General features: G+C 58.9%; 53 protein-coding genes and 1 pseudogene (2 of these 54 running past the window's edge). 25 read left to right on the top strand and 29 right to left on the bottom strand.

Annotated elements, in window-relative coordinates; all coding sequences use genetic code 11:
* Together V6P94_RS04285 and V6P94_RS04280 are read left to right on the top strand one after the other, a co-directional pair.
* A protein-coding gene (locus V6P94_RS04285; RefSeq protein WP_133075139.1) for a DUF2868 domain-containing protein crosses the window boundary here: on the top strand, positions 1 to 278 show its final stretch. The gene continues 1,105 nt to the left of window position 1, outside the view; the window shows 278 of its 1,383 coding nt (coding positions 1,106-1,383); the start codon falls outside the window, past its left edge; it ends in the stop codon at positions 276 to 278.
* The gene (locus V6P94_RS04280) at positions 271 to 1,635 is read left to right on the top strand and encodes a GTPase/DUF3482 domain-containing protein (protein ID WP_133075138.1); all 1,365 of its coding nucleotides are present in this window, start codon (positions 271 to 273) and stop codon (positions 1,633 to 1,635) included. Before V6P94_RS04285 ends, V6P94_RS04280 begins: the two co-directional genes overlap by 8 nt.
* Positions 1,636 to 1,660: 25 nt before the next feature.
* Here the strand turns inward: V6P94_RS04280 and V6P94_RS04275 are convergent, their stop codons facing one another.
* From V6P94_RS04275 to V6P94_RS04245, 7 genes are all read right to left on the bottom strand, one after another.
* The gene (locus tag V6P94_RS04275) at positions 1,661 to 2,218 is read right to left on the bottom strand and encodes a phosphonate degradation HD-domain oxygenase (protein ID WP_133075137.1); all 558 of its coding nucleotides are present in this window, start codon (positions 2,216 to 2,218) and stop codon (positions 1,661 to 1,663) included.
* Complete coding sequence (locus tag V6P94_RS04270) at positions 2,218 to 3,345, bottom strand: TIGR03364 family FAD-dependent oxidoreductase (RefSeq protein ID WP_219262681.1); 1,128 nt, start codon at positions 3,343 to 3,345, stop codon at positions 2,218 to 2,220. The genes V6P94_RS04275 and V6P94_RS04270 overlap by 1 nt, the downstream gene beginning before the upstream one ends.
* 138 nt (positions 3,346 to 3,483) lie before the next feature.
* Positions 3,484 to 4,506 carry a putative 2-aminoethylphosphonate ABC transporter substrate-binding protein gene (locus V6P94_RS04265; RefSeq protein ID WP_133075135.1) on the bottom strand — a complete coding sequence of 341 codons (1,023 nt, stop codon included), beginning with the start codon at positions 4,504 to 4,506 and terminating at the stop codon, positions 3,484 to 3,486.
* Positions 4,507 to 4,553: 47 nt separating this feature from the next.
* Complete coding sequence (locus V6P94_RS04260) at positions 4,554 to 6,278, bottom strand: putative 2-aminoethylphosphonate ABC transporter permease subunit (protein ID WP_326398681.1); 1,725 nt, start codon at positions 6,276 to 6,278, stop codon at positions 4,554 to 4,556.
* A gap of 1 nt (position 6,279) precedes the next feature.
* Positions 6,280 to 7,356: a putative 2-aminoethylphosphonate ABC transporter ATP-binding protein gene (locus V6P94_RS04255; RefSeq protein WP_133075133.1), complete on the bottom strand. Its 1,077-nt coding sequence runs from the start codon at positions 7,354 to 7,356 to the stop codon at positions 6,280 to 6,282.
* Positions 7,357 to 7,556: 200 nt separating this feature from the next.
* Entirely contained in the window at positions 7,557 to 8,420 is an 864-nt protein-coding gene (locus V6P94_RS04250; RefSeq protein ID WP_133075132.1) for a LysR family transcriptional regulator, read from the bottom strand.
* Positions 8,421 to 8,436: 16 nt separating this feature from the next.
* Positions 8,437 to 10,677, bottom strand: coding sequence for a heavy metal translocating P-type ATPase (locus V6P94_RS04245; RefSeq protein WP_133075131.1), 2,241 nt, complete (start codon positions 10,675 to 10,677; stop codon positions 8,437 to 8,439).
* 86 nt (positions 10,678 to 10,763) lie between these two features.
* Between V6P94_RS04245 and cadR the strand changes: the two genes are divergently transcribed.
* Positions 10,764 to 11,213 (top strand): Cd(II)/Pb(II)-responsive transcriptional regulator, encoded by a 450-nt coding sequence (gene cadR, locus V6P94_RS04240; protein ID WP_133075130.1) that lies wholly within the window; start codon positions 10,764 to 10,766, stop codon positions 11,211 to 11,213.
* A 125-nt stretch (positions 11,214 to 11,338) separates the two neighbouring features.
* Here the strand turns inward: cadR and V6P94_RS04235 are convergent, their stop codons facing one another.
* From V6P94_RS04235 to V6P94_RS04225, 3 genes are read right to left on the bottom strand one after another with little or no spacing between them, the layout of a single operon-like run.
* A complete protein-coding gene (locus V6P94_RS04235; protein ID WP_133075129.1) occupies positions 11,339 to 12,310 on the bottom strand; it encodes a thymidylate synthase in 972 nt (323 codons plus the stop codon).
* A 50-nt stretch (positions 12,311 to 12,360) separates the two neighbouring features.
* Entirely contained in the window at positions 12,361 to 13,167 is an 807-nt protein-coding gene (lgt, locus tag V6P94_RS04230) for a prolipoprotein diacylglyceryl transferase (RefSeq protein WP_133075128.1), read from the bottom strand.
* A gap of 12 nt (positions 13,168 to 13,179) precedes the next feature.
* A complete protein-coding gene (locus V6P94_RS04225; RefSeq protein ID WP_133075127.1) occupies positions 13,180 to 13,962 on the bottom strand; it encodes a sulfite exporter TauE/SafE family protein in 783 nt (260 codons plus the stop codon).
* Between the two features lie 129 nt (positions 13,963 to 14,091).
* On the opposite strand from V6P94_RS04225, the gene V6P94_RS04220 reads away from it, so the two are divergent.
* Positions 14,092 to 14,838: an NRDE family protein gene (locus V6P94_RS04220; protein WP_133075126.1), complete on the top strand. Its 747-nt coding sequence runs from the start codon at positions 14,092 to 14,094 to the stop codon at positions 14,836 to 14,838.
* A gap of 111 nt (positions 14,839 to 14,949) precedes the next feature.
* On the opposite strand, the gene ptsP is transcribed toward V6P94_RS04220, so the two are convergent.
* Both ptsP and V6P94_RS04210 read right to left on the bottom strand, forming a co-directional pair.
* Entirely contained in the window at positions 14,950 to 17,229 is a 2,280-nt protein-coding gene (ptsP, locus tag V6P94_RS04215) for a phosphoenolpyruvate--protein phosphotransferase (protein ID WP_133075125.1), read from the bottom strand.
* Positions 17,230 to 17,250: 21 nt separating this feature from the next.
* Complete coding sequence (locus V6P94_RS04210) at positions 17,251 to 17,730, bottom strand: RNA pyrophosphohydrolase (protein ID WP_019828104.1); 480 nt, start codon at positions 17,728 to 17,730, stop codon at positions 17,251 to 17,253.
* A gap of 143 nt (positions 17,731 to 17,873) precedes the next feature.
* On the opposite strand from V6P94_RS04210, the gene V6P94_RS04205 reads away from it, so the two are divergent.
* On the top strand, positions 17,874 to 18,530 hold the full coding sequence (locus V6P94_RS04205; protein ID WP_133075124.1) for an HAD family phosphatase: 657 nt from the start codon (positions 17,874 to 17,876) through the stop codon (positions 18,528 to 18,530).
* Positions 18,531 to 18,582: 52 nt separating this feature from the next.
* On the opposite strand, the gene V6P94_RS04200 is transcribed toward V6P94_RS04205, so the two are convergent.
* Both V6P94_RS04200 and ilvA read right to left on the bottom strand, forming a co-directional pair.
* Positions 18,583 to 19,011 (bottom strand): DUF2269 family protein, encoded by a 429-nt coding sequence (locus V6P94_RS04200; protein WP_133075123.1) that lies wholly within the window; start codon positions 19,009 to 19,011, stop codon positions 18,583 to 18,585.
* Between the two features lie 39 nt (positions 19,012 to 19,050).
* Complete coding sequence (gene ilvA, locus V6P94_RS04195; RefSeq protein ID WP_133075122.1) at positions 19,051 to 20,565, bottom strand: threonine ammonia-lyase, biosynthetic; 1,515 nt, start codon at positions 20,563 to 20,565, stop codon at positions 19,051 to 19,053.
* 145 nt (positions 20,566 to 20,710) lie between these two features.
* On the opposite strand from ilvA, the gene rpiA reads away from it, so the two are divergent.
* Positions 20,711 to 21,382 (top strand): ribose-5-phosphate isomerase RpiA, encoded by a 672-nt coding sequence (gene rpiA, locus V6P94_RS04190; protein WP_133075121.1) that lies wholly within the window; start codon positions 20,711 to 20,713, stop codon positions 21,380 to 21,382.
* 123 nt (positions 21,383 to 21,505) lie between these two features.
* On the opposite strand, the gene V6P94_RS04185 is transcribed toward rpiA, so the two are convergent.
* Positions 21,506 to 22,414 carry an SdiA-regulated domain-containing protein gene (locus tag V6P94_RS04185; protein ID WP_338649036.1) on the bottom strand — a complete coding sequence of 303 codons (909 nt, stop codon included), beginning with the start codon at positions 22,412 to 22,414 and terminating at the stop codon, positions 21,506 to 21,508.
* 101 nt (positions 22,415 to 22,515) lie between these two features.
* A complete protein-coding gene (locus tag V6P94_RS04180; protein WP_326398692.1) occupies positions 22,516 to 23,448 on the bottom strand; it encodes an SdiA-regulated domain-containing protein in 933 nt (310 codons plus the stop codon).
* A gap of 562 nt (positions 23,449 to 24,010) precedes the next feature.
* On the opposite strand from V6P94_RS04180, the gene V6P94_RS04175 reads away from it, so the two are divergent.
* The 8 genes from V6P94_RS04175 (at position 24,011) to V6P94_RS04140 (ending at position 32,167) form a co-directional block, all read left to right on the top strand.
* Complete coding sequence (locus tag V6P94_RS04175; protein ID WP_326398694.1) at positions 24,011 to 24,775, top strand: hypothetical protein; 765 nt, start codon at positions 24,011 to 24,013, stop codon at positions 24,773 to 24,775.
* 219 nt (positions 24,776 to 24,994) lie between these two features.
* Positions 24,995 to 26,236: an SfnB family sulfur acquisition oxidoreductase gene (locus V6P94_RS04170; RefSeq protein ID WP_133075118.1), complete on the top strand. Its 1,242-nt coding sequence runs from the start codon at positions 24,995 to 24,997 to the stop codon at positions 26,234 to 26,236.
* Between the two features lie 14 nt (positions 26,237 to 26,250).
* On the top strand, positions 26,251 to 27,447 hold the full coding sequence (locus tag V6P94_RS04165; RefSeq protein WP_326398697.1) for an SfnB family sulfur acquisition oxidoreductase: 1,197 nt from the start codon (positions 26,251 to 26,253) through the stop codon (positions 27,445 to 27,447).
* Positions 27,447 to 28,811, top strand: a complete 1,365-nt coding sequence (locus V6P94_RS04160) for an LLM class flavin-dependent oxidoreductase (RefSeq protein ID WP_133075116.1) — start codon at positions 27,447 to 27,449, stop codon at positions 28,809 to 28,811. The genes V6P94_RS04165 and V6P94_RS04160 overlap by 1 nt, the downstream gene beginning before the upstream one ends.
* Positions 28,812 to 28,935: 124 nt before the next feature.
* Entirely contained in the window at positions 28,936 to 29,727 is a 792-nt protein-coding gene (locus V6P94_RS04155) for a MetQ/NlpA family ABC transporter substrate-binding protein (RefSeq protein WP_133075115.1), read from the top strand.
* A gap of 2 nt (positions 29,728 to 29,729) precedes the next feature.
* Complete coding sequence (locus V6P94_RS04150; RefSeq protein ID WP_133075114.1) at positions 29,730 to 30,851, top strand: ATP-binding cassette domain-containing protein; 1,122 nt, start codon at positions 29,730 to 29,732, stop codon at positions 30,849 to 30,851.
* Positions 30,841 to 31,485, top strand: coding sequence for a methionine ABC transporter permease (locus V6P94_RS04145; protein ID WP_019828117.1), 645 nt, complete (start codon positions 30,841 to 30,843; stop codon positions 31,483 to 31,485). Before V6P94_RS04150 ends, V6P94_RS04145 begins: the two co-directional genes overlap by 11 nt.
* A 40-nt stretch (positions 31,486 to 31,525) precedes the next feature.
* Positions 31,526 to 32,167 (top strand): bifunctional 2-polyprenyl-6-hydroxyphenol methylase/3-demethylubiquinol 3-O-methyltransferase UbiG, encoded by a 642-nt coding sequence (locus tag V6P94_RS04140; RefSeq protein WP_133075113.1) that lies wholly within the window; start codon positions 31,526 to 31,528, stop codon positions 32,165 to 32,167.
* Positions 32,168 to 32,187: 20 nt separating this feature from the next.
* Here V6P94_RS04140 and V6P94_RS04135 read toward each other — a convergent pair whose 3' ends face one another.
* The 4 genes from V6P94_RS04135 to V6P94_RS04120 form a co-directional block, all read right to left on the bottom strand.
* The gene (locus V6P94_RS04135; RefSeq protein WP_133075112.1) at positions 32,188 to 33,417 is read right to left on the bottom strand and encodes a nucleoside recognition domain-containing protein; all 1,230 of its coding nucleotides are present in this window, start codon (positions 33,415 to 33,417) and stop codon (positions 32,188 to 32,190) included.
* 104 nt (positions 33,418 to 33,521) lie between these two features.
* Positions 33,522 to 34,841 (bottom strand): glutamate/aspartate:proton symporter GltP, encoded by a 1,320-nt coding sequence (gene gltP / locus V6P94_RS04130; RefSeq protein ID WP_133075111.1) that lies wholly within the window; start codon positions 34,839 to 34,841, stop codon positions 33,522 to 33,524.
* A 613-nt stretch (positions 34,842 to 35,454) separates the two neighbouring features.
* Entirely contained in the window at positions 35,455 to 35,619 is a 165-nt protein-coding gene (locus tag V6P94_RS04125; RefSeq protein WP_019828122.1) for a DUF1328 domain-containing protein, read from the bottom strand.
* 85 nt (positions 35,620 to 35,704) lie between these two features.
* On the bottom strand, positions 35,705 to 35,989 hold the full coding sequence (locus V6P94_RS04120) for a hypothetical protein (protein ID WP_133075110.1): 285 nt from the start codon (positions 35,987 to 35,989) through the stop codon (positions 35,705 to 35,707).
* Positions 35,990 to 36,420: 431 nt separating this feature from the next.
* Here V6P94_RS04120 and algB point away from each other — a divergent pair, with 431 nt between their 5' ends.
* Positions 36,421 to 37,767: a sigma-54-dependent response regulator transcription factor AlgB gene (gene algB, locus V6P94_RS04115; protein WP_133075109.1), complete on the top strand. Its 1,347-nt coding sequence runs from the start codon at positions 36,421 to 36,423 to the stop codon at positions 37,765 to 37,767.
* A gap of 7 nt (positions 37,768 to 37,774) precedes the next feature.
* Positions 37,775 to 39,565 (top strand): KinB sensor domain-containing domain, encoded by a 1,791-nt coding sequence (locus V6P94_RS04110; protein ID WP_133075108.1) that lies wholly within the window; start codon positions 37,775 to 37,777, stop codon positions 39,563 to 39,565.
* A gap of 13 nt (positions 39,566 to 39,578) precedes the next feature.
* On the opposite strand, the gene V6P94_RS04105 is transcribed toward V6P94_RS04110, so the two are convergent.
* The 7 genes and pseudogenes from V6P94_RS04105 to V6P94_RS04075 all read right to left on the bottom strand — a co-directional run bounded on the left by V6P94_RS04105 (position 39,579) and on the right by V6P94_RS04075 (position 45,852).
* Positions 39,579 to 40,358 carry an N-acetylmuramoyl-L-alanine amidase gene (locus V6P94_RS04105; RefSeq protein WP_133075107.1) on the bottom strand — a complete coding sequence of 260 codons (780 nt, stop codon included), beginning with the start codon at positions 40,356 to 40,358 and terminating at the stop codon, positions 39,579 to 39,581.
* 123 nt (positions 40,359 to 40,481) lie between these two features.
* The gene (locus V6P94_RS04100; protein WP_133075106.1) at positions 40,482 to 40,883 is read right to left on the bottom strand and encodes a hypothetical protein; all 402 of its coding nucleotides are present in this window, start codon (positions 40,881 to 40,883) and stop codon (positions 40,482 to 40,484) included.
* A 285-nt stretch (positions 40,884 to 41,168) separates the two neighbouring features.
* Positions 41,169 to 43,199, bottom strand: a complete 2,031-nt coding sequence (locus V6P94_RS04095) for a diguanylate cyclase (RefSeq protein ID WP_338649035.1) — start codon at positions 43,197 to 43,199, stop codon at positions 41,169 to 41,171.
* Positions 43,196 to 44,074 (bottom strand): endonuclease/exonuclease/phosphatase family protein, encoded by an 879-nt coding sequence (locus tag V6P94_RS04090; protein WP_133075104.1) that lies wholly within the window; start codon positions 44,072 to 44,074, stop codon positions 43,196 to 43,198. Before V6P94_RS04090 ends, V6P94_RS04095 begins: the two co-directional genes overlap by 4 nt.
* Before the next feature lie 15 nt (positions 44,075 to 44,089).
* Positions 44,090 to 44,728, bottom strand: a complete 639-nt coding sequence (locus V6P94_RS04085; RefSeq protein ID WP_133075103.1) for a thiol:disulfide interchange protein DsbA/DsbL — start codon at positions 44,726 to 44,728, stop codon at positions 44,090 to 44,092.
* 200 nt (positions 44,729 to 44,928) lie between these two features.
* Entirely contained in the window at positions 44,929 to 45,549 is a 621-nt protein-coding gene (locus tag V6P94_RS04080) for a cytochrome c (protein WP_133075102.1), read from the bottom strand.
* Positions 45,550 to 45,595: 46 nt separating this feature from the next.
* Positions 45,596 to 45,852: pseudogene (locus tag V6P94_RS04075) on the bottom strand (c-type cytochrome).
* A 190-nt stretch (positions 45,853 to 46,042) separates the two neighbouring features.
* On the opposite strand from V6P94_RS04075, the gene yihA reads away from it, so the two are divergent.
* Entirely contained in the window at positions 46,043 to 46,693 is a 651-nt protein-coding gene (gene yihA, locus V6P94_RS04070; RefSeq protein WP_019828135.1) for a ribosome biogenesis GTP-binding protein YihA/YsxC, read from the top strand.
* 345 nt (positions 46,694 to 47,038) lie between these two features.
* On the opposite strand, the gene polA is transcribed toward yihA, so the two are convergent.
* Positions 47,039 to 49,804 (bottom strand): DNA polymerase I, encoded by a 2,766-nt coding sequence (polA, locus tag V6P94_RS04065; RefSeq protein WP_133075101.1) that lies wholly within the window; start codon positions 49,802 to 49,804, stop codon positions 47,039 to 47,041.
* Positions 49,805 to 49,878: 74 nt separating this feature from the next.
* Between polA and V6P94_RS04060 the strand changes: the two genes are divergently transcribed.
* The gene (locus V6P94_RS04060; protein WP_019828138.1) at positions 49,879 to 50,169 is read left to right on the top strand and encodes a DUF2782 domain-containing protein; all 291 of its coding nucleotides are present in this window, start codon (positions 49,879 to 49,881) and stop codon (positions 50,167 to 50,169) included.
* 56 nt (positions 50,170 to 50,225) lie between these two features.
* Positions 50,226 to 51,176, top strand: coding sequence for a homoserine kinase (locus V6P94_RS04055; protein ID WP_326398709.1), 951 nt, complete (start codon positions 50,226 to 50,228; stop codon positions 51,174 to 51,176).
* Between the two features lie 159 nt (positions 51,177 to 51,335).
* On the opposite strand, the gene V6P94_RS04050 is transcribed toward V6P94_RS04055, so the two are convergent.
* On the bottom strand, positions 51,336 to 52,256 hold the full coding sequence (locus V6P94_RS04050; RefSeq protein ID WP_133075099.1) for a zinc ABC transporter substrate-binding protein: 921 nt from the start codon (positions 52,254 to 52,256) through the stop codon (positions 51,336 to 51,338).
* 66 nt (positions 52,257 to 52,322) lie between these two features.
* On the opposite strand from V6P94_RS04050, the gene V6P94_RS04045 reads away from it, so the two are divergent.
* The 6 genes from V6P94_RS04045 to V6P94_RS04020 all read left to right on the top strand — a co-directional run.
* Positions 52,323 to 52,805: a Fur family transcriptional regulator gene (locus V6P94_RS04045; protein ID WP_133075098.1), complete on the top strand. Its 483-nt coding sequence runs from the start codon at positions 52,323 to 52,325 to the stop codon at positions 52,803 to 52,805.
* The gene (gene znuC, locus V6P94_RS04040) at positions 52,805 to 53,593 is read left to right on the top strand and encodes a zinc ABC transporter ATP-binding protein ZnuC (protein WP_133075097.1); all 789 of its coding nucleotides are present in this window, start codon (positions 52,805 to 52,807) and stop codon (positions 53,591 to 53,593) included. The genes V6P94_RS04045 and znuC overlap by 1 nt, the downstream gene beginning before the upstream one ends.
* Positions 53,586 to 54,374 (top strand): zinc ABC transporter permease subunit ZnuB, encoded by a 789-nt coding sequence (znuB, locus tag V6P94_RS04035; RefSeq protein ID WP_133075096.1) that lies wholly within the window; start codon positions 53,586 to 53,588, stop codon positions 54,372 to 54,374. Before znuC ends, znuB begins: the two co-directional genes overlap by 8 nt.
* 37 nt (positions 54,375 to 54,411) lie before the next feature.
* A complete protein-coding gene (locus V6P94_RS04030) occupies positions 54,412 to 55,128 on the top strand; it encodes a PA5502 family lipoprotein (RefSeq protein ID WP_133075095.1) in 717 nt (238 codons plus the stop codon).
* 213 nt (positions 55,129 to 55,341) lie between these two features.
* Complete coding sequence (locus tag V6P94_RS04025; protein ID WP_133075341.1) at positions 55,342 to 56,349, top strand: methionine ABC transporter ATP-binding protein; 1,008 nt, start codon at positions 55,342 to 55,344, stop codon at positions 56,347 to 56,349.
* Positions 56,349 to 56,805 carry the 5' portion of a methionine ABC transporter permease gene (locus V6P94_RS04020; protein WP_133075094.1) on the top strand. Its footprint extends 218 nt past the window's final position, so the window shows 457 of its 675 coding nt (coding positions 1-457); the start codon lies at positions 56,349 to 56,351; the stop codon falls past the right edge of the window. The genes V6P94_RS04025 and V6P94_RS04020 overlap by 1 nt, the downstream gene beginning before the upstream one ends.

Below are 56,805 nucleotides of genomic sequence, written 5' to 3'. Positions count from 1 at the left end.
AGTCCCGGCAAAAACTGCTCGAACAAATGACCCGCTTCCCTCCGGCCCGGCTTGCCATCGCTTGCGACCCGCGGCGCTCGCCGGACCGCGGCAGCCTGGCGCTGATCGGCGAACTGGCCCGCAGTGCCAGCGAGACCCGCGTGTGGCTGCTGCAAGCCCCGCCCGGCCAGGCGCTGGACGCCGACCGCCTGGGTGACTGGCACACTGCGCTGCAGCAACTGGGGCTGCCGTTCGCCGCCACTGCCCCCTTGAACTGGCTGGAGACAGGCCATGACTAAGCCACTGACGCTGGCCGTAGTCGGCCACACCAATGTCGGCAAAACCTCTTTGCTGCGCACCCTGACCCGGGATGTCGGCTTTGGCGAGGTGTCCCATCGTCCCAGTACCACGCGCCATGTCGAAGGTGCGCGATTGTCGGTAGACGGCGAGCCCCTGCTGGAGCTTTACGACACCCCGGGGCTTGAAGATGCCATCGCCCTGCTCGACTACCTTGAGCGTCTCGACCACCCCGGCGAACGCCTTGATGGCCCGGCGCGGGTGGCCCGGTTTCTTGAAGGCAGCGAGGCACGCCAGCGTTTTGAGCAGGAGGCCAAGGTACTGCGCCAACTGCTGGCATCGGACGCGGGGTTGTATGTGATCGACGCCCGTGAGCCGGTCCTGGCCAAGTACCGTGACGAACTCAGTGTGCTGGCCAGTTGCGGCAAGCCGCTGCTGCCGGTGCTCAATTTTGTCAGCAGCCCGCAGCACCGCGAGCCTGAATGGCGCGAAGCCCTGGCACGCCTTGGTTTGCATGCTCTGGTGCGGTTTGACAGCGTGGCCCCGCCCGAAGATGGCGAGCGCCGCTTGTATGAAAGCCTGGCCCTGCTGCTGGAACATTCACGGGAGGCGTTGCAGCGACTGATTACAGACCAGGAGGCTCAACGAGAAGCCCGCAAGCACAGTGCGCTGCGCTTGATCGCCGAGTTGCTGATCGACTGCGCCGCATGCCGTCGTAGCGTGATCAGCGAAAAAGCCGCCGAACAACAGGCCATCCAGCAACTGCGCGAAGCCATCCGCCAGCGTGAGCAGCGCTGCGTTGAAGCCATGCTCAAACTGTATGGCTTTCGTACCAGCGATGCGGCGGCCAGCGATTTGCCGTTGCTCGACGGGCGCTGGGGCGATGACTTGTTCAACCCCGAAACCCTCAAGCAACTGGGTGTGCGGGTCGGTAGCGGGATTGCTGCAGGCGCGGCGGCCGGGGCCGGTGTGGACTTGATGGTCGGAGGCCTGACCCTGGGTGCGGCCGCATTGGCCGGCGCCATTGCCGGTGGTGCGCTGCAGACCGCACGCAGCTATGGCAGCCGCTTGCTGGGCAAACTCAAGGGCCAGCGTGAATTGACCGTGGACGACAGCGTGTTGCGCCTGCTGGCCTTGCGCCAACGGCAATTGCTGCACGCCCTCAATGCCCGCGGGCATGCCGCTGTCGACAGCATCAAGGTCGCCACCCCACAGGACAAAACCTGGCGCGAAGGCAAATTGCCCGAAGCCCTGAACAAAGCCCGTGCGCACCCGCAATGGTCGTCTCTGAACCCCCATCCGAAGTTGAACCAGGCCGAGCGCCAGGAACAGATCGAGTGGCTGGCCACACACATCTGAAGACATTTTCTGTGGGAGCGGGTCTTTAACTGTTCAGCAGGCGGATGGCCTTGTCCTTCAGGATTTGCAGGTCAATGATGGGGACATGCTCTTGTTTGGCCTGCTCATCCCAGACCCGCATGCGCAGGCTCAACGCACACAGCGGATCTTGCTCGAATGCATCCGCCTCGGCCTCGCTCATCACCCCGCCCTGATACCCCAGCGTGCGAATGCTGGCCTCGCTCAGCAAGTCGTAGTACCCCGGCTGACGCAAGGTCAGGTAGCGCTTGGCCTGTACGTGGTATTCCACCAGCCTGGCCACCCGCTCGCTGAAACCTGCACGGCGCAAATAATTGGCGCCCACCCGCTCATGGCTGACCACGCCATAGCCCTCCATGTTCTTTGCATCATTGACGCAGAAGTGGCCAATATCGTGAAAGAACGCCGCCAATACCACTTCATCGTCACAGCCTTCGGCCAACGCTAACTGTGCGGCCTGGGACATATGCTCGATCTGGGACACCGGCTCGCCGATGTAATCGTCGGTGCCATATTGCCGATACAAGCCAAACACCTCTTCAACCACTTGCTGCGCAGCTGTCATCACATGTTCTCCAGCATCCGGGCGATATTGCCCTCGGCCATCGCCGGACCCACGCTCATGCCCACGCCGGTGTGCATCAGCGCCGCATTCAGCCCCGGTTCCACCTCCAGCCAGGTGAACGGCTTGGCCCCTTTTGCCCCATAGACACCCTGCCAACGCTCAACCACCCGGACTTCACAACCAAGGGTTTCCTCGCACAGCTGTAGCATCCAGTTATCAACCTGTTCACCGTTAAAGGGTGTTGGATCCCGGCTGTAATCGTGAGAATCGCCGACAATCAAGTCACCATAGGGCGTTGGGCTGATCAGCAGATGTATGCCGTGCTGATCCAGATGGGGGCTGGCTCGCAGGATTTCGTCCTGCACCGCCGCTGCTTGTGGCAAGTCGGCAAAGGCACCGTAATGCACACAGCTGAGCCCGGTCAGCAGGGCGTGCTGCAACTTCAAATCGACCTTGGGTCTCACACGCAGCATTTGCAGTCGGCAAATCTGCGGATTGAGCCGGGCCAGCGGCTCGGCCAGTAAAGTCAGGTAATCGTGCCCCGAACACACGATCACCTGCGAGCCCTTGAAACTGCCCGCCGTGGTGTGGACTTGACCGGGCTCGACCTCGCGTACCAGGGTCGAAAAATGAAACTCGACCCCCAGGTCACGCTGCAGATACGCAATCAATGCCGGGATCGCTTCCCGGGAATAGACCTGCTGATCGTCCAGACCGTGCAATGCAGCACGGTGATGGCTGAATTGACCGCCGTACAGCGCGTCCAGGTCTGCGCCGCGCAACAGTTCGGCACGATAGCCGAATTCGCTAGCGCGGCCTTGGCAAAAGGCGTCCAGCAGGTGCTCTTCGGCTTCGGTGCGGGCGAACAGGTATGAGCCATTACGCTTGAGCTCGAAACCGGCACGCTGCGCCCAGTCGGCCCAGACAGGGCGGCTGGCCCGGGCCAGATCAAGCATCACGCCGGGCGGTTGGCCGGTGACCAGGGCCTGGCCAAAGTTGCGCACCGAAGCGCCCAAGGGCGTAGCCGTACGCTCGAATACGCGCACCTTGAGCCCGCGTCTTGCAGCGGCGTAGGCGTGGGACAAGCCCAGAATGCCAGCGCCGACGATAAGGATTGGTTGAGTCATCACGATGTCCTGAAGGGCAACTTCACTTCCCTTGTGGGAGCGGACTTGCTCGCGATACAAACGCGCGGTGCGGCTGTCCAACCGCAGCGATCCAATCGCGGGCAAGCCCGCCCCCACAGGTCTTTTGTGGCTACAAAACTACTGCGCCGCTTTCTCGGACTTGCCGTCATAGCGTTTGCGCCACTCGGCCAGGATGCTGTCGCGGTTCTGCGAGGCCCAGGCGAAGTCGTTCTTGATCAGGCGCTGCTCGTAGTCGGCTGGCAGTTCGGTCTGTGGCTTGGCAATGCCGGGCTGGGCGAGTACGGCGAAGTTCTCTTTATAAAGCTCCATCGCTGCGGGGCTGGCGGAGAAGTCAGCCAGCTTCTTGGCGGCTTCTTCGTGGGGCGTCCCCTTGATCACGGCAGTGGCTTCGATTTCCCAACCCAGGCCTTCTTTTGGCAACACGATGTCCAGCGGGGCACCCTGGCGCTTGAGCTGTACCGCCGGATATTCAAACGAAATACCGATCGGGAATTCCCCCGAAGCGGCCAACTTGCAAGGCTTGGAGCCGGAGTGAACGTACTGGCCGATGTTCTGGTGCAGGTCGTCCATGTACTGCCAACCCTGCTTCTCGCCAAAGGTCTGCAACCACGCGCTCACGTCCAGAAAGCCGGTACCGGATGAAGCCGGGTTGGGCATGACGATCTTGCCCTTGTACTCGGGCTTGGTCAGGTCTTGCCAGCTCACCGGCTTGGTCAGGCCCTGTTTCTCGGCTTCGATGGTGTTGAAGCAAATGGTCGCAGCCCACACGTCCATCCCCACCCAGGCAGGCGGATTGGCAGCATCGCGGTAGTTGACGCCAATCTTGGCCAGATCCTTGGGCGCGTAGCTTTGCAGCATGCCTTGCTGATCCAGGATCGCCAGGCTGGACGCAGCCAGGCCCCATACGGCATCGGCTTGCGGGCGGGCTTTTTCAGCCAGCAGTTTGGCCGTGATGATGCCCGTGGAATCGCGCACCCACTTGATCTCAACGTCCGGGTTGGCCTTCTCGAAAGCCTGCTTATAGGTCTTGAGCTGCTCGGCTTCGAGGGCCGTGTATACGGTCAGCTCGGTTTTCGCAGCAAACGCATTGAAGCTAAAAGCGGTGAGGACAGCAGCGGCAAGGGCAAGTGGCTTGAACATGGTGCGGTTCCTTTACGGTTGTAGGGGCAGAGTTGTGTGGGCACGCATCATTGCGCAGGAGCGCCCTGGCGCCAGGCCTGGGAGCGGCTCAGCAAGCCGCGCGAAGCCCGGGCCAGCAGCAGGAACACACCCGCCGAGGTGAACAGGATCAGGGTCGACATGGCCGCCGCGCCGCCCACGTTGCCGGCGTCGTCCATGTTCAGCACCGCCACCGCTGCAAGGATGGTGTCGGGGCTGTAGAGGAAGATCGCCGCCGAAACGGTGGTCATCGCCGAGACAAACAGGTAGCGGATGATGTCCAGCAGCGCTGGCAGGCAGATCGGCACGGTGACGCGCCAGTAATGGCGGTACAGCGGCGCTTTCAGCGACAGCGCGGCCGCTTCGAATTCGCCGTCGAGCTGGCGCAGCGCAGTGGTGGCGGTCATTTGTGCGGTGGTCAAATAATGAGCAATGGTGCACACCACCAGCAGGGTCATGGTGCCGTAGAGCACGTGAAGCGGGTTGCCGGGCAAATTGAAAAAGAACACGTAGCCCAGGCCAAGCACCAGGCCGGGCACCGCCATCGGCACGAAGCTGAGCATGCGCAGGGCCAGGGTCAGTCCCTTCTGGCCCCTGGTTTTCTCCATCAGGTAGGCACCGGTGAAGATGACTGCACTGCCGATCAAGGCCGTGCACAGCGCCATCGTCACGCTGTTGCGATAGGCCAGCCAGCCGCCGCCGGCCGTGTCGCCGAACTGGTAGTGCTTGAGCGACAACGACAGGTTGTACGGCCAGAACGTGACCAGCGACGAGTACACGGCCATGCCGAACACCAGCAGCAGGATGGCGCAGATCAGCAGCACGATGGCCAGGTAGCAGCGGTCACGCACCTTGGAAGGCATGGGCTTGAACACTTGGGCGCGGCCGCTCATGGCATCGCCGTGCTGGCGGCGCAGCCAGGCATCGACCCCGAAGCTGAACAGCGCAGGCAGCAACAAGACCATGCCGATCAGGGCACCGCGACCGAATTGCTGCTGACCGACCACGGCCTTGTAGGCTTCCAGCGCCAGCACTTGATAGTCACCGCCCACCACCACAGGCACCCCGAAGTCAGTGATGGTCAGGGTGAACACCAGGCAGAACGCTGCGAACACCGCCTGCCGGGTGCCCGGCCAGGTGATGCTGCGAAAGGCTTTGAATGGCCCGGCACCCATGCTCGATGCCGCATCAAACAAACGTGCATCGGCCAGCGACAAGGCCGACAGCAAAATCATCAACGCGTGGGGGAAGGTATAAATCACTTCGCCGAGCACGATTCCCCAGAAGCCGTAGATGTTGTCCGAAATCAGCCCGCGCAACATGCCCTGATTACCGAACAGGTAGACCAGTGCAATGCCGGGCAACATCGACGGAGCCATCAGCGGCAACAGGGACATGCCGCGCCAGATGCGTTTGCCGGGGATCAGGGTGCGTTGCAGGGCGTAGGCAAACAGATAGGCCAGCGGCACGACAATGGCCGCTACGCTGAGCGCCACTTTGAGGCTATTGCCCACCAGCCAGTGGAAATTATCGCTGGTGACCAGCTCCCGAGCGGCAACCCAACCACCGCCCTGCCCCTCTTCGGCGCTCAAGCCGCGCCAGAAGATCGCCAGCAACGGCATCAACACGGCAACCCCCAGCAGCAGCAGTAAAAGCAGTTTGCCGCCGACTACAAAAATGCGGTCGCCGAGCTCAGCGCGGGTAGTCTTGCGGGGCAGGTTGCCGGGCAGTGGCAGGGCCATATCAGCAGCCATCTCAGGCAAACACCTGCAAGCTGCCCGGGGGCAGGGCGACGAAAATGTCCGGGGCGCCAAGGCGCGGCAAGTCCTGGCTACCGACTTCGGCAGTCAGCGCATGGCCCGGCAAGTGGTTGAGTTCAAAACTCATGCGGCAACGATTGCCCAGAAAGGTGATTTCTCGCACCCGCGCCGGGAACAGATTTTCCTGATGCAGCACCGGGTTCACGCTGATGGCTTCAGGGCGACAAAACAGACGGCCCGAGGCGGCACGCCCGGCATCGTCTGCCAGGCGCATGTTCATCCCGCCGACCTGGGCGTGGCTGGCGCTGTTGCGCTGGAACGGCAGCCAGTTGCCCTGCCCCACAAACTCGGCCACGAACGGGGTGGCCGGTTTGTCGTAGATTTCCTGCGGGGTGGCGTATTGCTCGACCTTACCGTTGTTCATCACGGCAATGCGGTCGGCCATCAACATGGCCTCGTCCTGGTTGTGCGTCACCATCAGCGTAGTGATGCCCAGGCTGCGCTGGAGTTGGCGCAGTTCGGTACACAAGTGCTCACGCACACGGGCATCCAGTGCCGACATCGGCTCGTCGAGCAACAACAAGGACGGCGAAGGAGCCAGGGCGCGGGCCAGGGCAACGCGCTGTTGCTGGCCACCCGACAACTGCCCCGGGTATTTCTTTTCGCTGCCGGTCAGGCCCACCAGTTCGAGCATGTCGCCAACGCGCTTGCGCACCACATCACGATTGCTGCCCGCCAGGCCATAAGCGATGTTGGCTTCAACGGTCAGATTGGGAAACAAGGCGTAGGACTGAAACAGAATCCCGTAGTCACGGGCTTGCGGTGCCAGCTCGGACACATCGCGATCACCCAGATACAGCGCGCCGTCGTCCTGGCGTTCAAGCCCCGCAATGCACCGCAGCAGCGTGGTCTTGCCGCAACCTGACGGCCCGAGCAGGCACACCAGTTCCCCTGCGGCCACCTCCAGCGAGACGCTGTCCAGCGCGGTAAAGGCGCCAAAGCGTTTGCTGACATTGCGCACCCTCATCGGTACGCCGGGTTGGGTCAAAGCGGTTGCGTTCGAGCTGTTCATGGATGCACCTCATCAAGCAGATGGGGGTCATCCTAGAGACGCAATGCGTACAGGATATGGCAGCAAGGCCAAAGCTGCCGATAGTGGTATTGGTGGATTTGGGTAGTGAAGGCTGCGATCGAGCCCGCAGGGGTCGCGCTGTTTCACGTACGAAGGTCCTTTGGCCCTTATCGCAGCCTTCGGCAGCGACTACAAAAGCCTCAGGCCGGGGCCATCTCTTGCGCCAGCCCCAGAAAAGCCGCTGGCAAACGCGCCGATTTACGCTCTTTGAGGCAGTACAGGTATTCGTGGATGACCGGCGCATTTTCCAGGGTCAGCACCCGGAGCTGCGGGTCGTGGGGCACTTCTTGCCGGGCAATGATGCTGATGCCGATGTTGCGCAGCACGGCCTCGCGGATCGATTCCCGGCTACCGATTTCCAGCAGCGGGCCAAAGCTGACACCGGCGCTTTCAAGCAGTTCTTCCGTCAACTTGCGCGTGGTCGAACCCTGTTCGCGCATCAACAGACAATGCCCGGCCAGCGCACTCAACGGCACGTGCTCAAGGTTGGCCAGCGGGTGATTGCGATGCACCGCCAGCACCAGCGGATCGGCGCCGAGTACGCGGCGAATCAGGCGCGGGTCTTCGAGTAATTGCGACGAGGCCGCAATGTCGACCCGGTATTCATCCAGCGCTTCAAGCACCTGCTGGGAATTGCCGATGTCCACCGACACTTCGATCTGCGGCAAGCGTTCGCGAAAGGCCTTCACCAGATCGAGGATGTAATACGGTGCCGTGGCGGCGATACGCAAGGTGCCGTTGCCCTGGCCGCTGTTGCGCAAAAAGAACTCGATGTCGGCTTCTTGCTGGAGCAGCGCCTTGACCATCGGCAGCAGACGCACGCCCTCATCGCTGAGTGTCAGGCGCCGGCCGCCACGGTAGAACAGCTCCACGGCGTACTGGCTTTCGAGGTTACGGATCTGCGTGGTCACGGTCGGCTGGCTAAGCCCGAGCTTTTTTGCGGCCTGAGTAATGCTGCCCAACTGGGCCACCCGGTAAAACGCTTTCAGCTCGGCACTCAGCACAGCGGCCTCTCTTGCTCTATTTGCGCAACAGGCGCAAACCGTTGAACACCACCAACAGACTCACGCCCATGTCGGCAAACACGGCCATCCACATGGTGGCCATACCGAGGAAGGTTACCGCAAGAAAGATCGCTTTGATGACCAATGCCAGGGCAATGTTCTGCTTGAGGATGCTGGAGGTCTGGCGTGACAGGCGAATGAATGCCGGGATCTTGCGCAGATCGTCGTCCATCAGGGCGACATCGGCCGTCTCAATCGCAGTATCCGTGCCCGCAGCAGCCATCGCAAAACCAATCTCGGCGCGGGCCAGGGCGGGGGCGTCGTTGATTCCGTCACCCACCATGCCCACGTGATGCCCCTTGGCATACAGGGCTTCGATCGCCTTGAGCTTGTCCTCCGGCAGCAAGTTGCCTTGCGCTTCGTCGATGCCGACCTGGGCCGCAATGGCACTGGCGGTGTGCGGGTTGTCGCCGGTAAGCATCAAGGTTTTGATGCCCAGCTCATGCAATTCCCGAATCGCTTCGCGGCTGGTCTCCTTGACGGTGTCTGCTACCGCGAAAAGCGCCATCGGGCCTGAGTTGTCGCACAGTAAGATGACTGTTTTACCCTGCTCTTCCAGGGCAAACAGCTTTTCTTCAAGGGCAGGCGAGCACAGGCCCAGTTCCTCTACCAGTCGGTGGTTGCCCAAGTGGTAAAGCTTGCCGTCTATCTCGCCACGCACACCGCGACCCGCCAGGGCGGCGAAGTTATCCACAGCGCTCAGTTGCAGGTTTTTATCCACAGCCGCAGTGGCGACCGCCAGTGAGACCGGGTGATCGGAGCGCGAGGCCAGGCTTGCGGCCAACAACACGGCGCTGTCGGTGACCAACGGTTCAAGGGGCAGGTAATCGGTTTGCACCGGTTTGCCGTGGGTGATGGTGCCCGTCTTGTCGAGCGCCAGAAAGTCGAGTTTGTGGCCGCTTTCCAGGTACACACCGCCCTTGACCAAAATCCCCTTGCGGGCCGCTGCCGCCAGGCCGCTGACGATGGTGACCGGTGTCGAGATCACCAGCGCACACGGGCAGGCCACGACCAGCAGCACCAGTGCGCGATAGATCCAGTCGAACCAGACGCCGCCCATGAACAGGGGCGGAATCACAGCCACTGCCAAGGCGAAAACGAACACCAGCGGGGTATAGATTTTCGAGAAGCTGTCGACGAAGCGCTGGGTTGGCGCCCGAGCGCCCTGGGCTTGCTCCACGGCGTGAATGATCCGCGCCAGCGTCGAGTTGTTGGCCGCTGCCGTCACCCGGTACTCCAGGGCACCGGCCTGGTTGATGGTGCCCGCGAAGACTTTATCGCCCACTGTCTTCTCGATGGGCAGGCTTTCACCGGTGATCGGCGCCTGATCGATCGTCGAACTGCCCGCGATCACTTCGCCGTCCAGGCCGATCCGCTCGCCTGGGCGCACCCGCACGATGGCGCCAAGCGCGATGTCTTTGACCTCAAGCTCGATCCAGCTGCCATCCGCCTGTTGCACGGTGGCCTTGTCCGGTGCCATTTGCATCAGTCCGCTGATGGCATTGCGTGCGCGGTCGAGGGATTTGGCCTCGATCAACTCAGCCACGGTAAACAGGAACATCACCATGGCAGCTTCTGGCCACTGACCGATCAACACCGCGCCAGTCACCGCAATGCTCATCAACGCATTGATATTCAGGTTGAGGTTTTTCAGGGCAATCCAGCCCTTTTTGTAGGTGGTCAGGCCGCCGCTGAGGATCGACACCAAGGCCACCAGCGCGATCACCCACGTAGGCGCCGCATCGGTGAAGTGCAGGACTTCCGCCGCCAGTGCCCCCACACCGGCTACCGCCAGCGGCCACCAGTGTTTTTTGACGGGTGGCGCAGCCGGGGCCGCCTCTGCCCCGGACTCAATGGGGTCGGCCACCATGCCAAGGGATTTGATCGCCGCGATAATCGGTTCGGTCGACGGCAGGTCGTGGGTCACGCCCAGCACCCGGTTGATCAGGTTGAATTCCAGCTGCTGCACACCCGCCAGCTTCCCCAGCTTGTTCTGGATCAGCGTTTGCTCGGTAGGGCAATCCATTGCTTCGATACGAAAGTTGCTCAGCCGAGCCCCCGCCGTAGGGGCAGCGCCGAGCTTGATCACGCTGGGGCCCGCCGCGGTCGAACAGCAGCTGTGGCCATGACTGGCGTGGTCATGCTTTTTGCCATGATCGTGGTCGTGCTTGTGCGGGGTGTGAATGGAATCGCTCATCAGGTTGCGTCCGGAAAAGGTGCCTGTTGCCAAGTAAAGACCCTGTAGCCACTATAGGGTCAAGCAACCTTTCGGAGATAAACGCGATGAAAATTGGTGAACTGGCTAAATTGACCGATTGTCAGGTCGAAACCATCCGTTATTACGAGCGCGAAGGGTTGCTGCCGGAGCCCGCGCGCAGTGAAGGCAATTACCGCTTGTACACCCAGGCTCACGTGGAGCGGCTGACGTTCATCCGCAATTGCCGCAGCCTGGACATGACCCTCGAAGAAATCCGCAGCCTGCTCAACCTGCGCGACAGCCCGCAGGACCAGTGCGAAAGCGTGAACGCACTGATCGACGAGCATATTCATCACGTCAAGGCACGGATCGACGGCTTGCTGGCCTTGCAGACACAACTGCTCGACCTGCGCCAACGGTGTGGCGAAGGGCCGAACGGGGAACATTGCGGAATTTTGCAGCAGCTGGAAGTCAGCGGATCGGTCAGCACGCCGGAAGGCGAACCCAGCCATGTAGGCAGAAGCCACGGGCATTGACACCACCCTGTAGCCGCTGCCGCAGGCTGCGACAAGGGCCGAAGGACCTTCGCTCTTGAAAAAGCGCGACCCCTTCGGGCTCGATCGCAGCCTGCGGCAGCGACTACAGGGTTGGCGTTGAAGGTTTACACCGCCATCGGCGCGGTCATTGGCGCGTGGTGCTGATAGCCTTCGAGGCTGAAGTCGCTCGGCTCGATCAGGCCCAGCCACTCCGGCTGATACACGCCCGTCTTGGCGAATTCCGGCACGCGATCCGAGATCACCAGTTTAGGCATCGGGAACGGTTCACGGGTCAGTTGCTCATTGAGCATGTCCAGGTGGTTTTCATACACATGGGCATCGCCGATGAAGTAGGTGAACCAACGTGGCGTGTACCCGGTCAGACGGCCGATGAGGCTCAGCAGTGCAGCACCTTCGGTCAGGTTGAACGGTGTGCCCAGGCCCAGGTCGTTGGAACGGATGTACAGAGTCAGGGAAATTTCCCTGGTCTCGACATTCGGGTGGAACTGATACAGCAAATGGCACGGCGGCAGGGCCATTTCGTCGAGCTGGGCACAGTTCCAGCCGTGGAACAGAATACGGCGGCTGCCCGGGTCATTGATGATGGTGTCGACACACTGGCGCACCTGATCAATGGCTTTGTACAGCACCAAGTAGGCCTGACCGTCTTCTTCACCTTCGGCAATCTGGCGATAGCCCTGGCTCAGGCACAACTCGATAGCCGCCTGGTTGCTGCGCTCGATTTGCTTGTAAGCCGGCCATTTGCGCCATTGCACGCCGTAGATTTCGCCCAGGTCGTCTTCACCCTGGCGGAACGGGTTGGCCAGCCACTGGGCGTTTTCGTTGGCGTTCTGGTCCCACACCTTGCAACCCAGCGCACGGAAATCGGCGGCGCTGTTGACCGGACGCAGGAAGCCGCACATCTCGCCAATGGCAGATTTGAACGCCATGCGTCGGGTGGTGATGGCCGGGAAGCCTTCCTTGAGGTCATAGCGCAACATGGCGCCGGGCAGACTGATGGTCTTCACGCCGGTGCGGTTGGCTTGCAGGGTGCCGTTTTTGATGACGTTGGCAACGAGGTCGAGATATTGCTTCATGGTTTTCCTACCGTTTGAATGCAGGGCGTTGTGCGCCCTGCGATTCGAATTTAAAGCGCAGCTTTGTTAGCCGCTGGATCGCGGTGGTAAGCCCACCAGATCAGGAACAGGCCGCCCGCGATCATCGGGATGCAGAGAATTTGCCCCATCGTCACCCAGCCGAACGCCAGATAGCCTAGCTGGGCATCCGGTACACGGACGAATTCGACGATAAAGCGGAAGATGCCGTAGAACAGGGCGAACATCCCGGACACCGCCATGGTTGGCCGAGGTTTACGCGAGTACAGCCAAAGAATCAGGAACAGTGCCACACCTTCCAGCGCAAACTGATAAAGCTGCGACGGATGGCGCGCCAGTTGCTGCGGGTCGGTAGGGAAGATCATCGCCCACGGCACATCACTGGCCTTGCCCCACAGTTCGGCGTTGATGAAGTTGCCGATACGCCCCGCACCCAGGCCAATCGGCACCACAGGGGCGATAAAGTCCATGATCTGGAAGAACGATTTGCCGTTGCGCTTGCCGAACCACCAGACAGCCAGCATCACGCCGATCAGGCCACCGTGGAACGCCATGCCGCCTTTCCACACTTCAAAAATCAGCAGCGGGTTGGCGATGTAGGCGCTCAGGTCGTAAAACAGCACATAGCCCAAACGCCCCCCGACAATCACGCCCATGGCCACCCAGAACACCAGGTCGGAGAGTTTCTCCTTGGTCCAGGTCGGGTCGAAGCGGTTAAGGCGTCGCGACAGGATCAGCCAGGCAGCGCCAATGCCGATCAGGTACATCAAGCCATACCAATGGATTTTCAGCGGTCCGATGGCCAGTGCCACCGGGTCAATCTGCGGGTAAGGCAGCATTGCGACTCCTTGTTAGATCAGGAAACTCAAACCGACACAGAACAACAGTGCGGCAAACAGCCGTTTCAGCAGGCGTGGCGAAAGCTTGTGGGCCAGTCGCGCACCAAAACGGGCGAAAAACATGCTGGTCAGGGCAATCCCGAGCAGCGCCGGCAAGTAGACAAAACCGAGACTATGCGCGGGCAGGTCGGGGTTATGCCAGCCAATGATCATGAAACTTAATGCACCCACCAGCGCAATCGGCAATCCGCAGGCCGCCGAGGTGGCTACGGCTTGCTGCATCGGCACACTGCGCCAGCTCAGGAATGGCACGGTCAGCGAACCACCACCGATGCCGAAAATCGCCGAAGCCCAGCCAATCACGGTGCCCGCCAGGGTCAGACCGAACTTGCCCGGCACCGTGCCGCTGGCCTTGGGCTGCAACCCCAGGGCCATTTGCACGGCAATCAGCAGGGCGAACACGCCAATAATTTTCTGCAAGTGAGGACCGGCAATCGCTTCTGCCGTGATCGCACCAATACCCGCGCCTATCAGAATGCCCAGTGTCATCCAGACAAACAGCGGCCAGCGCACGGCGCCTTTGCGGTTGTGCTCACGAATCGAGTTGATCGAGGTAAAAATGATCGTGGCCAATGACGTACCCACGGCCAGATGGGTCAGCACCTCGCTGTCAAAACCCTGCAAGGTGAAGCTGAACACCAGCACCGGCACGATGATTATTCCGCCACCGACCCCGAACAGCCCGGCCAGCACGCCCGCAAAACCTCCCAGCACCAGATAGAGCAGAAATTCCATGACGCCCCCCAAATTTGATCCGCATGGTAACGGAGCAAGGGCTTTGGCTCCACTGCGCTGCAGTGGTATGGCGCGACCGGCCTGAGCAATCTATAAGTAGAGTGATTAAAAAAACATTAAGGACTGCCCATGTGTCTGATTGTCTTCGCCTGGCGCCCCGGCCATGCACAGCCTTTGGTCGTTGCGGCCAACCGCGATGAGTTTTATGCGCGCCCCGCCAAACCCTTTGCCCAATGGGCCAATGCGCCCCAGGTGTATGCTGGCCGCGACCTTGAGGCGGGCGGAACCTGGCTGGGGATTGGTGCTGACGGGCGCTTTGCGGCACTGACCAATATCCGCGAACCCCACAAGCCACCTTCGCGGCGTTCACGAGGTGAATTGGTGGCGGACTTCTTGACCGGCAACCAGTCCATTGCAGAGTACTTCACGCAAGTTGGGCGACGTTCCGTCGAATATGCCGGCTTTAACCTGCTTTTGGGCACCCGCGATCAACTCTGGCACTTCAACTCCAAAGACCTGGCGCCACAGCCGCTGAGCGAAGGTATTTATGGATTGTCGAATGCCGGGCTCGACACTCCCTGGCCCAAGCTGATGAAGGCCAAGGCAGCGCTGGCCGAGGTACTCGACGACCCGCAACCGCAAGCCCTGCTGGCCTTGCTCAAAGACTCGCAAACCGCACCCTTTAGCGAACTGCCGGATACCGGTGTGGGGCTGGCCACAGAAAGCCTGCTGTCGAGTGTGTTCATTGCCAGTCCCAGCTACGGCACTCGCGCCAGCACGGCGCTGATCATCAATGCTGACGGTTCAAGGTTGGTGGTGGAGCACAGCTTCGGACCGCTCGGGGGGCGGCTGGGGGAAGTGAGGATAGAAGCCTGAGGGCATAAACCCTGTGGGAGCGGACTTGTTCGCGATACAGACACCACGGTCTGACTGATTGACCGAGTTGAATCTATCGCGAGCAAGCCCGCTCCCACACGTCGCCGCTTCTCAATACGGCTTGATTGCCGCCGGGTTCATCATCCGCGTCAGACCCATATTTTTCAGGGCCAGGTGGATGGTGCTGCGAATAACCTGCGGGTTGTCGATGGTCATCACTTCAGCCAACAGTTCCTTGGCGCGGCTCAGGCTGACCTGGCGCAGCATCCACTTCACTTTTGGCAGGTTGGTGGCGTTCATCGACAGGCTGTCAAAACCCATCGCCATCAGCAGAATCGCAGCCGCCGGATCACCGGCCATTTCACCGCAGATACTCGCCGGCTTGCCTTCAGCGTGGGCGTCGCGCACGACCGATTGCAGGGCTTGCAGTACGGCCGGGTGCAGGTAGTCGTACAAATCCGCGACCCGTGGGTTGTTACGGTCCACGGCCAGCAGGTATTGAGTCAGGTCGTTGGAACCCACCGACAGGAAGTCCACCTGGCGCGCCAGCTCCTTGGTCTGATAGACCGCCGCCGGGATTTCGATCATCACGCCGATGGGCGGCATCGGCACGTCGGTCCCTTCGTCACGCACTTCACCCCAGGCACGGTGCAACAGGTGCAGGGCTTCTTCGAGCTCATGGGTGCCGGAGATCATCGGCAGCAAAATGCGCAGGTTGTTCAGGCCTTCACTGGCCTTGAGCATGGCCCGGGCCTGAACCAGAAAGATTTCAGGGTGGTCGAGGGTGACGCGAATCCCGCGCCAGCCGAGGAACGGGTTGTCTTCCTTGATCGGGAAGTACGACAGTGACTTGTCGCCGCCAATGTCCAGGCTGCGCATCGTCACCGGTTGCGGATGGAAGGCGGCGAGTTGCTCGCGATAAATCGCCAGCTGCTCCTTTTCGCTTGGAAAGCGCTGGTTGATCATGAACGGCACTTCGGTGCGGTACAGACCTACGCCTTCGGCGCCACGCTGCTGCGCACGCGCCACATCGGCCAGCAGGCCGGTGTTGACCCACAGCGGCATGCGATGCCCGTCCGGGGTGATGCACGGCAGCTCGCGCAGGGCGTCCAGCCCCAGGGACAACTGGCGTTCTTCTTCGACAACCTCGGCGTATTGCTTGCGCAACACTTCGCTGGGGTTGGTGTAGACCTCGCCGTGATAGCCATCGACGATCATCTGGATGCCGTCGACCTTGGAGTACGGCAGATCGACCAGGCCCATGACCGTAGGAATGCCCATGGCCCGTGCCAGAATGGCCACGTGGGAGTTGCCCGAACCCAGTACCGACACCAGGCCGATCAGCTTGCCCTCAGGCACTTCGCCGAGCATGGTGGCGGTCAGTTCTTCGCTGACCAGAATGGTGTTGTCGGGGTAGACCATGCTCTGCTGGCGATCATGCTGCAAGTAGGCCAGCAGGCGACGACCGAGGTCGCGCACATCCGACGCCCGCTCGCGCAGGTAGTCGTCGTCCATCAATTCAAAACGGTTGACGTGATCAGTCACCACCTGACGCAGCGCGCCCTGGGCCCACTGACCGGTCTTGATGACATTTTTGACTTCGCTGCCCAGCGACGCATCGTCGAGCATCATCAGGTACACGTCGAACAGCGCCTGCTCTTCGGGGCGTAACTGCGTGGCGAGTTTTTTCGACACGGCGCGCATGTCGTTGCGCACGCCTTCGAGGGCTGTTTTGAACAGCGCGATTTCGGCAGGAATATCGGTGATGGCCTTGTCGGGCACCACGTCCAGATCCGCCGGAGGCAACATGACGACGGCAGTACCCACCGCCGCACCCGGAGAACCCGGCACGCCGACGAACTTGGCTTCCTGAATACCCTTGCCCTGACGGCCCAGGCCGCGAATCGACCCCGTGGCTTCGGCATGGGCAATAACCCCTGCCAACTGGGCGCTCATGGTCACCAGGAAGGCTTCTTCACCCTCATCGAACTGGCGACGCTCCTTTTGCTGGATGACCAGAACCCCGACCACACGGCGGTGGTGGATGATCGGCGCACCCAGGAAAGAGGCATAGCGCTCCTCTCCGGTTTCGGCAAAGTAGCGATAGCGCGGGTGATCGGCGGCGTTTTCGAGGTTCAGAGGCTCTTCACGGGTGCCCACAAGGCCCACAAGGCCTTCGTTGGGCGCCATGCTGACTTTGCCGATCGAGCGCTTGTTCAAGCCCTCGGTGGCCATCAGGACAAAGCGGTTGGTCTCTGGATCAAGCAAATAGACCGAGCAGACCTGGCTGCTCATGGCCTCTTTGACGCGCAACACAATAATCCCCAACGCCGCCTTGAGATCCTTGGCGGAGTTAACTTCCTGGACGATCTTGCGCAGCGTATTGAGCATGGCTCGGGGTCGAACTCCGTGTCAGGCGCGCGTTAAAAGGCGCGGGGCAAGCTCTTTGAGAGCGCGACGGTAGACCTCGCGCTTGAATGTCACCACCTGGCCCAACGGGTACCAATAACTGACCCAACGCCAGCCATCGAACTCCGGTTTACCGGTCAAATCCATCCGCACCCGTTGCTCGTTAGAGACCAGGCGCAGCAAAAACCACTTTTGCTTCTGGCCGATACACAGCGGTTGGCTGTGGGTACGCACCAGTCGTTGCGGCAAACGATAACGCAACCAGCCTCGCGTGCAGGCGAGTATTTCTACATCTTCGCGTTCAAGGCCAACTTCTTCGTTCAGCTCACGGTACAAGGCGTCTTCCGGCGTCTCATCAGGGTTGATGCCTCCCTGTGGAAACTGCCAGGCGTCTTGATTGATACGGCGAGCCCAAAGTACCTGACCAGCGTCATTTGTCAGAATAATCCCGACATTAGGGCGGAAACCATCGGGGTCGATCACGGCAACAACCTCGCAAACGCATGTCACCGCATTGTTCCACAAAGGTTGTGAAAGCAGCAACGCGCCTTCCTGCCTTATGTGCACTCTTATTAAAAGACCGTATTCTTGTGGCCTTTTCTCAGGCAACTCAACGGGTAACCTCAATGCGTCTGGCTTTATTCGACTTGGACAACACCCTTCTGGGCGGTGACAGCGATCACGCCTGGGGCGACTACCTGTGCCAACGGGGCATTCTCGATGGCGACGCCTACAAGGCGCGCAACGACGAGTTCTACCAGGATTACCTGGCCGGCAAGCTCGACAACGCTGCCTATCTTAATTTCAGCATGGAAATCTTTGGCCGCCATGACATGGCGCAACTGGATCAGTGGCACCGCGAGTTCATGCGCGACTGCATCGACGGCCTGATGCTGCCCAAGGCCCAGGCCCTGCTTGCCAAGCACCGTGAAGCAGGCGACACGCTGGTGATCATCACCGCCACCAACCGCGTGGTCACGGCCCCCATTGCCCAGAAACTTGGCGTGGAACATCTGATTGCCACCGAGTGCGAAATCGTCGATGGCCGCTACACCGGACGCAGCACCGACGTACCGTGCTTCCGTGAAGGCAAGGTCACGCGCCTGAACCGCTGGATGGCCGAAAACGGCTACAGCCTTGAAGACAGCTACTTCTACAGCGACTCGATGAACGACTTGCCGTTGCTGGAGCAGGTTGACCATCCGGTGGCGGTGGACCCTGATCCAAACTTGCGAGCCGAGGCCATCAAGCGTGGCTGGGAAGTCATCTCGCTGCGCGACTGACACACAACCTGTGTGGGAGCGGGCTTGCTCGCTCCCACACAAGCAAGTGTTCTTAAACCGGCTTGGCGCCCATCAGCCCGGCAATGGCGATAAAACAGACGGCACAAAAAATCGCCAAAACCAGCGTAAAGCCCGGATACCTGGCCATTCGTCCCAACCGCAGCCGGTTGAGGCGCACCACCAGCCATAACCAGCTCAAGCTGCCAAGCACATACAAACAGCTGCCCGCCAGTAACCACAATTGGCTCAGGGGCCAACCGGCCAAGTGCACCAGAAACCAGCCACTGACCGGCAACGCCAGCAAGCACACCCCCATCAACGCCCAGACAAAGCTCCAGGGCCGCTGCACCAGCCCGCCCGACAGGTTCTTGTCCCCTGCACGCCAACGACGAATCACCAGGACCAGCAAGGCAATGGCGCTGACAAACAGCAGCAGTGTCGACACGCCATGCAGCAGTTTTAACGCTGTGAACGTTTCCATATGTTAATCCCTTGAGCCGTTCAATCAGCGTAGCGGCTATCAGCCAAGAAACAGCTGATAGGCCGGGTTATCGCTCTCATCCCAATACGGATAACCGATTTCAGCCAGTGCCGCCGGCACCAGATGGCGTTCGTCGGCAGGCACTTGCAGGCCAGCCATGACCCGACCATCGGCCGCACCGTGGTTGCGGTAGTGGAACATCGAAATATTCCAGCGCCCGCCCAGTTTGTTCAGGAAGTTGAACAGCGCACCCGGACGCTCCGGAAACTCGAAACGGAACAGCAACTCATCACTGACCTTCGCCGCATGCCCGCCCACCATATGGCGGATGTGCAGCTTGGCCAGTTCGTTCTCGGTCAGGTCGACCACCGGAAAGCCTTGCTCTGTCAGGCTGGCCAGCAGTGCGCTGCGCGGGTCGTTTTCAGGATGAGTCTGCACACCCACGAAAATGTGCGCTTCGCTGCCGGTGTGGTAGCGGTAGTTGAATTCGGTGATCTGACGCTTGCCGATGGCCTGGCAAAACGCCTTGAAGCTGCCTGCTTCTTCTGGAATCGTCACGGCGATGATGGCTTCGCGGCCTTCACCCAGCTCTGCACGCTCGGCCACATGGCGCAAACGATCGAAGTTGACGTTGGCCCCGGAATCGATCGCCACCAGGGTCTGGCCACGTACGCCCCGTTGCTCAACGTACTTCTTGATCCCGGCCACACCCAACGCGCCGGCAGGTTCGGTGATCGATCGGGTATCGTCGAAGATATCCTTGATTGCCGCACAGATCTCGTCAGTGCTGACGGTGATCACTTCATCCACATAGTCTTTGCAGATGTCAAACGTGTACTGGCCAATCTGGCCCACAGCAACACCGTCGGCAAAAATCCCCACCGTTGGCAGCACTACGCGCTCGCCTGCCGCCATCGCAGCTTGCAGGCAGTTGGAGTCATCGGGCTCGACACCAATGATCTTGATATCCGGACGCAGATATTTCACGTACGCCGCAATACCGGCAATCAGCCCGCCACCGCCCACCGGGACGAAAATCGCATCCAGCGGCGCCGGGTGCTGGCGCAGAATTTCCATCGCCACGGTGCCCTGCCCGGCAATGGTGTGCGGGTCATCGTAGGGATGGACGTAGACGTAGCCTTTTTGCTCAACCAGTTGCAGCGAGTAGGCCAGGGCTTCCGGGAAAGAATCGCCGTGCAGCACCACAATGCCGCCACGGGAACGCACGCCTTCGACCTTGATCTCAGGAGTGGTTTTTGGCATGACGATAGTGGCTTTGACACCCAGTACCTTGGCCGCCAGGGCCAGGCCCTGAGCGTGGTTGCCAGCAGAGGCCGTGACCACACCGCAAGCGCGCTCGGCGTCGCTCAAGTGCATCAGCTTGTTGTAAGCGCCACGAATCTTGAACGAATACACCGGCTGCAAATCTTCACGCTTGAGCCAAATCTGGTTGCCCAACCGCTCGGTCAGCTGGTTGGCCAGCTGCAACGGGGTTTCTACGGCAACGTCATAAACACGCGAGTTTAGGATCTTCTTAACGTACTGTTCGAGCATCGGAAAGCTTCACTGGGCGGGTTGGCAGGGACCAAGGAGTCTACCCCAGCGTTTACGCGGGCGACCATACGAATCCAAAGGTTTTACATGCTTGGGTTATACTTGCGCCCTTCTGTTTGTTTAACCTTCCCGCCCCGGAGCCCGCATGACCCAGGATCAACTCAAACAGGCCGTAGCCCAGGCTGCAGTCGACTTCATCCTTCCAAAACTGGATGACAAGAGCATCGTCGGGGTCGGCACCGGCTCCACGGCCAACTGCTTCATCGACGCCCTGGCCCAGCACAAGGGCGCATTCGACGGCGCCGTGGCCAGCTCGGAAGCCACCGCTGCCCGCCTCAAGGGCCACGGCATTCCGGTGTATGAGCTGAACACAGTCAGCGACCTGGAGTTCTACGTTGATGGCGCCGATGAAAGCGACGAAAACCTGAACCTGATCAAAGGCGGTGGCGCAGCCCTGACCCGCGAGAAGATCGTGGCGGCCGTGGCCAAGACCTTTATCTGCATCGCCGACGCCAGCAAACTGGTTCCGGTACTGGGGGCGTTCCCGCTGCCGGTTGAAGTGATCCCGATGGCCCGCAGCCACGTGGCCCGCGAACTGGTCAAGCTGGGTGGCGATCCGGTCTACCGCGAAGGCGTGGTGACGGACAACGGCAATATCATCATCGACGTGTTCAACATGCAGATCATCAACCCGGTTGAGCTGGAGCGTCAGATCAACGCCATTGTTGGCGTCGTGACCAACGGCCTGTTCGCCGCCCGCCCGGCTGACCTGCTGTTGCTGGGTACGCCTGAAGGCGTCAAAACCCTGAGCAAGTAACTGCAAAACTTGTAGCCGCTGCCGCAGGCTGCGATAAGGACCGCAGGGCCTTCGCTTTTAAGCAGGGTCGCTGCGTCGCAGTGGCGCACCAAACCCATCGCAGCCTGCGGCAGCGACTACAAATCAGGTTTTTTTGAACACGTAAAACAAATTCGGCTCACTCACCACGTACACCGTCCCGTCTTCGTCCATGGCCACACCTTCTGCCTGCGGTACTGATTTCTTCAGGCCATGACGGCCCTTTTTCAGCGACAACACACTGATCGGGCGCCCCTCCAGGTCCAGCTCCAGCAACAACCTGGACTCATCCGACAGCGCCAGCAAGTGCCCGGTGCGTTCGTCAAACTGCAAGCTCGACAAATCCCGCACAAACAATCGCGCATCACGTCGCGGGTTGGTCACCACATGGGTGGCGTAAGGTTGCTGCGCATTGGCCTGAGGAAAGCCGCGCACCTCATAAATCAACATCGGGTCGCGCTCCTTTGCCACAAACAGGCGCTTGCCCACAGAGTCATAGGCCAGGCCTTCAAAGCCCTTGTTGCCCAACCGGTTGATCCCCAGCGTCAATTGCTCCGCATCTTTGGCATCCAGCACCTGGGTGCTGTCATCGATCCTTACCTTGATCAGCCGCTGTTGACGCTCATCGGTGATGACGTAAGTGTTCTCGCCAATAAACTCAACGGCCTCGGCGTCGCCAAACCCGACCAGCGCGATGCGCCGCAAGAGACGACCATCGAGGGACAGCTCGACCAGCTCGGCTTTTTTATTGGTGACGGTGAACAGGCTTTTGCGCAGCGGATCGTAGGTCAGGGCCGACACATCGTCCTCAAGTCCCTCGATCACCTTGCCTTGCAGCACGGCGCGGTACTCGCCCAGATTGATCGCAGCCGGATCGGCGGGTTGCCACAGCTGGCTGGCCTGAAACCAGGCTCGTTCAAAGATTCGAAAGTGTTGCGCGGCGAATCCGGCGGCCACAAGAGCCACGAGTATTACACCCAGAACAAGAGCAAAAGGACGGCTGACACGGCGCATTGAGGTCGAACTCTAAAAAATCAGGCAGGAGAAATACCACCACTGCCTGAACTCAACCTTAACCCTCAATACACAACGTGTCTGGCGCGCAAGACGGCTGGTTACCTGGCCTTTTTCTCGAAACGATAAAACAGGTTCGGCTCGCTCACCATGTAGAGCGTACCGTGCTCATCGATCGCGACCCCTTCGGCCCGGGGAATGGTGTTCTTGAGACCGTTGAAACCGCCAAGCAAGGTCATGAAACTGACTTGCTCGCCCAGCTCATCAAGTTCAAGGAGCATGTGCGAATCAGCCGACAGCACCAGTGTGTGCCCCGTGCGCGGGTCAATGCTCAGGGCAGACAGATTGCGCAGATCCAGTTCATCGCTGGGTACTTTTTGCTTGCTGCCGGTGAGTACCTGGCCGCCATCGCTTCTCCATACAAACAACTGCGGTGGACGCTCCTCACCCAGCAACAGCTGCTGGCGGCGTGGATCCCAGGCAATGGCTTCAAACGCCTTGTTCTGGTTTTTCGACGGGCCCAGGTCGTACTTGGGGAAGTCGGCAATGTTCAAGGTTTTGGTGTCGGCATCGATATTAACGATGCTCAGCATATGCTCACGCTCGTCAACAATGGCCAGCAGACCGTTTTCCATCACCGTCAGGCCTTCGGGGTTGCTCCAGCCCACCAGCGGAATTTTACGCAGCACATCGCCATCAAGGGTCAGTTCCACCAGGAACGGATTCTTGCCCATCACCGAAAACAGCGTTTTGCTCAGCGGGTTATAAGCCAGATCTGATGCTTCGTCCTTTTCCATCCCCGGCAGCACCTTGGCATCAATCACCGCCGTGTAGTCAGGCAGCCACACACTTTCGTTCTGCTCAGACGGGCTTTCAAACCGCTCCAGCACCCACAATGCACCGCGGTCATCCCAATGCATGATCGACGCCAATCCATAGAGCAATGCGCCAAGCAGCAATAACCAGTAATACCAGCGCATGCGCAAGCGAGAGGACTTGGGGAGAGGCGGAATCAACTGAGGGTCTGTTGCCATTTGAGTGGGCTTCCATGAGATTTGGCTGATGCTGGACATCACAAAGCGGGCAAACCGACTGCCTCGCGCGCAATGATTATGCAAAAGGCGTGTGAAATTAATAGTAAAAATGCCAAAAAACTTGATGGCACTGGTCCTTGCTGATTGAACGAGTGCCATTTATCGACAGCGCGGGTCACTTCACAGCTATAAAAATAGACGCCCTCCATTCTCGGACCTGACTCTCTATAACTTTTAGTACCACACAGACACTAATACCGAACAACTAGCACTTGCCTTTCATTACCTGCACGCTCTACCAGTAGGAGATTTCCGAATAACCCAAAGACATTCAAACGCACTCCATTCTCCCTTGACACTCATACTCCCAGGCTCTTATCTAATAAAACAACCGGCTCGGCTGACTTACTGAAGTAGTTATATATCGATCGCCTACTGTGCAGCTAACACCAGCCCACCACTCCACATTCATCACAGGCCCTGCACCACACGGCACCAGGCCCGGAACTCGCCTGTGCGACGCCTGTCGCCCACTGACCAGCCAGAAAGGAATCTTTTATATATGCCCTTTACCTCATGCATAAACAAACTTGCGCCTCCTGCACTTTCCAACCCTGAAAAAAACACGATCTGCGCACGGGCCGCCGAACATTTGCTTATCACAATAACGCCTTATAAAAACATGGAGGAAGGGGACCTCATCGAGTTGTTTTGGGACAGCTGTTATGTAACCTCGCAGAAAATTCTAAACACTGACATTGGCCATCCTGTGCTGTTAAGAGTGCCTGAAAGTTTCATTCAAAGTGGCTCGGCACGTCTTTATTACCGTGTGATGCATATCGGCAGTACCCCTGCTCTTTCTGCCCAGCTCAAGGTATTTGTCAAACTTGACTGCCCGGGCGGGGAAGCCGTCGGCGATGAAAATCAGGGCCTCGCCCCACTCATCATTCCCAAGCCTATCCAGCGTTACGGGGTTAACTCCAGCCAGATGAGACGCGGCGTACCCGTGACCATCGAGCCCTACCGCAACATGGCCTGCGAAGACGCGATCACCCTGCTGTGGGGCGACGTACGCCTGGACCTGCCCAAACTGCGCCAGGTGGATATCGACAAGCCTGTGGGCGTGTTCGTCCCCCCACACATCATTCAGGAAGGCGGCGAAGACTCCAAACTGGAAGTCACCTACTGCGTGATCGACCGTGCAGGCAACAATTCGCGCTGGGCGCCCGCACGAATACTCAAGGTAGGCGCTGCAAAACGCTATCTAAAGCCCACACCAGGGGAGGCACTGCACGCGGCAGAGACACACCCCGACTGGCGCAGCTAGGGCCGGGGACGCAATGGAATCATCTATTCATATTCCTAAAAGTTAGTTCTTTTAATTTTTATACTCGATTAGGGTATATAGACCGGACCACCGGACTCTCTGCTTTTATCCGCGCCGCTCAAGCGGCGCTCCCATGAAACGTGAGGTAGGTATGGTCCGTAAAACAATCACCCTTGTGCATAACGCCAGGGCATTGAGTGCAGCCAAGGAGCGGTACTAATGTCCAATCTGGCCAATGCACACCTGCAAAGCGACCAGGATGTCGCGCCTCTGTTGCTGGCAGCGCAAGTTCTGCGCACCGACAACGAAGCCCTTGAAGCCGCCCGAGCGCTGGCTGCCAGCGCACGGGAACACGCGGGCAAACGCGACCAGCAACGCAAGCTGCCGTGGTCGCATATAGAAGCCTTTACCCGTAGTGGCCTGGGAAGTATCTCCATTGGCCGCGAGTTTGGCGGGCCCAAGGTGTCATTCGTGACCTTGGCCGAAGTGTTCGCGATTATCTCGGCTGCCGATCCGGCGCTGGGGCAGATCCCGCAGAATCAGGTCGGCATTCTCAGCCTGATCGCTGCCACGGCCACCCAGGCGCAAAAAGAACAACTGTTCGCCAGCGTGCTGCAAGGCTGGCGCATCGGCAATGCAGGTCCGGAACGCGGCAGCAAAAACACCCTCGACCTGAAGGCCCGGATCACCGCCGATGGGGACGATTTCGTCATCAACGGACAGAAGTTTTATTCCACCGGGGCCCTGTTCGCCCACTGGATTGCGGTTAAGGCAATCAACGATCACGGCAAGCCGGTCATGGCCTTTGTACGTCGCGGCACACCGGGCTTGCGCGTTGTCGATGACTGGTCCGGATTTGGTCAGCGCACCACCGCCAGCGGCACCGTACTGCTCAACAATGTTCGAGTTGAAGCCGAACTGGTGGTCGACAGTTCGCGCCTCAACGATGCGCCCAATATTCAAGGCGCTGTGTCGCAGTTGATCCAGGCGGCCATCGATCTGGGCATTGCCCGGGGCGCCATCGCCGACACCATCAGTTTTGTGCGCGAACGCTCACGCCCGTGGATCGACGCCAAGGTCGAACGCAACAGCGATGACCCTTACGTGATCGCCGACATCGGCAAGCTGCACATTGAGTTGCACGCCGCCGAGGCCCTGCTGCGCAAAGCCGGTCGCGTGCTGGACGAAGTCAGCGCCGCTGCGATTGACGCTCACGCCGCTGCCCGCGCATCCATTGCCGTGGCCGAGGCCAAAGTGTTGACCACCGAGCTGTCGTTGCTGGCCAGCGAAAAGCTCTTCGAACTCGCCGGCAGCCGCGCCACCCTTGCCGAATTCAACCTCGACCGCCACTGGCGCAACGCCCGGGTGCATACCCTGCACGACCCGGTGCGCTGGAAGTACCACGCCATTGGCGCTTACCGCCTCAACGGCACCTTGCCTGCCCGGCATTCCTGGATCTGACCCTGGAGACACCCATGTCACTGATATCCAAACAGGTCCCGGTTATCCACAGCGATGCCGAGGCCCTGAGCGTAGCCCGTGAGCTGGCGGCGCATTTCAAACGCGACAGCGCACTGCGCGATCGTGAGCGACGCCTGCCTTTTGATGAGCTGGAACTGTTTTCCCACACCGGCCTGTGGGGCATCACCGTGCCCAAGGCCTACGGCGGTGCCGGTGTGTCCAATGTCACCCTGGCCCAGGTTGTCGCGTTGATCGCTGCGGCCGATGCCTCGCTGGGGCAAATCCCGCAGAATCACTTTTATGCCCTTGAAGTTCTTCGGGTCAATGGCACTCACGAGCAAAAGCAGCGGCTGTATGCCGAAGTGCTGGCCGGGCAACGCTTCGGCAATGCCCTGGCCGAAATCGGCACCAAGACTGCACACGATCGCACCACCCACCTGGCCAAGGCCGAACACGGCTATCGCATCACCGGCCGCAAGTTCTACGCCACCGGCGCACTGTATGCGCAGCGGATTCCTACCTCGGTGGTGGACGATAACGGTATCCAGCACCTGGCATTTGTCCACCGCGACAGCGACGGCCTGAGCGTGATCGACGACTGGAGCGGCTTTGGCCAGCGCACCACGGGCAGCGGCTCGGTGGTATTCGACAACGTATCGGTCGCCACCCAGGACGTGATCCCGTTTCAAAGCGCCTTCGAGCGTCCGACCCCGGTTGGCCCGCTGGCGCAGATTCTGCACGCGGCCATCGACACCGGTATTGCCCGCGCCGCCTTTGAAGACGCCCTGAATTTTGTGCGTACCAAAACCCGGCCCTGGATCGACGCCACCACCGATATCGCCAGCGAAGACCCCCTGACCCTGAAAAGCTTCGGCCACTTGAGTGTGCGCCTGCATGCTGCCGAGGCCCTGCTGGAGCGGGCCGGGGAATTCCTCGACAGCGCCCAGACCGACACCAGCGCCAGCACCGTGGCAGCCGCCTCGATAGCCATCGCTGAGGCGCGAGCCCTGAGCACTGAAATTTCCCTGGCCGCGGGCAGCACTCTGTTCGAGCTGGCGGGCAGCCAGGCCACCCTGGCCGAGCACGGTCTCGACCGCCACTGGCGCAATGCCCGGGTCCATACGCTGCATGACCCGGTGCGCTGGAAGTACCACGCCGTGGGCAACTACTACCTCAACGATGCCAACCCGCCACTGCGGGGGACCATTTGATGAGTAAAAAAAAGATCCTGATCAATGCCTTCAACATGAACTGCATTGGCCATATCAATCACGGGCTGTGGACGCACCCACGGGACAACTCGACCACCTTCAACACCCTGGAGTACTGGACAGAGCTGGCTCAGCTATTGGAACGAGGACTGTTTGACGGGCTGTTCATCGCTGACATCGTGGGCGTGTACGACGTTTATCAACAGTCGGTTGATGTCCCCCTCAAAGAGGCGATCCAGTTGCCGGTTAACGACCCGCTGCTGCTGGTTTCGGCGATGGCTGCCGTCACCAAAAACCTCGGCTTTGGCCTGACCGCCAACCTGACCTACGAAACCCCGTATTTATTCGCGCGCCGCATGTCGACTCTGGATCACCTGACCCGCGGCCGCGTCGGCTGGAATATTGTCACTGGCTACCTCGACAGCGCTGCCAAGGCCATGGGCCTGACCGAGCAAGTCGAGCACGACCGTCGCTACGATCAGGCCGATGAGTACCTGCAAGTGCTTTACAAGCTCTGGGAGGGCAGCTGGGAAAACGACGCCGTGATCAATGACCCGGTGCAGCGCATCTACGCCCGGCCCGACAAGGTTCACAAGGTCAAACACGACGGTGAGTTCTATCAGGTGGAGGGGTATCACCTCTGCGAGCCGTCGCCCCAGCGCACCCCGGTCCTGTTTCAGGCGGGCAGCTCGGATCGCGGGCTGGTATTTGCCGGGCGCCATGCCGAGTGCGTGTTTATCAGTGGCCAGACCAAGGCCGCCACCAAAGCCCAGGTCGACAAGGTTCGCGCCAGCGCCGTGGCGGCGGGCCGCAACCCTGACGACATCAAATTGTTCATGGGCCTCAACGTGATCGTTGCACCGACCGAGGCACAGGCGCAGGCAAAGCGTGACGAGTACTTGCGCTATGCCAGCGCCGAAGCGGGAGTGGCGCACTTTTCCAGCTCCACGGGCATCGACTTTGCCGACTATGAACTGGACGAGCCGATCCAGTACGTGAAGAGCAACGCGATCCAGTCGGCGACCAAAGTGCTGCAAAACAATGACTGGACCCGGCGCAAGTTGCTCGAACAGCACGCGCTGGGCGGGCGCTACATCACCCTGGTGGGTTCGCCGGAACACGTGGCTGATGAACTGGAGTCGTGGATCGCAGAAACCGGCCTCGATGGCTTCAACCTGACCCGCATCGTCACCCCTGAAAGCTACGTCGATTTTATCGACCTGGTGGTCCCCGAACTGCAACGCAGGGGCTCCTATAAAACCGCTTATGACACCGGCAGCCTGCGGCAAAAGCTGTTTGTCGACGGGGATGCGCACTTGCCACAACGCCATACCGGCGCGGCTTACAGATATCAAGACCTGTAGTCGCTGCCGCAGGCTGCGATCAGGCCTGCGGGGATTTCGAGAAAACGGGTTGCGGAGCAACCCTTCGCAGCCTTCGGCAGCGACTACAGGGTTCGAATTCCGACTATTTGACTGAGAAAACACCATGAACAAAAAACACGCACTGGTTCTGGCCCTCGGGCTGTTTAGCGGCCTCATCCACGCAGCCGACAAGCCCCTCAAGGTCGGCACCACCGCCGCTTTCGCCATCCCGCTGGAAACCGCAGTGGCCGAGGCCGACAAGCAAGGGCTCAAGGTCGAACTGGTGGAGTTCACCGACTGGATCGCACCTAACGTCAGCCTGGCCAGTGGCGATATCGACGTGAACTACTTCCAGCACATCCCCTTTCTGGAAAACACCAAGGCCGCTGCCGGGTTTGACCTGACGCCTTACGCCAAAGGCATCATCAACAACGTGGGCCTGTATTCGAAAAAATACAAAAGCCTCAACGCCTTGCCTGAAGGCGCCACTGTCGCCATCGCCAACGACCCGATCAACAGCGGGCGCGGCCTGCAACTGCTGGCCAAGGCCGGGTTGATTACCCTCAAGCCCGGCGTCGGCTACAAGGCCACCGAAGAAGACATCATCGCCAACCCGAAGAAGATCAAAATCCTGCAGGTTGAAGCCGTGCAACTGGTGCGTGCCTACGACGATGCCGATCTGGTTCAGGGCTACCCTGCCTACATCCGCCTGGCCAAGACCTTTGATGCCGAGTCGGCGTTGCTGTTCGACGGCATCGATCACCCCGAGTACGTGATTCAGTTCGTGATCCAGCCTAAAAACAAGGACGACCCGCGCCTGGCCAAGTTCATCGACATTTATCAGCACTCCCCCGTGGTCAAGGCCCAACTGGATAAGACCTACGGCAACCTGTACCAACCCGGCTGGGGAGGCTGATCATGAGCGTGGCCATTGCTCGCGAGCGGCTCGATCAGCCGCAGCCCAGCGCGAACCACACCGAACTGCACCCCGAGCTGAGCCACGCCCATGTGCGTTTTATCGGTATCGGCAAAACCTATGAGGGCCGCCAGGGCCCGGTGGATGCCCTCAAAGGCATCGACCTGGCGATTCAACGAGGGGAAATTTTCGGCATTATTGGCCGCAGCGGCGCGGGCAAGTCGTCGCTGATTCGTACCATCAACCGCCTCGAACACCCCAGCAGCGGACGCGTGCTGATTGACCAGGTGGATATCGCCGGTTTTGACGAAGACATACTGGTCGCGCTGCGGCGCAAGATCGGCATGATTTTCCAGCACTTCAACCTGATGTCGGCCAAGACCGTGTGGCAGAACGTCGAACTGCCGCTCAAGGTGGCGGGGGTTCCCAAGCTGCAACGCGAGCAGAAAGTCCGCGAACTGCTGGAGCTGGTCGGCCTGCAAGGCAAGCACACGGCCTACCCGGCGCAGCTCTCGGGCGGGCAGAAACAGCGGGTCGGCATTGCCCGGGCGCTGGTTCACGACCCGGCGATTCTGCTCTGCGACGAAGCCACCTCGGCGCTGGACCCCGAAACCACGCAGTCGATTCTGGGCTTGCTGCGCGAAATCAATCAGCGCCTGGGCCTGACCATCATCCTCATCACCCATGAAATGGCTGTGATTCGGGATATTTGCCACCGCGTAGTGGTGCTTGAGCAAGGCCGGGTGGTGGAGCAAGGACCGGTGTGGCAAGTGTTTGGCGACCCGCAGCACGATGTCAGCAAAACCCTGCTCGCGCCGCTGCAAGACACCCTGCCCGAAGCCCTGCAAAAGCGTATTTGCGCGCAACCGCTGTCTTCGCAATCCAGCGTGATCCTGCGTCTGCGTTTCACCGGCAACCAGGCGCAAGAGCCGGATCTTGGCGCGTTGTTCAGCGCCCTGGGTGGGCAGGTGCGACTGCTGCACGGCGGTGTCGAGCACATCCAGGGCCATGCCCTGGGCCAACTGCTGCTCAGCGTGACCAGCACGTCCCTGGGCGTGGACGAACTGCGCAAGCGCGCCGGTCAATGGGCACAACAGGTCGAGGTGGTGGGTTATGGGATTTGATCGTTTATGGCAGGGGGTGATCGACACCTTCTTGATGGTCGGTGTGTCTTCGCTGATCGCGCTGATCCTGGGTATTCCGCTGGCGGTGATTCTGGTCACCAGCGGCAAGGGTGGCATTTATGAAGCCCCGGCGCTGAACAAGGCATTGGGGGCGTTCGTGAATCTGTTTCGCTCAATTCCCTTTCTGATTTTGATGGTGGCGCTGATCCCGTTTACCCGCCTGATTGTAGGCACTACCTACGGGGTCTGGGCTGCAGTCGTACCACTGACCATCGCGGCTACACCGTTTTTTGCCCGGATTGCCGAAGTCAGCCTGCGCGAAGTTGATCACGGATTAATCGAAGCCGCCCAGGCGATGGGCTGCAAGCGTCATCACATCATCTGGCATGTGCTGTTGCCCGAAGCCTTACCCGGTATCGTCGGCGGTTTTACCATCACCCTGGTGACCATGATCAACTCTTCGGCAATGGCTGGCGCGATCGGTGCAGGCGGGTTGGGTGACATTGCATACCGCTACGGCTATCAGCGCTTCGACTCGCAAGTGATGTTGACCGTGATCGTATTGCTGGTGATTTTAGTGGCCGTGATTCAGCTCGGCGGCGACCGCCTGGCCCTGGCACTGAACAAACGCTGAGGTATAGTCGGCGGCCTGACTGACGCCGACTGAGCCTGCGATGACCCTCGATCCAAAGACCCTCGAACAGATTGCTGCCATCACACTTGGCCACTATCAACAGAGTGCCGAAGGCTTCCGTGAAGGCACCCGCGACCACGACGTGAGCCAGAACATCAACGCTCTGCTGCGGCATATCCAGGGCTGTTCGCCGTTTTCGATTCTGGATTTTGGCTGTGGTCCGGGTCGCGACCTGCAAACCTTCACCCGGCTGGGTCATGTCGCGGTCGGGCTGGACGGCACCGAGCGTTTCACTCAAATGGCCCGCGAGGACAGCGGCTGCGAAGTGTGGCACCAGGACTTTCTCAAGCTTGATTTGCCCGCTGAGCGCTTCGACGGCATTTTTGCCAACGCCTCGTTGTTCCATGTGCCGACCCAGGAACTGGGCCAGGTACTGGGCAAGCTGCACGCTACCTTGAAACCCGGGGGCGTACTGCTCAGTTCCAACCCTCGCGGCGACAACCGTGAAGGCTGGAACGGTGAACGTTATGGCGCTTATCACGATCTGGAGAACTGGCGTGCGATGCTGATGGCAGCCGGTTTTGCCGAACTTGAACACTACTATCGCCCGGCGGGCTTGCCCCGTGACCAGCAGCCGTGGCTGGTGAGTGTGTGGCGCAAGCCCGCTGCACAAGCCCTGTAGTCGCTGTAAACGGTGTGCTCTTAGCCAAAGAACCAGTAGCACACCAAAATAGCGGCCACGACACCCGCCAGTTCAGCCAGCAAGGCGCAGCTCACCGCATGCCGGGCTCGCTGGATACCCACGGCACCGAAGTACACCGCCAGTACATAGAAGGTGGTTTCAGTACTGCCCTGCACCGTGGCCGCCACCAGCGCCGGGAAGCTGTCCACACCCTGGGTCTGCATGGTTTCGATCAGCAACGCCCGTGCAGCACTGCCCGAGAAAGGCTTGACCATCGCCGTGGGCAAAGCGTCGACAAAACGGGTGTCCCAACCCAACCACTCGACCACATGACGAATGCCGTCCAGGCCAAAGTCCAGGGCCCCGGATGCCCGCAACACCCCCACTGCACACAGCATCGCCACCAGATATGGCAGCAGGTTTTTTGCCACGTCGAAGCCTTCCTTGGCCCCTTCAACGAACGCTTCGTAAACCTTGACCTTGCGCAAGGCACCAATCACCAGAAACAACATGATCAGCCCAAACAGGGTGAGGTTGCCCAGGATTGAGGACAGGCTGGCCAGCGCCGTGGCCGACAGGGTCGCCAGCAGCGCCATGAAGCCGCCCAGGATCAACGCGCCAGGCACCAGGTACGCCAGCACCACCGGGTCCCACAGGCGCAGGCGCTGCACCACGGCCACCGATAGCAGCCCGACCAGGGTTGAGGCACTGGTCGCCAGCAGGATCGGCAGGAACACCAGCGTCGGGTCAGGAGCCCCTTGCTGGGCGCGATACATAAAGATGGTGACCGGCAACAGGGTCAGGGACGAGGCGTTGAGCACCAGAAACAGGATTTGCGCATTGCTGGCACTGGTCGGGCTCGGGTTGAGTTCTTGCAGGGCGCGCATGGCTTTGAGGCCGATGGGAGTGGCAGCGTTGTCCAGCCCCAGGCCGTTGGCGGCAAAGTTAAGGGTGATAAAGCCCAGCGCCGGGTGGCCGGGCGGGACTTCCGGCATCAGGCGCTTGAACAGCGGCCCCAGCGCCCTGCCCAGCCAGTCGACGATCCCGGCCTTTTCGGCAATACGCAAAAAGCCCAGCCATAACGTCAGTGTGCCGAAGAGCAAAATCATCACTTCGACCGACAACTTGGCCATGGCGAAGATGCTTTCCACGATCGCGGAGAAGATCCCCGCATTGCCCCCCACCAGCCATTGGGCGAGCGCCGACACCGTAGCGACGACGAAAAAGCTGAGCCATAGGCCGTTGAGCATCAAGAAAACTCCTGGAAGATGGTGCGAATGATAGCGGCCTACCCCCAGAAACAACAAACCCCGGCCTGGGCCGGGGTTTGTGGGAGTTGCACTACCAGGCGAGGTTACTCACCTTTTGGCAGGGCTTCCTTGCTGCGCCAGTGCGGCAGCGAGTTCCAGTAGCGCTCGCCCTTGGCGTCGTCGTACATGCCTTCCCAACGGGAAATTACCAGTACCGCCAGGGCGTTACCGATCACGTTCAGGGCCGTACGGGCCATGTCCATCACACGGTCAACACCGGCGATAAAGGCCAGACCTTCCAGCGGGATACCCACGCTGCCCAGCGTGGCCAGCAGCACCACGAAGGACACGCCCGGCACACCGGCGATGCCTTTGGAGGTGACCATCAGGGTCAATACCAGCAGCAGTTGCTGGCTGAGCGACAGGTCGATGCCATACAACTGAGCGATAAAGATTGCCGCGATGCTCTGGTACAGGGTCGAACCGTCAAGGTTGAACGAGTAGCCGGTCGGTACCACAAAGCTGCAAATCGCTTTCGGTGCGCCGTAGGCTTCCATCTTCTCGATCACGCGCGGCAGCACGGTTTCGGAGCTGGCGGTGGAGTAAGCCAGTACCAGTTCGTCTTTGAAGATGCGCATCAGCTTGATCACGGAGAAGCCGAACAGCTTGGCGATCAGGCCCAGTACCGCAAAGGCGAAGAACAGGATGGCCGCGTAAACCAGCACCACCAGCTTGGCCAGTGGCACCAGGGAGGCGAAGCCGAAGTTGGCGACGGTCACGGCGATCAGGGCAAACACACCGATTGGCGCGTAGTTCATGATCATGTGAGTGACTTTGAACATCGACTCGGACACGCCCTGGAAGGTTTTCACCAGCGGGTCGCGCAGCTCGGCGTTCAGGCTCGACAAACCGAGACCGAAGAGCACCGAGAAGAAGATGATCGGCAGCATCTCACCGCGAGCCATGGCCGCGAAGATGTTGGATGGGATCAGGTTGAGGATGGTCTCGATGAACGCATGTTCATGGGTGACCTCAGCCGCCGTGGCCGCATACTTCGAAATATCGACTGTGCCCAGGGTGCTCATGTCGATCCCGGCACCTGGCTGGAACACGTTGGCCAGCACCAGGCCGACCAAAATCGCGATGGTGGTGACCACCTCGAAGTAAATGATGGTTTTAAAACCGATACGACCGAGTTTCTTCGCATCTCCCACGCCTGCAATCCCGACAACCAGTGAAGAAATCACGATTGGGATTACGATCATCTTGATCAGACGGATAAAGATATCGCCGGCAGGTTGCAGAACGTTACTGATCCACCAGGCCTTTTCAGCACTGAAATGGTTGAGCAGCGCGCCGATTGCAATCCCGAGGACCAGACCAATCAGGATCTGCCAGGCGAGGCTAAGTTTTGCCTTCTTCATGTCATTACCCTTACTTCAAGTGGACTCGGGCAGAGGCTCAGAATAGAGCGCTCGAAAGCGCAAAAATCAGAAACCGCCACCCCCGTAGAAGGTCGCCCAAACCGAGCCAGAAAGGCTCTTTGGCAGGCGAAAAAAGGCGCAACTATTCCCATGCATGAGGTGGCCGTCTAATGCCGTAAACGCCTACCCTATGCCGAATCGGCATGGGTTTTGTCCGACAAGACCTCAAATCGCCCCCCCTGCGATTCCACAGAATAGACGACATAAGCGCCGTAGACCGGCTGTTTCAAGGTCTTTTTAGCCAAGAAGGGAGTGGCATAAAGCCGCATATATCCAAGAAATATCCGACAACACAAATCAGATATAAGTCCGGGCTATTTTTCTGTTTGTCGATATACGGTCGACGTTTCGAAGCACCGTTCAGGCCACATTTGTTTTCAAAAAAATGAACCCTGATAAGGCATTACGTATACCGGATGATTTTCTTCAGGCACAAAAAAACCAAGGCAAAACCTTGGCATCATTAAAGCCTGTAACCGGTTTCATACCCCTCGGTCGCCGCCTGTTATTAACAGGACAGCGACCACTTCCTTAAAGGATGGGGCGAACATGCCTAGCCTCGACCGCGACGACCAAAGATGAAGGACACCACAAACATGACCAGGAACACGACAAAGAGGATCTTGGCGATGCCGGTCGCGGTGCCCGCAATACCACCGAAGCCCAAAACTGCAGCGATGATGGCGATAATCAGGAAGGTAATTGCCCAACTCAACATGGTGATTCTCCTTATTACTGTGCGAAACAGGATGATGCCGCTTGTATAGCTCGATGCCCGATCAGGGCCTCAAGGTTGTGAACACTCAAAACACCCAACGTTCCGGTGCAGGTTGAGTGTTGGCTATTTGTGTCTCGTCCGAAGCCGCCAGTTCGTAACGGCCAGCGGAGTCAGTCACAGATCCGTAAGCCTTGAAATGCTGCTGTGGGGCGGCAGAGTGCAGAACGGTCGCAACGGGCTGCGGCGCGGCTTCCAATCGGCTCCACTGTTGACCACCGATCAATGTCACCGACAAGGCAAGGCTGGCAAACAAACCCTGCTGTAGATGCAATGACGAAACACGCATGTTGGAGAATTGTTGACGATTCATGTTCAAACTCCTGCCACCCGGTGGTCAATGTGTGGATAAGTCGCAAGCCGCGACGCTCTATACAAAGGTAATTGCAGGTGCCATGCCAGTTTTCGAATCGATATAAAACATATATAAATCAAATACTTAGTTGTTTTAAAAGGCCGCTTTTACGCGCATCCTGCACGATAGCCCCAATGCCCGTCGTGCGTTATGCACGATCCCGCTGCCACGCAAACCCCGCAGCCTCGCTCCGCGAGTCAGATGCTACGAGGGTAAATTCCCACGATCGATCAAGACCTGATATTCAGCCTATTCAGCTTTAAAATCAGTCAGTTACTCCGGGCAACAGACTGCCTTCAGTGCTAGCCTCGGAATGAATCCTGAAAAATCATGCAACTTGCCCGATTATTCCGACACTAACCAAGATCACTCATAAAGGAACGCAGGACATGGAATCAGCCAAAGAGCACCAGGGCCGCATTCTGCTGGTCGATGATGAATCTGCCATCCTGCGCACATTCCGCTATTGCCTCGAAGACGAGGGTTACACCGTTGCCACCGCCAACAGCGCGGCACAGGCAGACTCGCTCCTGCAACGTCAGGTGTTCGATCTGTGTTTCCTCGATTTGCGCCTGGGCGAAGACAACGGCCTGGATGTGTTGGCCCAGATGCGCATTCAAGCTCCATGGATGCGCGTGGTGATTGTCACCGCCCACTCGGCGGTCGACACCGCAGTGGATGCGATTCAGGCCGGTGCCGCGGACTATCTGGTCAAACCGTGCAGCCCTGACCAGTTGCGTCTGGCGACGGCCAAACAGTTGGAAGTGCGCCAGTTGTCCGCCCGTCTTGAAGCCCTGGAAGGTGAAGTGCGCAAGCCAAAGGACGGCCTGGACTCCCACAGCCCAGCCATGATGGCGGTACTGGAAACGGCACGTCAGGTCGCTGGCACTGATGCCAACATCTTGATTCTCGGTGAATCCGGCACTGGTAAGGGCGAGTTGGCACGGGCGATTCATGGCTGGAGCAAACGGGCCAAAAAATCGTGCGTGACTATTAACTGCCCGTCCCTAACGGCCGAGTTGATGGAAAGCGAGCTGTTCGGCCATACCCGCGGAGCGTTCACCGGTGCCAGTGAAAGCACACTGGGCCGGGTTAACCAGGCTGACGGCGGTACATTGTTCCTGGATGAGATCGGTGACTTCCCACTGACACTCCAGCCAAAACTACTGCGCTTTATTCAAGACAAGGAATACGAACGCGTGGGCGACCCCGTGACCCGCCGCGCCGATGTAAGGATTCTGGCCGCCACCAACCTCAACCTTGAAGACATGGTGCGTGATGGTCGCTTTCGTGAAGACCTGCTCTATCGCCTGAACGTAATCACCTTGCATCTGCCGCCGTTACGCGAGCGCAGTGAAGATATCCTGACCCTGGCCGATCGCTTTCTGGCCCGCTTCGTCAAGGAATACGCCCGACCTGCCCGGGGCTTCAGCCAGGAAGCCCGCCTGGCGCTGTCCAACTACCGCTGGCCGGGTAATATTCGAGAGTTGCGCAACGTGGTTGAGCGCGCCAGTATCATTTGTCCCCAGGAAGTGGTCGAAGTCAGCCACTTGGGCATGGCCGAACAGACCACACCCAATGCCCCGCGCATTGGTGCGGCATTAAGCCTGGACCAACTGGAAAAAGCCCATATCGGCGCCGTTCTGGCTACCAGCGAAACACTGGATCAGGCGGCAAAAACCTTGGGTATTGATGCCTCGACGCTGTATCGCAAACGTAAGCAGTACAACCTGTGAGCATCCGATGAGACTTGCGATCAAGCTGCGTACCCGTCTGTTCCTTAGCATCTCTGCACTGATCACAGTGGCGTTGCTCGGGCTTTTGCTTGGCGTTGTCAGCGTGATGCAGATGGCCAAGAGCCAGGAGGCTCTGATACGCAACAACTTCATCACTCTGGATCTGGGGCTCAAGCTGCGGCAGTCCCTGGGTGATCAATTGATCCTGATGCTGCGCAACAATCCAGACCCGCAGGCGCTGCAAGCCTCTAGCCAGGAGTATCTGACCCTGCTCGACGAGGGCATCGAGCATGAGCGCAAAAACGATCTGCACAGCGGCTTTGCTCAGGCACGCAAAGATTACGGCAGTTTTTTGGAAGCGTTCCATCAAGCCAATAGCGCGTCACTCAATCTGAGCACTGACAACGAACTTTCAAATCGCTTCAATCAGTTGCGCAATGGCCTGATCACCGAACACCGCCGAGCACTGGATACCATTTATGCCGCACAGGCCGCCGCCCGTGATCGCGCCATAATCATCGCTTCCCTGCTGGGCCTGGTCGGCCTTGCGGTGCTCATCATCGGCTTTGTTACCGCCCACGGCATTGCCAGGCGTTTTGGTGCCCCCATCGAGGCGCTGGCCAAAGCCGCCGACAATATTGGCAAAGGTAACTTTGAGGTGGTACTGCCGCTCTCTTCGGCCACTGAAATGAACCTGCTGACACGGCGCTTCGGCACGATGGCCGAAGCCTTGCGCCAACATCAGGCAACCAATATCGACGAGCTGCTGGCGGGCCAGCAACGGCTGCAGGCAGTGCTCGACAGTATTGATGACGGGTTGTTGATGATTGATCAGCAGGGTCGACTCGAGCATTTGAATCCGGTGGCACAGCGGCAACTGGGCTGGGACGAAAGCCGCCTGGGCCAGCCACTGGGCGAAGCGTTGCAACGCCCCGAACTCGACCAGCAACTGCAAACGGTGCTGCGAGGTGGCAGCCTTGAACGGTTACCGGAAGATTTGAGTGTCGACATCGAGGGCGAGAACCGTCTGCTGACCTATAGCCTGACCCCGGTCAGCCAACCCAAAGGTCCGATTCTTGGCGCGGTCATGGTGCTCCATGATGTCACCGAGCAACGCGCTTTTGAGCGTGTACGCAGCGAGTTCGTACTGCGGGCGTCCCATGAGCTGCGTACCCCCGTCACCGGCATGCACATGGCGTTCGGGTTGTTTCTGGAGCGCGCGCGCTTTGATCCGCAATCGCGCGAAACCGATTTGCTCAACACCGTAAACGAAGAAATGCAGCGCCTGATGCAGCTGATCAATGACCTGCTGAACTTCTCTCGTTATCAAAACGGCATGCAAAAGCTGACGCTGACCCCCTGTGACCTCGGCCAGATGCTCGAAGACGCACGCGCACGCTTCGCAGAACCCGCCACCGCGAGGAATATCGAGCTATTGGTCGAACTGCAACAGCCTCTGCCTGTGCTCAGTGCCGATCAAGTCCAGCTTGAACGTGTGCTGGATAATCTGCTGGACAACGCCTTGCGCCATACCCCCAGTGGTGGCCAGATCAGACTTCAGGCCCGGCGCCATGGTGAGCGGGTAATCATCAGTATCGAAGACAATGGCGAAGGTATTGCCTATAGCCAGCAAGGCCGTATTTTTGAACCCTTTGTGCAGGTGGGTCGCAAAAAGGGCGGGGCCGGGCTTGGTTTGGCGCTGTGCAAAGAGATTGTGCAACTGCATGGCGGGCGCATCGGTGTGTACTCGCGTCCCGGCCAAGGCACGCAGTTTTACATGGCGCTACCGCTACTGTAGCCCTCACGGGTTATCAGTGCTTTTGCGTATTCAACACTTTCAAGATTGCCGCACTCTCAGCATCCGGCGTGCCATCAAATAATGCAGGCCTGAAGTGCATTTGAAACGCGGACAACACGTGGCGAGTCGCAACATCCAGCTCCCCGGTTTGCGGCGTTTCGTAGCCCAATAACGCCAGTTGCTGCTGAAACCAGGTAATGCTCGGCACATTGCTGGCATACAGGGCTTGCTCACGGGCGACGGCTTGAGCATTTGGCCAGATACCAAAGCCTGCCTCGGCCAGTCGCTTCCAGGGGAAAAGCGGCCCGGGGTCCAGCTTGCGCAATGGGGCTATGTCGCTGTGGCCAATGATGTTGCGAGGGTCGATCTTGTAGCGTGTCGAAATGTCTTTGAGCAGTGCAATAAGCGACTGGACCTGACCTTCGGTGTAGGGATACCAGACCCGCCCTTGCGGGGTGTCACGAAAACCCTTGTTGACGATTTCAATGCCGATGGAGCTGGAGTTTAACCATGTCCGGCCTTTCCATTGGCTTTCACCGGCATGCCAGGCGCGCTGGTTTTCGTCCACCAGCTTGTAGATCGTTGGCGGGGTATCACCTATCAGGTAATGGCTGCTGACAGGACCATGGGTCAACAGCTCCAGAGAGCGCTCCAGAGAGGTCGAGGTGTAATGAAGCACCACAAACTGCACGCGGCTGTCGTAGTTGACCGACGGATGGCGGGTGTCCATGGGAGGGCCACTGGCACACCCGGCCAGCAAAACGATGGACAAGATCAACGTTAAAAATTTCATGGGCAAAGACAACACAGCTGAAAATTAATGATCAAGCATACCTCACTGCCCGTGTCGCGCAGCTGTACCAGGGCAGCGAGTTGAAACGAGCCCCCTGCTCGCGCACGAGCAGGAGGAAAGCGGCTATTTACCGCACACCAGATAAAAGCTTGTCGATGAGTCGCCCGACGGCCCATCGAGCCCCAGCATCAGGCCGATCACATTGACCTCTTCACGGGTCGGTTTACCCGACAACTTTGCCATGCCATAAAGCGTGTGCTCATAACTTGATTTATCATCGGCCGACACCACACAAAACTTTGGCACTTTTTGGAAGCTGCCGGGCCTCAACTTCACTTTATAACTGGCTGCATAATCGGGCTGACTGGAATATTCAATACGGTCAATCCAATAAGGCGACTGCGTTGCCAGGGTTCCATCTTTGTTGATATACGCTGAATACAGAGAAGTTTTATCCGCCGCATTAACCGCAATAGCGCCCACCAGTAAAACAAGAGCGGACAACAAGGAAATTAACGTTTTCATATATTACCTTTTGAGTCGCGCAGGGCACCACACAGCCTGAACACGCAGGCATGGCGCTCTCAATAAACATCCGACCTATAAACAGATGACAGTGCTGCGGCCACCCTTAGAGCAACCTGAAACAGCCTGTTATTTCATATAAGTCGCTCACCCTTCGCACGTCAAGAATCAACAAACATCATTAAGCAATACTGTTTAAAAACCGATAAGTACTACTGGGCAGCTGGAAAGCTATTACGACTCCCAGCACGCTTTGCTTAGATACTTTCAATCGACAGTGTTTATTTAAAGGATGAAGTCAGTAGTTGATGGACACGGATCAACGCCATTACGCCCATTAGCCTTGACCCGATACAGCGCCTCATCTGCCCGCTTGATCACGTGCTCGCTGCGATCACCCGCCTTGAACGCCGACACACCGATGGAGGCCGTCAGAGTCACAGGCTCGCCCTTGAAATGGAACGGACACGCCTCGATGGCCGCCCGAAGCCTTTCGGCCCGCTGCAGGCCGTCAGCCAGTGTTGTACCGGGCATCAGCAGCACGAACTCTTCGCCACCAAAACGGGCAACAAAATCGCTGGGAAGCAGGTGTTTGCGCAACTGTGCGGCGATGATCTTGAGCACCTTGTCGCCAGCCAGGTGGCCATAGCCATCATTGATACGCTTGAAGTGATCGAGGTCGAGCATGGCAATCAGCAACGGGTTGCCATGAACTTGCCACTGCTCCACTTCAAATTGCAGGCGCTCACCCCATGCCGCCCTGTTAGGCAGGCCGGTCAGAGGGTCTATCAATGCTTTCTGGCGCTGCTCCTCAAGGTGTTCGCGGTAGTCCTGGGCCTGCTGCTCCATGTGGGTTATGCGCTCGGCCAACCCTTGCAGGTGGGCTGAAAGCTCCTGTTCACGGGCATTTCGCTGTTGCTGGTGCTGATCCATCGTGCCCAGCAACCCTTCCAGGCGGTTTTCCAGAAGGTGCTTGAGGCTGTTCAGGTCAACGGCGTCTTGCACGCTGTTTTGCAAACCATCAACGTGCTCAAGCAACCGGGAGTGCAGGTCGTCCGCGGCAGACCGTCCTTCGGCATGGCCTTCACTGGCCGCCTGAAGGTTGTTCTGGAACGACTCAAGGCGCCCGTTGAGTTGCTTGAGATACGCTTCAAACTCATGCTGGCCGCTATCGGTAATGGCTAGCATCAAGACTGCAAGATCATCGAGAATCGGCAGTAATTCGTACCAGTTCAGTCCCTTTTCGAGACGCTTGCGCATGGCTTCGGCCTGCGGCCGGTGATGTTCGGGCAGGGATAGATCGTTGAGCAGACCGAGCAGTGTGGATTCAATATGCACCGCCACCGAACTGTAAGACGGCTCGGGGCTTTCGGGCAGGGCATAGACGGCGTCAATCTCACCCTCAACCGACTCGGGACTGCCCGCCATTTCAAGGGTGGAAGGCTCAGGCGGCACGTGGAGGACATTATTTTCAGCGTCGACCTGCGCGACAACGGACTCAAGCGCACCGCCCGGCTCCGGCTCCGGCTCCGGCTCCGGCTCTTCAGGCTCACCAACAACCTGCGGCTCGGGTGCATGGGACGAAAAGAGCTCGGCGTCGGCCAAAGACTCCGTCTTGGGCTGCGGGGCGTTGATGTGTGGAGAGGCCACTTCAACTGCCAGCCGCGGCTTCACCTCTGGCGAAGAGGCTTCAAGTGGTTTGGCAACAACCGGGGGCGCCATGATACGTGCCGGCTGCACCTCGGGAACTGCCGGCGCAGGTTCAGGGGGCTCGCCCTGGGTTTTATCGGCGTCGTGCCCCCCGAACAGCCGCTGCAACAAGCCCGGTCTGGGCGGTTCTGCGCCATTGTCTTGCTGCGCCAGAGCCTGTCCCTGCAAGCGGCTTAGCTCGTCAAGCAACAGCGGTATTTCACGGGCATGGGCCACCCGGTTGTCGAGCTGCTTGGCAAATGCCTTGAGCGGTTTGCTGACTTCACGGGGCAACGGCAAAGCTTGCAGTTGTGTGACCAGGGTGTTGAGCGCTACACCGACTTGCTCAACCCGGGTTTCGCGACGCTGTTCAGAGTCGAGGACAGCCTTTTCCAGACGAGGCAGCAAGGCGGCCAGGGCAGCGTCCATCTCATTGGTGCGCACCACTTCGCGCATTTCCTTCATGCACTGATCGACGGTGCGATCAGTGCCTTCTGCCGCCAGGGTGCTGCGTACCAGTCCACGGCGCAGCAAGTCGAGGCGTGCATTCCAGCGACGCTCCAGCTTGTCTTGCTGCTCAACACTTTTAAGGTATTTCTCTTTCCAGCGCGCAGCTTCGTCACTCATGCCAGGGGCCCACTGTCTGTGGGTCGCAAGGCAATCTGTGAATCAACACCCACCGAGCCTGGCAAACGGATATCAACCGCCACAGGCAAGTGGTCTGAAATAGGCTGGTCCAGCACCTGCACCCGCTCAAGGGTCAGGCTGGGACTGAGCAGAATATGATCAAGACAGCGTTGTGGACGCCAACTGGGGAAAGTGGCCTCCATTTGCGGTGCCAGCAACCCCAGGTCGCGCAGAGGCGATGTATGCAGCAGGTCGTTGGCATGGGTATTCATGTCGCCCATCAACACTTGATGCTGATACCCGCCAATCAGCTCACGAATGTAAGCCAGCTGTCGGGTGCGGGTTTTTGTCCCCAGCGCCAGGTGCATGACCACGACCACCAATGCATCTGGGCCATCACCGAAACGCACCAGAATGGCGCCACGACCCGCAGGGCCGGGCAAGGGATGATCCTCAATTGCACTAGGACGCAGACGACTCAGCATCCCGTTACTGTGCTGGGCCAGGCGACCCAGATTGCGATTGAGTTGTTGATACCAGTAGGGGAATTCGCCCTGTTGGGCCAGGTACTTGACCTGATTGACGTAGCCGGAGCGGTGGCTGCCACCGTCCGCCTCTTGCAGGGCAACCAGATCGAAGTCGCCCAGCAAGTCGCCTATGCGCTCCAGATTACCGGCCCGCCCCTTGTGTGGCAGCACATGCTGCCAGCTGCGGGTCAGGTAGTGTCGGTAACCTTGAGTGCTGTTACCGACCTGAATATTGAAACTGAGCAATCGCAGACGCCGATCATCCGGCATCCCGCAGGTTGCCAGATGGTCCTCATTGATCTGCGGTTCGTGCAGACCAACGATTCGCTCGCTTTTCCAGCGACGCACGGGGGCGGGCGCCGCTTAGTTCTTGGCGCTCGCCGCGCGCTCTTTGGCGATCAACTGATCGGCAACACTCAATGCGCCCTCAGGACCGCCGGCAGTGCCCAGGTCAAAGCGATACTTGCCGTTAACGACCATGGTCGGTACACCGGAGATCTGATAGGCCTGGGCCTTTTTCTTGGCATCCTCAACCTTGCCCTTAACGGCGAACGAGTTATAGGTGCTCAGGAACTTGTCTTTATCGATGCCCTCGCCTGCCAGGAACTCAGCCATTTCTTCCGGGGTAGCCAGCTTTTTGCCGTCATGGATCGCCTGGAAAACAGCCTTGTGAACCTTGTTTTCTACACCCATGGCTTCCAGGGTGATGAACAGTTGACCGTGAACATTCCAGATCCCGCCAAACATGGCAGGGATACGTACAAAGTTCACATCAGCCGGCAACTTTTCAGCCCAAGGGTTGATGGTTGGCTCGAATGCAAAGCAATGCGGGCAGCCATACCAGAACAGTTCGACAACTTCGATCTTGCCAGGCACTGCAACCGGAACGGCGCTGCTCAGCTCTACATATTGTTTACCCGCCTCAAGCGGTTCGGCAGCTTGAGCGGTCATGCCAAAAAGGCTGGCACTGACGAGAGCGGCGCTGAGAATCAGATTACGCATGCTTTACTCCTGGGCAGATAAGGTCGTTTCAACGTGACCTGTATTCAGACAGGCCCGCGCTGACTTGAGTTCGATAGTGTAACGGTAGACGCCATGAAAAAGGGCAGCCGAAGCTGCCCTTTGAGGTTCACATTCAAGGATTAAACGATCGTTAAGATGACCAGTCGTTTCAAGGACTGTCTCCACCGATCGTAACGGCCTTAGTGCAGACCCTGAATATAGCTGGCCAGCGCCTTGATGTCCTTGTTACTCATCTTGGCCGCAATGCCGCGCATGATCATCGAGTCACCATCGTTGGTGCGATCGCCTTCACGGAAGTCTGTCAGTTGCTTCTCGATATAACTTGCATGCTGACCGCCCAGATGCGGGAAGCCTGCAGCCGCGTTACCCTGGCCATCCGGGGAGTGGCAACCGGTGCATGCTGGCATGCCTTTCTCAAGGTTGCCGCCGCGGAACAGGGCTTCACCCTGGGCAACCAGTGCCGGGTCAGCAGCGCCAACCGAGTTTTTCTGGCTTGAGTAGTACGCCGCGATATCGGCAAGGTCCTGATCGTTCAGGTTTGTCAGCAGGCCGGTCATTTCCAGCACCTGACGCTTGCCGTCCTTGATTTCATGCAACTGCTTGAGCAGGTAACGATCACCTTGCCCGGCCAGTTTTGGGAAGTTTGGGGCCATGCTATTGCCGTCTGGACCGTGACAAGCGCCACACACAGCGGTTTTTGCCTGACCTGCAGCAGCATCGCCTACAACAGCGGTGCCTGCAGCCTGGGCAATACCGGTGACACCCAAGGTCAACAGCAGACTCACGAGTAATTTGTTCATCAGCTAATCCAACTACGGCTAAGGGTTAAAGAGTTATGGGCCGGGCTCACTCGCCTATCCACTGTAGGACAGATCGGTAATCCTCGACACTGCAGTCCATGCACAAACCACGCGGCGGCATCGCCTTGAAACCCTGGGTCACGTGTTGCACCAGCGCCTCCATACCTTGCTCAAACCTTGGCCTTACTGCTGGCCAGCATGGCAGACAATACAAACGCGGTTGTACACGGCTTCCGGATCCTGTGTAGCCTGAATGCTGTAACGTGGCCTCAAGACACCGGTAACTAGCAGCCATTTCGTCATAAAACGACCTTTTCAGGGTTGGGAGCTTGCTGCGTTCTAATGCGCAACCTGGTTTTTTCACTCCCGTGTTCTTCATCCTACGCTGGGACAAAGCGCACACAAAATCTGCGGCATTATATACTGGCGTCACTGAAACGGAAACGACACGCTCGCCGCGTCCATTCCTGACGCCGCTCACATCGGAAATCCCATGCAACTCAAGAACCCCATTCTAGGTCTGTGCCAACAGGCTACCTTCATGCTCAGCGCTGCCAAAGTCGATCAATGCCCCGATGACGAAGGCTACGAAGTCGCGTTTGCAGGCCGCTCAAACGCCGGCAAGTCCAGCGCACTCAACACTTTGACCCACGCCAGCCTGGCGCGTACGTCAAAAACGCCAGGGCGCACCCAGTTGCTGAACTTCTTCCAGCTGGACGAAGAACGTCGCCTGGTCGACCTGCCCGGCTACGGCTACGCCAAGGTACCGATCCCGCTGAAGCTGCACTGGCAGCGTCACCTTGAAGCCTATTTCGGCAGCCGTGAAAGCCTCAAGGGTGTGATTTTGATGATGGATATCCGTCATCCAATGACCGATTTCGACCTGTTGATGCTCGATTGGACCGTGTCGAGCGGCATGCCGATGCATATTTTGCTGACCAAAGCCGACAAACTGACGTACGGCGCTGCAAAAAATACGCTGCTCAAAATTCAGTCGGATATTCGCAAGCAGTGGGGCGACGCAGTCACTATCCAGCTATTCTCCACCCCTAAGCGCATGGGCCTGGAAGAGGCGTACACCGTCCTTGCACGCTGGATGGAACTGCCGAACAAAGGCGAAGAGCTGGTCGAGGCTGGCGAGTAAAAAAGCCGGGCAAAAAAAACCCCGGACTTCGCATGGGGGGAAGGAGGTCCGGGGTTCAAGTACTGGACCGCTAGGGCGGGGTCCAGATATCTGCCAACACTTAACACAACATTAGGAGCATTGAAGGGCTTCACCACCCATTCAATAAATCTGAGTGGTGATTGGCAGATTTAGTTCCCGGAGGCTAAAAACGATTTGGAATAAGCCCGCTTGCAGACCAGGCGCCAAGCCGTAAAAACGTGCAGTCGCTGCCGAGGCACGCAGGCTGCGAGCCCTTAAAGATCAACAAAGATCAAGGGCTCGCAGCCTGCGTGCCTCGGCAGCGACTACCCAGGCTCGGCAGTTTTAGTGCGCCTCATCCCAGTTATTGCCCACGCCCACCTCAACCACCAGTGGCACATCCAGCTTCGCCGCTTCGCTCATGTGCACACGTACTTCGTCGCGCACCTGATCCACTAGGTCTTCACGCACTTCAAGCACCAATTCATCGTGTACCTGCAGGATGACGCGGGCATCAAGGCCGGACGCACTCAACCAGTTGTCCACAGCCACCATCGCTTTTTTGATGATATCGGCTGCGGTGCCCTGCATAGGGGCGTTGATGGCCGTACGCTCGGCGCCTTTGCGCAGCGCAGGGTTTTTCGCGTTGATTTCCGGCAAGTACAGGCGACGGCCAAAAATGGTCTCGACATAGCCTTGCTCGGCGGCCTGAGTCCGCGTGCGCTCCATGTAATCCAGCACCCCCGGATACCGCGCGAAATAGCGGTCGATATAGGCCTGTGACTGTTTGCGATCGACACCGATCTGCTTGGCAAGGCCAAAGGCACTCATGCCATAGATCAGGCCAAAGTTGATTGCCTTGGCGCTGCGACGCTGATCAGTGGTGACATCACCCAGCTCAACCCCAAAAACTTCGGCCGCCGTAGCGCTGTGCACATCCAGATTGTTGCGGAAGGCATGCAGCAAACCTTCGTCCTTGGCCAGATGAGCCATGATCCGCAGTTCGATTTGCGAGTAGTCCGCCGCCAGCAGTTTGTAGCCTTTTGGAGCAACGAACGCCTGACGAATCCGACGACCTTCGGCGGTACGAATCGGAATGTTCTGCAAGTTTGGATCACTTGAAGACAAACGCCCGGTCGCCGTAACAGCCTGGTGGTAGGACGTATGAATGCGCCCCGTACGCGGATTGATCTGCTCAGGTAGCCGATCGGTGTAGGTGCTTTTCAGTTTGCTCATCGAGCGGTACTGCATCAGCACCTTGGGCAACGGGAAATCCTGCTCGGCCAGTTCAGCCAGCACGGCTTCGGCAGTCGAAGGCTGGCCTTTGGCTGTTTTGCTGATAATCGGCAAACCGAGTTTTTCGTACAGAATCACACCCAGTTGCTTAGGTGAACTCAGGTTGAATTCCTCACCGGCAATGGCAAAAGCCTCACGCTCAAGTGCAACCAGCTTGTCACCCAGCTCAACGCTTTGAATGCCCAGCAGGTTGGCATCTACCAGCGCGCCCTGGCGTTCAATACGCGCCAGCACCGGCACCAGCGGCATCTCGATGTCTGTCAGCACGCTGTTCAGGCCAGGAATCGCTGCCAGTTTTTCGTGCAGCACATGGTGCAGGCGTAAGGTCACGTCGGCATCTTCGGCAGCATACGGCCCTGCCTGCTCCAGGGAAATCTGGTCAAAGGTCAGCTGCTTGACGCCTTTGCCGGCTATGTCCTGAAAACTGGTGGTGGTGTGCCCCAGGTACTTGAGGGCCAGGCTGTCCATGTCGTGACGGCTGCCTGTGGAGTCCAGCACATAGGACTCAAGCATGGTGTCGAAGGCAACGCCCTGCACCATGATCCCGCACGCCTGATCGCCACCGATGGCGCAGTTGGCCAGGATATTCATGTCGTACTTGGCGTGTTGCCCGACCTTGGCTTTACTCGGGTCTTCCAGCAACGGTTTGAGGGCACGCAGGACGGTGTCGCGATCCAGTTGCTCCGGCACACCCATATAGGAGTGGGTCAACGGAATATAGGCAGCTTCGCCCGGCTTGACTGCAAACGAGAGCCCCACCAGCTGTGCTTGCTGGGCGTCCAGACCGGTGGTTTCGGTGTCAAAGGCAATCAATTTCGCATCGTTGAGCTTCTTCAGCCATACGTCAAAACGGGCCTGATCGAGAATGGTCTCGTAGTGCTGTTCATCCGTTGAGGCGGGCAGCTCTTCCTGCACGATCACCTGACCGGCGCGCTTGGCCTCGCGCTCAACATCGGCAATCCAGCTTTTGAATTCCAGCTCGGTGTACAGCTCAATCAGTTTTTCGCAGTCCGGCGCCTTGAGGTGCAAGTCTTCCAGGCCGATATCCAGCGGCACATCGACCTTGATGGTCGCCAGCTGATACGACAAAAATGCCATTTCCCGGTGTTCTTCGAGTTTGGCGGGCAGGTTTTTTGCGCCACGAATGGGCAGGGTCGGCACGATATCGAGCTTTTCGTACAGATCAGAAAGGCCACCGCCTACACCCACCAGCAAGCCAGACGCGGTCTTTGGACCAATCCCCGGAACGCCTGGAATGTTGTCGGACGAATCGCCCATCAGTGCGAGGTAATCGATGATTTGCTCGGGCGAGACGCCAAATTTCTCTTTGACGCCCTCGATGTCCATCACGCTGCCGGTCATGGTGTTGACCAGGGTGATGTGGCCATCAACCAGTTGGGCCATGTCCTTGTCACCGGTCGAGATAACCACTGGTCGGTCTGCTGCTGCGCTGCTGCGGGCCAGCGTGCCGATGACATCGTCCGCTTCAACGCCTTCAACGCACAGCAAAGGGAAGCCCAGCGCGATCACACTGGCGTGCAACGGCTCGATTTGCACCCGCATGTCATCGGGCATGCTCGGACGATTGGCCTTGTATTCGGCGTACATGTCATCGCGAAATGTCCCGCCCTTGGCATCGAAAACCACCGCGAACGGGCTGTCCGGATACTGCTTGCGCAGGCTTTTGAGCATGTTCAACACGCCCTTTACGGCGCCTGTCGGCAGACCCTTGGACGTAGTCAGCGGCGGAAGCGCGTGAAAGGCGCGGTACAAATATGAAGAACCGTCCACCAGGACGAGGGGAGCTTGGCTCATGAGCAGGATCAACCTTTTCGGCGAGTCCGGCGCTAGAATGTCCGGACCAATGACGACAAAGGGACAAGGTTATCATGCGTACACTCAATCGCCTGTTGCTGACCGGTTTGTTTGCATTCACTCCGCTGGTAACCTTTGCAGCCGATGAAGCAGTCACCGCCGATCCAGATGTAACCATTCGCACGGAAGGCGATAAAACCATTCAGGAATACCGTCAAAACGGTTTCCTGTACGCCATCAAGGTCACCCCAAAAGGGGGCAAACCGTACTTTCTGGTGCGGGCTGATGGTACTGATGCCAATTACATCCGTTCCGACCAGCCGGATATGCTGATTCCTTCGTGGAAAATCTTCGAATGGAAGTAGCGTCTTAACTTTAATTGGCGCCGCCTCGCACGGCGCCCGTACTGGCAATTTAAATCATGTCTGTATTCACCCCACTGACTCGCAGCGAGTTGGAAACCTTCCTTGCGCCTTACGAACTCGGCCGCCTGCTCGATTTCCAGGGAATTGCCGCGGGAAGCGAAAATACCAACTACTTCATCAGCCTGGAGAAGGGTGAATATGTCCTGACCCTGGTTGAGCGCGGCCCGGTCAAAGAAATGCCGTTCTTTATCGAGCTGCTGGATGTGCTGCATGACGCCGACCTTCCGGTGCCTTTTGCCCTGCGCACCGTTGACGGCCTGGCCCTGCGCGAACTCAAGGGCAAACCGGCATTGCTGCAACCACGCCTGGCGGGCAAGCATATTCGTGAGGCCAACGCCCAGCATTGCGCCCAGGTCGGGGAATTGCTCGGTCACTTGCACACAGCCACGCGCAACAAGGTACTGGAGCGCAAGACAGACCGCGGCCTGGACTGGATGCTGGCTGAAGGACCCGCCCTGATGGCTGATTTGTCGCCTGACTCGGCAGATTTGCTGCAAAAGGCGCTACAGGAAATCACTGAGCGCAAGGCACAGATCCTGGCACTGCCCCGGGCCAACCTGCACGGCGACCTGTTTCGCGACAACGCGATGTTTGAAGGCACTCATCTGACGGGGCTGATCGACTTTTACAACGCCTGCTCAGGTCCAATGCTGTACGACGTGGCGATCGCCCTGAATGACTGGTGTGCTGACGAAGAAGGTCAGATCGACGCCCCGCGCGCGCGCGCCCTGCTCGGCGCCTATGCGGCACTGCGCCCGTTCACGGCTGCTGAAGCCGAGTTGTGGCCAACCATGTTGCGCGTTGCGTGCGTGAGATTCTGGCTGTCGCGCCTCATCGCCGCTCAGACCTTTGCCGGTCAGGACGTGCTGATTCACGATCCGGGCGAATTTGAAAAACGCCTGGCATTGCGTCAGACGGTGACCGTACAACTGCCGTTCGCGTTGTAACAAACACTGAAATCAATTGTGGGAGCGGGCTTGCTCGCGATTCAAAAGGCGCGGTGTATCTGAACAGACGCGTCGATCCAATCGCGAGCAAGCCCGCTCCCACATAGGTTCTGGCAAGCTGCAACTTTTGTGAACGCCACACAATCTGTGAGAGTCGGCTTACAAGCTTTCCAGACACCCCGCCAGGTCATTGCCCAGCTTTTCCAGCAACTGCTCGTAGCCCTGCGCCGTCGCGGGGGTATAGCCGCCCAATGCATCCAGCTCCGCCAACTTGACCGGCAAGCCGGCCGTCAGGGTGTCAGCCAGACGCGGACGCAGAGGAGGGTCGCTGAACACGCACGTCTTGCCCACTTCCTGCAAACGCTTGCGCATGGCCGCTACGTGTTGAGCGCCCGGCTGCACTTCCGAAGCCACGCTGAACGTACCCGTGTGCTTAAGACCGTAAGCGCTTTCGAAATAATCGTAGCCTTCATGGAAGACGAAGAACGGCTTGTCGGCAATTCCGGCCATGCGGGCTTTCAAGCGCGCATTCAATTCGTCCAGACGCTCATTGAAAGCCTTGAGGTTGCCCTGGTATCTGGCCGCATTGGCGGGGTCTTTTTCGCTCAAGTCAGCGGCCATTTTTGCAGCAATCACCCGTGCATTGTCCGGCGCCAGCCACAAATGCGCATCCAGTGTGCCAGGACGATGATCGTGATCATGTTCGGCGGCATCTTCTTCGTGGGAATGACTATCTTCGGCGAAATGACGCAGCTTCAAACCCGGCAGGGTTTGCACCGTCACTGATGGCAAGGTGCGAGTCTTGATCACCCGCGGCAAAAAACCCTCCATGTCCGGACCGATCCAGTACAAGAGATCCGCCGACTGCACACGCCGTACGTCGGATGGTCGCAACGCATAGTTATGCGGCGAAGCATTGGGAGGCAAAAGTACCTCCGGGTGCCCTACGCCGTCCTGTACGGCAGCGGCAATCAGTTGCAAGGGCTTGATGCTGGTCAGCACGCTCACCTCGGCCTGAGCCGGGTTAATCACAAGCAAACTGGCACTTAGAGCTAGAAAAAGGGAAAAAAGACGGGGCACGATGAGCACTCATGGTGGCTGAAACAGGTAACATAATAACGTCTCTCTCAAAAATCGTCGCCGCCCATGCCTATAACACCGCTTGCCAGTCGTCCCCATGACCATTCTCATTGTGTCCACAGTGCGCTTACTGAGGCCGATGTTCTGTGTGCGCAAAAAGGCCTGCGCCTGACCGCTTTGCGACGTCGGGTGCTGGAACTGGTGTGGCAGAGCCACAAGCCGCTGGGCGCCTACGACATTCTGGCCGTGCTCAGCGAGCAGGACGGTCGCCGCGCCGCGCCGCCGACCGTTTATCGCGCCCTGGACTTCCTGCTCGACAATGGCCTGGTGCACCGCATCTCGTCGCTCAATGCCTTTGTCGGCTGTAGCCATCCCGAGCATCCGCATCAGGGCCAGTTCCTGATTTGCCGCACGTGCCACGCCGCCATCGAACTTGAACAAAAATCCATCAGTGACGCGATTATCAACAGCGCACGGGATGTCGGCTTTACTGTCGAAGGCCAGACCGTCGAAGTGGTCGGTTTGTGTTCGGGTTGCCGGGAGGCCTGATGAGCACTGCACTGATTCGCCTGCAACACGTCACCGTGACGTATTCCGGGCAAAACGTACTCGACAATATTGAGCTGAGCGTTGAGCCGGGCCAGATCGTGACCCTGATCGGCCCCAACGGCGCGGGTAAAACCACGTTGGTCAAGGCCGTACTCGGCCTGCTCAAGCCCACCAGCGGCAGTGTCTGGCGCAAGCCTAAACTGCGTGTTGGCTACATGCCCCAGAAGCTGCACGTTGACCCGACACTGCCACTGTCGGTGCTGCGCTTTTTGCGCCTGGTGCCCGGCGTAGATCGCGCCCAGGCCCTTGAGGCACTGAAGGAAGTCGGCGCCGAGAAGGTGATCGACAGCCCGGTGCAAAGCGTTTCAGGCGGTGAAATGCAACGTGTGCTGCTGGCCCGTGCCCTGCTGCGCAAACCCGAATTGCTGGTGCTCGACGAACCGGTTCAAGGCGTGGACGTGGCTGGCCAATCGGAGCTGTATGCCCTGATCACCCGCCTGCGCGACCGCCACGGTTGCGGCGTGCTGATGGTTTCCCACGATTTGCATCTGGTGATGAGCACAACCGATCAGGTGGTGTGCCTTAATCGCCACGTCTGCTGTTCAGGCCATCCTGAGCAGGTGAGCGGCGACCCGGCCTTTGTCGAGCTGTTTGGCAAAAACGCACAAAGCCTGGCGATTTATCACCACCATCACGACCACGCCCATGACTTGCATGGTTCGGTGGTCAACGAAAACACCACGGCGGCATCCGCCCACGTTCACGGAGAAGGCTGCAAGCATGGCTGATTTTCTGCTTTACGCCCTGCTGGCAGGTCTGGCTTTGGCAATAGTTGCAGGACCTCTGGGTTCGTTCGTGGTGTGGCGGCGCATGGCCTACTTCGGCGACACGTTGTCCCATGCGGCCCTGCTGGGTGTAGCGATGGGTTTCTTGCTGGACATCAGCCCCACCATTGCCGTGACCGTGGGCTGCCTGCTGCTGGCCGTGCTGCTGGTCACGCTTCAGCAACGCCAATCGTTGGCATCCGACACGTTGCTCGGAATTCTCGCCCCGAGTACCTTGTCCCTCGGGCTGGTCGTACTAAGCTTCATGCATGAAGTTCGGATTGATCTGATGGCGTATTTGTTTGGCGACCTACTGGCCATCAGCCCTACCGACCTGATGTGGATTCTGGGCGGCAGCGCTGCGGTACTGGCGCTTCTGGTTGCGCTGTGGCGGCCGTTGCTGGCGATTACTGTTCACGAAGAACTGGCCACGGTGGAAGGTTTGCCAGTGGCCGCGTTACGCTTGACCCTGATGCTTTTGATCGCCGTGGTGATCGCTGTGGCGATGAAGATCGTCGGCGTGCTGTTGATCACCTCCCTGCTGATCATTCCGGCAGCAGCGGCCCAACGCCATGCGCGCTCTCCGGAGCAAATGGCACTGGGCGCCAGTGCCCTGGGAATACTGGCCGTGTGTGGTGGCCTGGCCTTGTCATGGTTCAAGGACACGCCAGCGGGGCCATCGATTGTGGTGTGTGCCGCTGCACTGTTTTTGCTGAGTTTTGTTCTGCCCCGTCGAGGGGTGTAGACTTGCTTGTTTTTTGCGCACTTAGAGAGCCGCAGGAATGAAGCTGTTCAACTTCCGTTACTTGCTCCTGGCCGCATTTTCCTTGCTGCTGGGCGCCTGCCAAAGCACGCCGTCGGCCGATACTACTGCCGTTGACGCTCGCGCTGCGGCCATCGCACAGCTGGAGCAAAACCTGGCCAGCAGCGAACTCGCGACCGCTGAAGACCAACTGAGCACCTTGCAGGCCCAGACGCCGGATGATCCGCAATGGGTGCAGTACCAGCGCCAACTGGCCGAAGCCTACCTGCAGCGCAGCCAGATCGTTCTGCAAAAAGGTGACGTCAACGCCGCAGCCACAGCCCTGAGCCGTGCCCGCGCCCTGATGCCCAAAGCACCTGCGCTGACGGGCGGCGTCAACAGCGCCATTGCCCAGGCACGCAAGGCCGAGCTGGATAAAGCCGAGGCAGCCCTCAAGGCAGCTGAAGCCCGTCCACCGGCCAAGGTGATCGACCCGGCGGCCCTGAGCACCACCGTAGCGCTGAACATCACCGATAGTGCGAAACTTCGCCATCAACTGGATTTGATCGCGCAAGATATCGTCAATTACCAGTGTGCCGTCAGCCTGCAGGTTCCGCGTACGGCGGACTACCCGTGGCTGGCCACACTGATCAGCAAGCGCGTTAAAAAGCTCGACCCCGGGTTTGACCTGAGCCTTGAGCGTCAGATCATTCGCCATGTGCCTGCGCAATTGGTACTGACACCGCGCAAGCCTTGATACAAAAAGTCGCCGCCTGTGCCAACCCAGAGTATTGCGCCCTAGCGCAACACTGGCACACGCGGCGATTAGCATTTTCTGACCTTTGATTTCTTATTCCAAAATCAAAGGAATGCCCATTAATAAATGCTAAGTCAAGCATATGCGAGCACGATAAGATGCGTGCCCGGCTTACCGCTGAACTTCTATTTACGCGCCCACAAGGTTCGCTACGTGATTGAGTTTCATAACGTTCATAAAACTTACCGGGTTGCCGGTAAGGACATTCCCGCGCTGCACTCCACCAGTTTGCGTGTTGAGAGCGGCAAGGTGTTCGGCCTGATTGGCCACTCCGGTGCGGGTAAAAGTACATTGCTGCGCCTGATCAACCGCCTTGAAACCCCGAGCGGCGGCAAGATCATCGTCGACAACGAAGACGTGACCGCAATGGACGCCAACGGCCTGCGCCGCTTCCGTCAGCAAGTGGGCATGATCTTCCAGCACTTCAACCTGCTGGCCTCCAAGACTGTGGCCGACAACGTTGCAATGCCTCTGACACTTGCCGGTGAATTGTCCCGCAGTGCTATTGATCAGCGCGTCGCTGAATTGCTCGAACGCGTAGGTCTGTCTGATCACGCCAAAAAGTACCCGGCGCAACTGTCGGGCGGCCAGAAACAGCGTGTGGGCATTGCCCGTGCCCTGGCCACCAAACCCAAAGTATTGCTGTGCGACGAGGCCACCAGTGCCCTCGACCCGCAAACCACCGCCTCTGTGTTGCAACTGCTGGCCGAGATCAACCGCGAGCTGAAGCTGACCATCGTGCTGATCACCCATGAGATGGATGTCATCCGTCGTGTGTGTGACGAAGTGGCGGTGATGGATGCTGGCGTTATCGTCGAGCAAGGTCCGGTGGCCGAGGTGTTCCTGCACCCCAAGCACCCGACCACCAAGCGTTTTGTGCAAGAAGACGAGCAGATCGACGAGAGTGAGCAGCGCGACGATTTCGCTCATGTACCTGGCCGCATCGTCCGCCTGACCTTCCAGGGCGAATCTACTTACGCGCCTCTGCTGGGCACCATCGCCCGCGAAACGGGTGTGGACTACAGCATCCTGGCCGGCCGCATTGACCGCATCAAAGACACCCCTTATGGGCAACTGACCCTCGCCATCACCGGTGGCGACATGGAAGCGGCGTTCGCCAGCTTCGTTGCTGCTGACGTTCATATGGAGGTGCTGCGCTAATGGAATCCTTCCTGGGCTTCTTCTCCAACATTGATTGGTACGAAATATGGCTAGCCACCGGCGACACCATGATCATGCTCGGCGGTTCGCTGCTGTTCACGGTATTGCTCGGCCTGCCACTGGGCATCCTGCTGTTCCTGTGCAGCCCGCGCCAGCTTCTTGAACAGAAAGCCCTGTATGGCGCGCTGTCTTTTGTGGTGAACATCCTGCGCTCGCTGCCGTTCATCATTTTGCTGGTCGTCATGATCCCGCTCACCGTGGTGATCACAGGAACCTCACTGGGTGTTGCCGGCGCCATTCCACCATTGGTGGTGGGCGCCACACCGTTCTTTGCCCGCTTGATAGAAACAGCCTTTCGGGAAGTGGATCGCGGCATCATCGAAGCCACTCAGGCTATGGGCGCCAATACGCGCCAGATCATTACCAATGCCTTGTTGCCCGAAGCGCGCCCCGGCA

Source organism: Pseudomonas sp. ML2-2023-3 (assembly GCF_037055275.1).
Classification (GTDB): domain Bacteria; phylum Pseudomonadota; class Gammaproteobacteria; order Pseudomonadales; family Pseudomonadaceae; genus Aquipseudomonas.
This window is presented reverse-complemented; position numbering and strand designations above follow the sequence as displayed.

Bases quoted from the DNA above. Each gene is read 5' to 3' on its own strand.
- V6P94_RS04280 (WP_133075138.1), top strand. From the start codon at position 271: ATGACTAAGCCACTGACGCTGGCCGTAGTCGGCCACACCAATGTCGGC.
- V6P94_RS04110 (WP_133075108.1), top strand. From the start codon at position 37,775: ATGAGACTTGCGATCAAGCTGCGTACCCGTCTGTTCCTTAGCATCTCT.
- V6P94_RS04140 (WP_133075113.1), top strand. From the start codon at position 31,526: ATGACCCTCGATCCAAAGACCCTCGAACAGATTGCTGCCATCACACTT.
- V6P94_RS04105 (WP_133075107.1), bottom strand. From the start codon at position 40,358: ATGAAATTTTTAACGTTGATCTTGTCCATCGTTTTGCTGGCCGGGTGT.
- V6P94_RS04155 (WP_133075115.1), top strand. From the start codon at position 28,936: ATGAACAAAAAACACGCACTGGTTCTGGCCCTCGGGCTGTTTAGCGGC.
- gltP (WP_133075111.1), bottom strand. From the start codon at position 34,841: ATGAAGAAGGCAAAACTTAGCCTCGCCTGGCAGATCCTGATTGGTCTG.
- V6P94_RS04220 (WP_133075126.1), top strand. From the start codon at position 14,092: ATGTGTCTGATTGTCTTCGCCTGGCGCCCCGGCCATGCACAGCCTTTG.
- znuC (WP_133075097.1), top strand. From the start codon at position 52,805: ATGAGCACTGCACTGATTCGCCTGCAACACGTCACCGTGACGTATTCC.
- V6P94_RS04225 (WP_133075127.1), bottom strand. From the start codon at position 13,962: ATGGAATTTCTGCTCTATCTGGTGCTGGGAGGTTTTGCGGGCGTGCTG.
- V6P94_RS04175 (WP_326398694.1), top strand. From the start codon at position 24,011: ATGCCCTTTACCTCATGCATAAACAAACTTGCGCCTCCTGCACTTTCC.
- V6P94_RS04165 (WP_326398697.1), top strand. From the start codon at position 26,251: ATGTCACTGATATCCAAACAGGTCCCGGTTATCCACAGCGATGCCGAG.
- V6P94_RS04085 (WP_133075103.1), bottom strand. From the start codon at position 44,728: ATGCGTAATCTGATTCTCAGCGCCGCTCTCGTCAGTGCCAGCCTTTTT.
- V6P94_RS04080 (WP_133075102.1), bottom strand. From the start codon at position 45,549: ATGAACAAATTACTCGTGAGTCTGCTGTTGACCTTGGGTGTCACCGGT.
- rpiA (WP_133075121.1), top strand. From the start codon at position 20,711: ATGACCCAGGATCAACTCAAACAGGCCGTAGCCCAGGCTGCAGTCGAC.
- V6P94_RS04270 (WP_219262681.1), bottom strand. From the start codon at position 3,345: ATGACTCAACCAATCCTTATCGTCGGCGCTGGCATTCTGGGCTTGTCC.
- V6P94_RS04045 (WP_133075098.1), top strand. From the start codon at position 52,323: ATGCCTATAACACCGCTTGCCAGTCGTCCCCATGACCATTCTCATTGT.
- V6P94_RS04100 (WP_133075106.1), bottom strand. From the start codon at position 40,883: ATGAAAACGTTAATTTCCTTGTTGTCCGCTCTTGTTTTACTGGTGGGC.
- ptsP (WP_133075125.1), bottom strand. From the start codon at position 17,229: ATGCTCAATACGCTGCGCAAGATCGTCCAGGAAGTTAACTCCGCCAAG.
- V6P94_RS04095 (WP_338649035.1), bottom strand. From the start codon at position 43,199: ATGAGTGACGAAGCTGCGCGCTGGAAAGAGAAATACCTTAAAAGTGTT.
- ilvA (WP_133075122.1), bottom strand. From the start codon at position 20,565: ATGCTCGAACAGTACGTTAAGAAGATCCTAAACTCGCGTGTTTATGAC.
- V6P94_RS04030 (WP_133075095.1), top strand. From the start codon at position 54,412: ATGAAGCTGTTCAACTTCCGTTACTTGCTCCTGGCCGCATTTTCCTTG.
- V6P94_RS04060 (WP_019828138.1), top strand. From the start codon at position 49,879: ATGCGTACACTCAATCGCCTGTTGCTGACCGGTTTGTTTGCATTCACT.
- V6P94_RS04160 (WP_133075116.1), top strand. From the start codon at position 27,447: ATGAGTAAAAAAAAGATCCTGATCAATGCCTTCAACATGAACTGCATT.
- V6P94_RS04125 (WP_019828122.1), bottom strand. From the start codon at position 35,619: ATGTTGAGTTGGGCAATTACCTTCCTGATTATCGCCATCATCGCTGCA.
- znuB (WP_133075096.1), top strand. From the start codon at position 53,586: ATGGCTGATTTTCTGCTTTACGCCCTGCTGGCAGGTCTGGCTTTGGCA.
- V6P94_RS04275 (WP_133075137.1), bottom strand. From the start codon at position 2,218: ATGACAGCTGCGCAGCAAGTGGTTGAAGAGGTGTTTGGCTTGTATCGG.
- V6P94_RS04265 (WP_133075135.1), bottom strand. From the start codon at position 4,506: ATGTTCAAGCCACTTGCCCTTGCCGCTGCTGTCCTCACCGCTTTTAGC.
- yihA (WP_019828135.1), top strand. From the start codon at position 46,043: ATGCAACTCAAGAACCCCATTCTAGGTCTGTGCCAACAGGCTACCTTC.
- polA (WP_133075101.1), bottom strand. From the start codon at position 49,804: ATGAGCCAAGCTCCCCTCGTCCTGGTGGACGGTTCTTCATATTTGTAC.
- V6P94_RS04185 (WP_338649036.1), bottom strand. From the start codon at position 22,414: ATGCGCCGTGTCAGCCGTCCTTTTGCTCTTGTTCTGGGTGTAATACTC.
- V6P94_RS04200 (WP_133075123.1), bottom strand. From the start codon at position 19,011: ATGGAAACGTTCACAGCGTTAAAACTGCTGCATGGCGTGTCGACACTG.
- V6P94_RS04055 (WP_326398709.1), top strand. From the start codon at position 50,226: ATGTCTGTATTCACCCCACTGACTCGCAGCGAGTTGGAAACCTTCCTT.
- V6P94_RS04120 (WP_133075110.1), bottom strand. From the start codon at position 35,989: ATGAATCGTCAACAATTCTCCAACATGCGTGTTTCGTCATTGCATCTA.
- V6P94_RS04150 (WP_133075114.1), top strand. From the start codon at position 29,730: ATGAGCGTGGCCATTGCTCGCGAGCGGCTCGATCAGCCGCAGCCCAGC.
- V6P94_RS04180 (WP_326398692.1), bottom strand. From the start codon at position 23,448: ATGGCAACAGACCCTCAGTTGATTCCGCCTCTCCCCAAGTCCTCTCGC.
- V6P94_RS04260 (WP_326398681.1), bottom strand. From the start codon at position 6,278: ATGGCTGCTGATATGGCCCTGCCACTGCCCGGCAACCTGCCCCGCAAG.
- V6P94_RS04145 (WP_019828117.1), top strand. From the start codon at position 30,841: ATGGGATTTGATCGTTTATGGCAGGGGGTGATCGACACCTTCTTGATG.
- V6P94_RS04205 (WP_133075124.1), top strand. From the start codon at position 17,874: ATGCGTCTGGCTTTATTCGACTTGGACAACACCCTTCTGGGCGGTGAC.
- V6P94_RS04135 (WP_133075112.1), bottom strand. From the start codon at position 33,417: ATGCTCAACGGCCTATGGCTCAGCTTTTTCGTCGTCGCTACGGTGTCG.
- V6P94_RS04255 (WP_133075133.1), bottom strand. From the start codon at position 7,356: ATGAACAGCTCGAACGCAACCGCTTTGACCCAACCCGGCGTACCGATG.
- cadR (WP_133075130.1), top strand. From the start codon at position 10,764: ATGAAAATTGGTGAACTGGCTAAATTGACCGATTGTCAGGTCGAAACC.
- lgt (WP_133075128.1), bottom strand. From the start codon at position 13,167: ATGCTGCCTTACCCGCAGATTGACCCGGTGGCACTGGCCATCGGACCG.
- V6P94_RS04245 (WP_133075131.1), bottom strand. From the start codon at position 10,677: ATGAGCGATTCCATTCACACCCCGCACAAGCACGACCACGATCATGGC.
- V6P94_RS04235 (WP_133075129.1), bottom strand. From the start codon at position 12,310: ATGAAGCAATATCTCGACCTCGTTGCCAACGTCATCAAAAACGGCACC.
- V6P94_RS04170 (WP_133075118.1), top strand. From the start codon at position 24,995: ATGTCCAATCTGGCCAATGCACACCTGCAAAGCGACCAGGATGTCGCG.
- algB (WP_133075109.1), top strand. From the start codon at position 36,421: ATGGAATCAGCCAAAGAGCACCAGGGCCGCATTCTGCTGGTCGATGAT.